At 70.5% G+C, this 43,356-nt stretch carries 37 protein-coding genes and 1 pseudogene (1 of these 38 running past the window's edge); 18 read left to right on the forward strand and 20 right to left on the reverse strand.

The genetic code is table 11. The features are described from left to right. A protein-coding gene (locus ADL29_RS21910; protein ID WP_053925311.1) for an ATP-binding SpoIIE family protein phosphatase crosses the window boundary here: on the reverse strand, positions 1-1,845 show its 5' portion. The gene continues 339 nt to the left of window position 1, outside the view; only the first 1,845 of its 2,184 coding nucleotides appear in the window; it begins with the start codon at positions 1,843-1,845; the stop codon falls past the left edge of the window. A 314-nt stretch (positions 1,846-2,159) separates the two neighbouring features. Between ADL29_RS21910 and aspS the strand changes: the two genes are divergently transcribed. Next, the gene (gene aspS, locus ADL29_RS21915) at positions 2,160-3,947 is read left to right on the forward strand and encodes an aspartate--tRNA ligase (RefSeq protein WP_053925312.1); all 1,788 of its coding nucleotides are present in this window, start codon (positions 2,160-2,162) and stop codon (positions 3,945-3,947) included. A gap of 180 nt (positions 3,948-4,127) precedes the next feature. On the opposite strand, the gene metG is transcribed toward aspS, so the two are convergent. The 3 genes from metG to ADL29_RS40215 form a co-directional block, all read right to left on the reverse strand. Beyond that, complete coding sequence (gene metG / locus ADL29_RS21920) at positions 4,128-5,843, reverse strand: methionine--tRNA ligase (RefSeq protein ID WP_053925313.1); 1,716 nt, start codon at positions 5,841-5,843, stop codon at positions 4,128-4,130. Between the two features lie 170 nt (positions 5,844-6,013). Beyond that, a complete protein-coding gene (locus ADL29_RS21925; RefSeq protein WP_078971184.1) occupies positions 6,014-7,558 on the reverse strand; it encodes an MFS transporter in 1,545 nt (514 codons plus the stop codon). A gap of 357 nt (positions 7,559-7,915) precedes the next feature. Further along, on the reverse strand, positions 7,916-9,538 hold the full coding sequence (locus tag ADL29_RS40215) for a vWA domain-containing protein (protein WP_063788506.1): 1,623 nt from the start codon (positions 9,536-9,538) through the stop codon (positions 7,916-7,918). A gap of 787 nt (positions 9,539-10,325) precedes the next feature. Between ADL29_RS40215 and ADL29_RS21935 the strand changes: the two genes are divergently transcribed. Further along, the gene (locus ADL29_RS21935; protein ID WP_053925314.1) at positions 10,326-11,630 is read left to right on the forward strand and encodes an alpha/beta hydrolase; all 1,305 of its coding nucleotides are present in this window, start codon (positions 10,326-10,328) and stop codon (positions 11,628-11,630) included. A 70-nt stretch (positions 11,631-11,700) separates the two neighbouring features. On the opposite strand, the gene ADL29_RS21940 is transcribed toward ADL29_RS21935, so the two are convergent. Next, positions 11,701-12,555 (reverse strand): polysaccharide deacetylase family protein, encoded by an 855-nt coding sequence (locus tag ADL29_RS21940; protein WP_053925315.1) that lies wholly within the window; start codon positions 12,553-12,555, stop codon positions 11,701-11,703. Between the two features lie 283 nt (positions 12,556-12,838). On the opposite strand from ADL29_RS21940, the gene ADL29_RS21945 reads away from it, so the two are divergent. The 4 genes from ADL29_RS21945 to ADL29_RS21960 all read left to right on the forward strand — a co-directional run bounded on the left by ADL29_RS21945 (position 12,839) and on the right by ADL29_RS21960 (position 15,807). After that, entirely contained in the window at positions 12,839-13,588 is a 750-nt protein-coding gene (locus ADL29_RS21945; protein WP_053925316.1) for an ABC transporter permease, read from the forward strand. Continuing rightward, positions 13,585-14,259, forward strand: coding sequence for an ABC transporter permease (locus ADL29_RS21950; RefSeq protein WP_046927155.1), 675 nt, complete (start codon positions 13,585-13,587; stop codon positions 14,257-14,259). Before ADL29_RS21945 ends, ADL29_RS21950 begins: the two co-directional genes overlap by 4 nt. A gap of 26 nt (positions 14,260-14,285) precedes the next feature. After that, entirely contained in the window at positions 14,286-15,251 is a 966-nt protein-coding gene (locus ADL29_RS21955) for an ABC transporter substrate-binding protein (protein ID WP_425424265.1), read from the forward strand. Between the two features lie 184 nt (positions 15,252-15,435). Then, positions 15,436-15,807, forward strand: a complete 372-nt coding sequence (locus tag ADL29_RS21960) for a hypothetical protein (RefSeq protein WP_053925317.1) — start codon at positions 15,436-15,438, stop codon at positions 15,805-15,807. 142 nt (positions 15,808-15,949) lie between these two features. On the opposite strand, the gene ADL29_RS21965 is transcribed toward ADL29_RS21960, so the two are convergent. Next, the gene (locus ADL29_RS21965; RefSeq protein WP_053925318.1) at positions 15,950-17,158 is read right to left on the reverse strand and encodes an ATP-binding protein; all 1,209 of its coding nucleotides are present in this window, start codon (positions 17,156-17,158) and stop codon (positions 15,950-15,952) included. Continuing rightward, positions 17,155-17,856, reverse strand: coding sequence for a response regulator transcription factor (locus ADL29_RS21970; RefSeq protein ID WP_053925319.1), 702 nt, complete (start codon positions 17,854-17,856; stop codon positions 17,155-17,157). Before ADL29_RS21970 ends, ADL29_RS21965 begins: the two co-directional genes overlap by 4 nt. A gap of 346 nt (positions 17,857-18,202) precedes the next feature. Between ADL29_RS21970 and ADL29_RS41320 the strand changes: the two are divergent. The 4 genes and pseudogenes from ADL29_RS41320 to ADL29_RS21995 form a co-directional block, all read left to right on the forward strand. Beyond that, positions 18,203-18,463 (forward strand): annotated as a pseudogene (locus ADL29_RS41320) (ABC transporter ATP-binding protein); the annotation flags it as partial. Next, the gene (locus ADL29_RS21985; protein ID WP_053925322.1) at positions 18,460-19,659 is read left to right on the forward strand and encodes an ABC transporter permease; all 1,200 of its coding nucleotides are present in this window, start codon (positions 18,460-18,462) and stop codon (positions 19,657-19,659) included. The pseudogene ADL29_RS41320 and the gene ADL29_RS21985, both read left to right, overlap by 4 nt. Positions 19,660-19,817: 158 nt before the next feature. Next, positions 19,818-20,759: an NADP-dependent oxidoreductase gene (locus ADL29_RS21990; protein ID WP_063788507.1), complete on the forward strand. Its 942-nt coding sequence runs from the start codon at positions 19,818-19,820 to the stop codon at positions 20,757-20,759. 190 nt (positions 20,760-20,949) lie between these two features. Beyond that, complete coding sequence (locus ADL29_RS21995) at positions 20,950-21,510, forward strand: DUF4291 domain-containing protein (protein ID WP_078971185.1); 561 nt, start codon at positions 20,950-20,952, stop codon at positions 21,508-21,510. A gap of 281 nt (positions 21,511-21,791) precedes the next feature. Here the strand turns inward: ADL29_RS21995 and ADL29_RS46075 are convergent, their stop codons facing one another. The 3 genes from ADL29_RS46075 to ADL29_RS22005 form a co-directional block, all read right to left on the reverse strand. Next, positions 21,792-21,914 carry a hypothetical protein gene (locus ADL29_RS46075; protein WP_281181915.1) on the reverse strand — a complete coding sequence of 41 codons (123 nt, stop codon included), beginning with the start codon at positions 21,912-21,914 and terminating at the stop codon, positions 21,792-21,794. After that, positions 21,915-22,895: a hypothetical protein gene (locus ADL29_RS22000; protein WP_053925325.1), complete on the reverse strand. Its 981-nt coding sequence runs from the start codon at positions 22,893-22,895 to the stop codon at positions 21,915-21,917. A 223-nt stretch (positions 22,896-23,118) separates the two neighbouring features. Next, positions 23,119-24,141, reverse strand: coding sequence for a cation diffusion facilitator family transporter (locus tag ADL29_RS22005; RefSeq protein ID WP_053925326.1), 1,023 nt, complete (start codon positions 24,139-24,141; stop codon positions 23,119-23,121). A 281-nt stretch (positions 24,142-24,422) separates the two neighbouring features. Here ADL29_RS22005 and ADL29_RS22010 point away from each other — a divergent pair, with 281 nt between their 5' ends. After that, positions 24,423-25,652: a cytochrome P450 gene (locus ADL29_RS22010; protein ID WP_245689574.1), complete on the forward strand. Its 1,230-nt coding sequence runs from the start codon at positions 24,423-24,425 to the stop codon at positions 25,650-25,652. Positions 25,653-25,756: 104 nt separating this feature from the next. Here ADL29_RS22010 and ADL29_RS22015 read toward each other — a convergent pair whose 3' ends face one another. From ADL29_RS22015 to tsaD, 6 genes are all read right to left on the reverse strand, one after another. Then, positions 25,757-27,052 (reverse strand): cytochrome P450, encoded by a 1,296-nt coding sequence (locus tag ADL29_RS22015; protein ID WP_053925327.1) that lies wholly within the window; start codon positions 27,050-27,052, stop codon positions 25,757-25,759. Then, a complete protein-coding gene (locus ADL29_RS22020) occupies positions 27,049-27,768 on the reverse strand; it encodes a GTP-binding protein (RefSeq protein ID WP_053925328.1) in 720 nt (239 codons plus the stop codon). The genes ADL29_RS22015 and ADL29_RS22020 overlap by 4 nt, the downstream gene beginning before the upstream one ends. Further along, entirely contained in the window at positions 27,749-28,105 is a 357-nt protein-coding gene (locus ADL29_RS22025) for a DUF742 domain-containing protein (RefSeq protein WP_046927164.1), read from the reverse strand. The genes ADL29_RS22020 and ADL29_RS22025 overlap by 20 nt, the downstream gene beginning before the upstream one ends. Further along, positions 28,102-28,515, reverse strand: a complete 414-nt coding sequence (locus tag ADL29_RS22030; RefSeq protein ID WP_046927165.1) for a roadblock/LC7 domain-containing protein — start codon at positions 28,513-28,515, stop codon at positions 28,102-28,104. The genes ADL29_RS22025 and ADL29_RS22030 overlap by 4 nt, the downstream gene beginning before the upstream one ends. Further along, a complete protein-coding gene (locus tag ADL29_RS22035; RefSeq protein WP_053925329.1) occupies positions 28,512-30,188 on the reverse strand; it encodes an ATP-binding protein in 1,677 nt (558 codons plus the stop codon). Before ADL29_RS22035 ends, ADL29_RS22030 begins: the two co-directional genes overlap by 4 nt. 341 nt (positions 30,189-30,529) lie before the next feature. Beyond that, positions 30,530-31,591, reverse strand: coding sequence for a tRNA (adenosine(37)-N6)-threonylcarbamoyltransferase complex transferase subunit TsaD (gene tsaD, locus ADL29_RS22040; protein ID WP_053925330.1), 1,062 nt, complete (start codon positions 31,589-31,591; stop codon positions 30,530-30,532). Between the two features lie 212 nt (positions 31,592-31,803). On the opposite strand from tsaD, the gene ADL29_RS22045 reads away from it, so the two are divergent. Further along, positions 31,804-33,051 (forward strand): bifunctional cobalt-precorrin-7 (C(5))-methyltransferase/cobalt-precorrin-6B (C(15))-methyltransferase, encoded by a 1,248-nt coding sequence (locus ADL29_RS22045; protein ID WP_053925331.1) that lies wholly within the window; start codon positions 31,804-31,806, stop codon positions 33,049-33,051. A 46-nt stretch (positions 33,052-33,097) separates the two neighbouring features. Next, positions 33,098-33,898: a precorrin-4 C(11)-methyltransferase gene (gene cobM, locus ADL29_RS22050; protein WP_053925332.1), complete on the forward strand. Its 801-nt coding sequence runs from the start codon at positions 33,098-33,100 to the stop codon at positions 33,896-33,898. Here cobM and ADL29_RS22055 read toward each other — a convergent pair. Beyond that, positions 33,884-34,342: a MarR family winged helix-turn-helix transcriptional regulator gene (locus ADL29_RS22055; protein WP_053925333.1), complete on the reverse strand. Its 459-nt coding sequence runs from the start codon at positions 34,340-34,342 to the stop codon at positions 33,884-33,886. The genes cobM and ADL29_RS22055 overlap by 15 nt on opposite strands. Positions 34,343-34,473: 131 nt before the next feature. Between ADL29_RS22055 and ADL29_RS22060 the strand changes: the two genes are divergently transcribed. After that, the gene (locus ADL29_RS22060; RefSeq protein WP_053925334.1) at positions 34,474-35,490 is read left to right on the forward strand and encodes an SMP-30/gluconolactonase/LRE family protein; all 1,017 of its coding nucleotides are present in this window, start codon (positions 34,474-34,476) and stop codon (positions 35,488-35,490) included. A 143-nt stretch (positions 35,491-35,633) separates the two neighbouring features. On the opposite strand, the gene ADL29_RS22065 is transcribed toward ADL29_RS22060, so the two are convergent. After that, on the reverse strand, positions 35,634-36,791 hold the full coding sequence (locus tag ADL29_RS22065) for a cobalt-precorrin-5B (C(1))-methyltransferase (RefSeq protein ID WP_053925347.1): 1,158 nt from the start codon (positions 36,789-36,791) through the stop codon (positions 35,634-35,636). 17 nt (positions 36,792-36,808) lie between these two features. Between ADL29_RS22065 and ADL29_RS22070 the strand changes: the two genes are divergently transcribed. The 4 genes from ADL29_RS22070 (at position 36,809) to ADL29_RS43580 (ending at position 40,915) form a co-directional block, all read left to right on the forward strand. Next, entirely contained in the window at positions 36,809-37,570 is a 762-nt protein-coding gene (locus tag ADL29_RS22070; RefSeq protein ID WP_053925335.1) for a cobalt-precorrin-6A reductase, read from the forward strand. Positions 37,571-38,323: 753 nt separating this feature from the next. Further along, positions 38,324-38,692 carry a type VII secretion target gene (locus ADL29_RS42785; RefSeq protein WP_107095042.1) on the forward strand — a complete coding sequence of 123 codons (369 nt, stop codon included), beginning with the start codon at positions 38,324-38,326 and terminating at the stop codon, positions 38,690-38,692. 6 nt (positions 38,693-38,698) lie between these two features. After that, positions 38,699-40,360: an alpha/beta hydrolase gene (locus tag ADL29_RS22075; RefSeq protein ID WP_053925336.1), complete on the forward strand. Its 1,662-nt coding sequence runs from the start codon at positions 38,699-38,701 to the stop codon at positions 40,358-40,360. Positions 40,361-40,453: 93 nt separating this feature from the next. Next, positions 40,454-40,915: a hypothetical protein gene (locus ADL29_RS43580; RefSeq protein WP_157878544.1), complete on the forward strand. Its 462-nt coding sequence runs from the start codon at positions 40,454-40,456 to the stop codon at positions 40,913-40,915. Between the two features lie 226 nt (positions 40,916-41,141). On the opposite strand, the gene ADL29_RS22085 is transcribed toward ADL29_RS43580, so the two are convergent. Beyond that, the gene (locus tag ADL29_RS22085) at positions 41,142-42,674 is read right to left on the reverse strand and encodes a precorrin-2 C(20)-methyltransferase (protein WP_425424266.1); all 1,533 of its coding nucleotides are present in this window, start codon (positions 42,672-42,674) and stop codon (positions 41,142-41,144) included. Further along, on the reverse strand, positions 42,671-43,303 hold the full coding sequence (locus ADL29_RS22090; RefSeq protein ID WP_046931040.1) for a precorrin-8X methylmutase: 633 nt from the start codon (positions 43,301-43,303) through the stop codon (positions 42,671-42,673). The genes ADL29_RS22085 and ADL29_RS22090 overlap by 4 nt, the downstream gene beginning before the upstream one ends. Between the last annotated feature and the right edge of the window lie 53 nt (positions 43,304-43,356).

Consider the following 43,356-nt stretch of genomic DNA (forward strand, 5'->3'; position numbering starts at 1 on the left):
CATCAGCACCGCGGAGTCCACCTGGTCCGCGTCGGCCCAGTCGTGCAGCACGTCCCGGATCTGGGCGCGGGCCTGCGCTATCCGCTCCGGCTCGGCCTGTGCGACGGACAGGACGGCGCGCCGTACGGGCTGCTGCGCGAGCCGGCTGCCGGTGCCCACCCCGCAGCTGCCGCCCTCGCGGTACAGCAGCAGCACCGCGATGTCGTCCTCGCGGCGGTCCACCAGCGGCCCCGTGGTGTGGTGCGAGGACGGCCCGTGCACCGCCTGGACCAGGGCATCGGCGAGCTTCTCCAGGCCCGCGGGATCCGCCCCGCCGTCGTACCTCTCGATGATGTCGCGCAGCCGCGCCCAGCCGGTCTCCAGATCGTGGCCGCCGGTCTCGATCAGCCCGTCGGTGCACACCAGCATCGTCTCGCCGGGCTCCAGCACGAACCTCGTCGTGGGGTAGTCGGTGTCCGGGTCGATGCCCAGCGGCAGGCCGCCCGCGGTCGGGCGGACCAGCAGCGTGCCGTCGCTCAGCCGCACCGCCGGATCGGGATGGCCGGCCCGCGCGATGTCCAGCAGCCCGGTCGCCGGGTCCACCTCGATGTACAGGCAGGTCGCAAAGCGCTGGTCCTGGACCTGGCCGCGGGTCTCGGTCTCGTTGATCCCGGCCAGAAAGCGCGAGGCGCGGGAGAGCACCGCGTCGGGATGGTGCCCCTCGGCGGCATACGCGCGCAGCGCGATCCGCAGCTGTCCCATCAGGCCCGCGGCCCGTACGTCGTGGCCCTGGACGTCCCCGATGACCAGAGCGGTCCGCCCGGACGGCAGCGGAATCATGTCGTACCAGTCGCCGCCCACCTCGAGGCCGCCGCCGGTCGGCACATACCGCGCGGCGACGGACATCCCGGGGATGTCCGGCTGCACGGTCGGCATCATGCTGCGCTGCAGCCCGACCGCCAGCTCCTGCTGCGACTCCTGCATCCCGGCCCTGGCCAGCGCCTGCGCCAGCATCCGGGCCACGGTGGTGAGGACCGAGCGCTCGTCCGGTGTGAAGGCGACCGGCTGAGCGAACCCCGCCATCCACGCCCCGATCGTGCGCCCGGCGTTCACCAGCGGCAGGAACGCCCACGAGGTCCGCGCGAACGGCGCGGCCAGCGGCCATGTGGCGGGGTACCGGCGGCGGTAGTCGTCCGGGGTGGGCAGATAGATCGCCCGGCCGGTACGGATGACCTCGGCGGCCGGGTATGCGGTGTCCAGCGGCATGTCCAGGAACGGCCGCTCATCGCCCGGCTGATGCCCGTGGTGGCCGATGACCGACAGCCGGTCGCCCTCGATGCCGAAGACCGCCAGACCGTCCGGCATGAACCCGGGCATGGACAGCCCGGCAGCGACCCGCAGCACCTCGGCGGTGGACCGTGCCTCGGCCAGCGCCCGCCCCGCGTCCAGCAGGAACGCCTCGCGGGAGCGCCGCCAGTCGCCGGTGACCGTGGTGTGCGCGGCGGAGGTGCCGGGCTGCGGCTCGGGGACCTCCTGCAGCGTGCCGACCAGCTCGAAATCGCCGTTCACCAGACGCGGACGGGAGCGGGAGCGCACGATCCGCAGCACCCGGCCCCGCTCGTCCACGATGCGCAGCCGCGCCTCGGCGATCGTCTCCTCGGAGACCGCGAGCTGCACCACCCCGTTGATCTCCGCGAAGTCGACGGGATGAAAACGGGACCGTACGGCGGCCTCGCTGAGCTCCGTGGGCTCCGCGGGCAGCCCGAGCAGCCGGGCCGCTTCGGCGTCGAGGGTCACCCGTCCCGATGCGTTGTCCCAGTGCCACAGGCCGGTCGCGATGGCGGCCAGGAGATCCTCGGTACGCATTGCCTCACTTTAGGTGGGTTTCACGGAGCTCGACCAGCGAGCCAGGGGCCGGGACCGACCGCTGGGCCGGACCCCGCCATCGTCCCAGCCGGGCGGGCCCGCCTCACCTCAGGGACCGCTGCGTCACCCCAAGGTGGCCGTGTTGCGGATATGTCAATGAAGGGGTGCGAGCGGGGACGGTAACCTGGAGCGGTTATGTCAATCCTGGGGTGGCCTTTCGGGTGATCCACGGGGTGAGCGACCGGGGCGCCTGCGCCCTGCCGTCGGTTCCCTCCCACAACTCCCCACCTCGATCGCGACGACTTGGATGAGCGATGCATCGGTACCGGTCCCATAACTGCGGCGAGCTCCGGGCCGCGGACGTCGACACGGACGTCCGCCTCAGCGGCTGGCTGCACAATCGACGTGACCTGGGCGGCATCCTCTTCATCGATCTGCGCGACCACTACGGTCTGGTGCAGCTCGTCGCCCGCCCCGGCACCCCCGCCAACGAAGCCCTCAGCTCGCTGACCAAGGAGACCGTCGTCCGTATCGACGGCAAGGTCAGCGCGCGCGGCGCCGACAACGTCAACCCCGACCTGCCGACCGGCGAGATCGAGATCGAGGTTTCCGAGGTCGAGGTGCTCGGCGCCGCCGAGCAGATCCCCTTCACGATCAACGCGGACGACGGCGTCAACGAGGAGCGGCGCCTGGAGTACCGCTTCCTCGACCTGCGCCGCGAGCGGATGCACCGCAACATCATGCTGCGCACCGCCGTGATCTCGGCCATCCGCCACAAGATGGTGGCCCTCGGCTTCAACGAGATGGCGACCCCGATCCTGTCGGCGACCTCCCCCGAGGGCGCCCGCGACTTCCTGGTCCCCTCCCGCGTCCACGCCGGCAAGTTCTACGCGCTGCCGCAGGCCCCCCAGCAGTTCAAGCAGCTGCTGATGATCGCCGGCTTCGACCGCTACTTCCAGATCGCGCCCTGCTTCCGCGACGAGGACGCCCGCGCCGACCGCTCGCCCGGCGAGTTCTACCAGCTCGACATCGAGATGAGCTTCGTCGAGCAGGAAGACGTCTTCCAGCCCGTCGAGAAGCTCATGACCGAGCTGTTCACCGAGTTCGGCAACGGCCGCACGGTCACCTCCCCCTTCGCGCGCATCCCGTTCCGCGAGGCGATGCTCAAGTACGGCTCCGACAAGCCGGACCTGCGCGCCGAACTGGAGCTGGTGGACGTCTCCGACGTCTTCGCGGGCTCCGGCTTCAAGGCCTTCGCGGGCAAGCACGTCCGCGCCCTGGCCGTGCCGGACACCGGCGACAAGCCGCGCAAGTTCTTCGACCAGATGGGCGACTTCGCCGTCCAGCAGGGCGCGAAGGGCCTGGCCTGGGTCCGCGTCGGCGAGAACAACGAGCTCACCGGCCCGATCGCCAAGTTCCTCACCGAGGACGACATCAAGTCGCTGGTCGACGCCCTGGACCTCAAGCCCGGCCACGCCGTCTTCTTCGGCGCCGGCGAGTTCGAAGAGGTCTCCAAGATCATGGGCGCGGTCCGCGTCGAGGCCGCCAAGCGCGCCGGCCACTTCGTCGAGGACGAGTTCCGCTTCTGCTGGATCGTCGACTTCCCGATGTTCGAGAAGGACCCGGACACCGGCAAGATCGAGTTCTCCCACAACCCGTTCTCGATGCCGCAGGGCGGCCTCGAGGCGCTGGAGACCCAGGACCCGCTGGACATCCTGGCCTGGCAGTACGACATCGTCTGCAACGGCACCGAGCTGTCCTCCGGCGCGATCCGTAACCACGAGCCCGAGGTCATGTACAAGGCCTTCGGGATCGCCGGCTACGACAAGGAGACGGTGGAGGCCGAGTTCGGCGGCATGCTCCGCGCCTTCAAGTTCGGCGCCCCGCCGCACGGCGGCATCGCCCCGGGCGTGGACCGCATCGTCATGCTCCTCGCGGACGAGCCCAACATCCGCGAAACCATCGCCTTCCCCCTCAACGGCAACGCCCAGGACCTGCTGATGGGCGCGCCGAGCGAGGTCGACGAGGCCCGCCTGAAGGAGCTGCACCTCAGCATCCGCAAGGGCCCGGCGAAGCCGACCCCGTACAAGCCCACGAAGTGACCCGACGCGGCGTGAAGTGACGCGATGAGGGCCCGGGACCGGCGACGGTTCCGGGCCTTCTCCGTATCCGGGCCTTCTCCGTATCCGAGCCTCCGTGGGCAGCACGGCGGCCACGCATGACGACGCCCCTGGACCGGACCCGGTCCAGGGGCGTCGTCGGCTGTGCGCTGTCCGCGGCCGTCAGCCCTCGTCCCCGCCGAACCGCTCGCGGTACGCCGCCAGGTCATCCTCGGTGATCTTCGCGAAGAGCACCGGCGGCACCGTGAACGGCGTCCCGGCCGGAACCGACGCCAGCGCCCTGGCGTCCTCGGGGGCCACCCACACCGCAGTGTCGTTCTCCAGCGCGAACGCGCCCCGCATCGCCTTCGCCGACGACGGGATGAACGGCTCCGAGACGATCGCGTAGAGATGGATCAGGTTCATGGCCGTCCGCAGCGTCAGTGCCGCCGCGTCCTTGTCGGTCTTGATCTCCAGCCACGGGGCCTTCTCCTCGAGGTAGGAGTTGCCCGCGCTCCACAGGGCGCGCAGCGAGGCGGCCGCCTTACGGAACTGCAGGGCCTCCATGTGCCCCTCGTACTCGGCCAGCAGGCCCGCGATCTCCTCGCCCAGCTTCCGCTCCGCGGCCCCGGCCTCGGCGCCCGCCGGGACCTCGTCGCCGAACCGCTTGCGAGAGAACGACAGCACCCGGTTGACGAAGTTCCCGAGGGTGTCCGCCAGGTCCTTGTTCACGGACGACGAGAACAGCTCCCAGGTGAAGGAGGTGTCGTCCGACTCCGGGGCGTTGGCGATCAGGAAGTAGCGCCAGTAGTCGGCGGGCAGCAGCTCCAGTGCCGCGTCCGTGAAGATCCCGCGCCGCTGCGACGTGGAGAACTTGCCGCCGTAGTAGTTCAGCCAGTTGAAGGCCTTGAGGAAGTCGACCCTCTTCCAGGGCTCGCGGGTGCCGAGCTGGGTGGCGGGGAACATCACCGAGTGGAACGGGACGTTGTCCTTCGCCATGAATTCCGTGTACCGGACGTCATCGGCCTCGTACCACCACGACTTCCAGTCGCGGTTCTCCGGGTCGACGTCCGCCCACTCCTTCGTCGAGCCGATGTACTCGATCGGCGCGTCGAACCAGACGTAGAAGACCTTGCCCTCGGCCGCCAGCTCCGGCCACACATCGGCCGGCACCGGAACGCCCCAGTCCAGGTCGCGGGTGATCGCCCGGTCCTGGAGTCCTTCGGTCAGCCACTTGTGCGCGATGGAGGAGGCGAGGGTCGGCCACTCCTTGCTGCCGTTCCCCTCCAGCCAGCCCTCGACCTCGTGCTGCAGCTTCGACTGGAGCAGGAAGAGGTGCTTGGTCTCGCGCACCTCCAGGTCGCCGCTGCCGCTGATCGCCGACCGTGCGTCGATCAGATCGGTCGGGTCGAGCACCCGGGTGCAGTTCTCGCACTGGTCGCCGCGCGCCTTGTCGTAGCCGCAGTGCGGACACGTACCGACGATGTAGCGGTCGGGCAGGAAGCGCTCGTCGGCGACCGAGTACACCTGCCGGATGGCCCGTTCCTCGATGAACCCGTTCTCGTGCAGCTTGCGCGCGAAGTGCTGGGTCAGCTCCCGGTTCTCCGGCGACGAGCTCCGCCCGAAGTGATCGAACTCCAGGCCGAAGCCCTTGTAGATCGCCTTCTGGATGTCGTGCTGCTCCGCGCAGAAGGCGTCGACGGACTGGCCCGCGTCCTTCGCCGCCAGCTCGGCCGGGGTGCCGTGCTCGTCCGTGGCGCAGATGTAGAGCACGTCGTGCCCGCGCTGCCGCAGATACCGGGAATAGACGTCGGCCGGGAGCATGGACCCCACCATGTTGCCCAGGTGCTTGATCCCGTTGATATACGGAAGGGCGCTGGTGATGAGGTGTCGAGCCATTGCCGGCTGCTCCCAAGTCGCTACGGTGAGTGAGGATTTGCTTTACGGAACGTCAATATCGTACTGGACGGGGGGTGGGGCGGTGTGCGGGCTTTTCCGGCTGGCTTTGCGGGGTTACGGAGGCGTCGGTGCCGGTCATGTCCATAACACCGGCGGCGCGCTCGGGCCCGTCAGGGGCGAGCGCCGGAGGTGCGCGGCGAGGGCGCCCTGACCGGCGGCTTCGGCGCCCCGACGGTGATCATCAGCCCTGCGGTGAGAGCGGCCAGCAGCATGATCGCCGAGCTCACGCCGAGCGCCGCCGTGAATCCGTCCACCACCCCGTCCCGCACGATTTCGCTCCTCAGGGCGGGGGAAACGCCGTGGCCGCCGGTCCGCCTTGCCGCATCCGTCAGATGGGCCGCGATATAGGTCGCGGTGGTCGAGGTGGCGATCGTGTTCAGCAGCGCGGTGCCGATCGAACCCCCCACCTGCTGTGCCGTATTGACGGTCGCCGATGTCACCCCGGAATCCTGCGGCGCGACCCCGGACGTGGCCGTCGCCATCACCGGCATGAAGATCAGCCCCATCCCGAGGCCGACGAGGATTTCGGCGGGCAGGACATGCGCGACATAGGAGGGCCGGGCGGTCAGATACGTCAGCGTGTGCAGCCCGGCGGCGGCCAGCAGTGCGCCGGGGACCATCAGCAGACGGGGCGCGAGGCGGTGCAGCAGCCGTGCCGAGAGCTGCGTCGCGCCGACGACGATCGCCGCCGTCATCGGCAGAAATGCCAGTCCCGCTCTGACCGGCGAATACCCGAGCACGGTCTGGAAGTAATACGTCATGAACAGGAACATCCCGAACAAGGCGATAACGGCCAGTGCCATGGTCAGGAAAGCGCCGCCGCGATTGCGGTCCCGCACGATATGCAGCGGAAGCAAGGGATAACGGGCACGCGTCTGCCACCAGCCGAAGAATGCGAGCAGCAGCACGCCGCCCACCAGCCATGCGACGACCTCACCGTCTCCCCAGCCCCGCGGCCGCGCCTCGCTGCATCCGTAGACAATCGCGACGAGCCCCCCGCCGCCCAGCAGCACACCGGGTATGTCCAGCCGCGCGCCGCCCCGCTCCCGGGTGTCGCGCAGAAAGAGGGAAGCCCCCGCCAGCGCGATAATGGCGACCGGGATGTTGACGTACAGACACCACCGCCAGGTCAAGTACTGCGTCAGCAGCCCCCCGGCAATCAATCCGATGGCCGCTCCGCCACCGGCAATGGCCCCGTAGATCCCGAACGCCTTGCTGCGCTCTTTCCCGATCGTGAAAGTCGTGGTCAGCAAGGAAAGGGCCGAGGGCGCCAGCAGCGCCCCGAATGCCCCCTGCAAGGCCCGCGCCCCGAACAGCAGCCCGGGCCCCATTGCCGCTCCACCCAGCCCCGACGCGGCCGCGAACCCCACCAGGCCCACCATGAAGGTCCGCTTCCGTCCCGCCAGATCCGCAATCCGCCCGCCGAGCAGCAGCAAACCGCCGAAAGCGAGCATGTACGCGGTGATCACCCACTGCCGGTTTGCATCCGACATTCCCAGATCCTGCTGGGCCGAGGGCAGCGCGATATTCACAATGGTGGCGTCCAGGACCACCATCAATTGCGCGATCGCAATGACGACGAGGCCCCACCAGCGGCGGGGGTCGGGCGGCAGGGCCCAGCTGGGGGTGGGGCGAGGGGTTTCCGCCTGGCTCATCGATATCCGCCTCCGCCGGTCGTCGGCCGGAGCACTTCACCCCCACAGCGTAGGCAGGCGGGGGCGGAATCGCCTGGTGGGGGAAAGCGGCGGAGCGCCCCGCCGGCACGGCCGCATCAGCCCGTCGTGTACGGCCCGCCCCCCTCGTGACGTCATCTACGCCCCTGCCGACTCCGGCGAGCACGAACGATGCCACCGTGCCGATTGCCGGCACTCCGGCGATCGCCCCACAATTCCCCCCGCTTTTGCGGTATTTCGCTTCGGCGGCGGTGGCGGCATTCCGGGGCTGCCTCAAATGACTGCGGCCGGGCCCGAAGTGAGGGGCCCGGCCGCAGCCGATGGTCGCAGGGGTGCGGGTCAGTTGTCCTTGAGGACGCCGGCGGTGCGGGCCTCGGTGAGCCATTCGGGGAATTCGACCATCAGCTGCCCGTAGAGCTCGTCGGCCGAGAGGCTGCGGGGGTCGCGGCCGGCGTGGAAGAAGCCGGCGTTGTCGACGATGCGCTTTTCCGGGACGGCCAGGTCATCGAGCTTGCGGAGGAAGTCGAAGCCCTTGGCGTCCGGGTCGCCGAATCCGACGAACTGCCAGAAGATGGGGAGTTCGGCGGCCTCGCAGAGGGCCTTTTCGGCGGCCGGCTTGGAGGTCGGGGCGCCGTCGGTCTGGAAGATGACGAAGGCGGGCGCGGTGCTGCCGGATTTCTTGTAGTGCTCGACCACGGCGTTGATGGCCCAGTGGTAGTTCGTACGGCCCATGTGGCCGAGTCCGGCGTGCAACTCCTCGATACGGCCTTCGTAGTTGGTCAGGTCGATATCGGCGGTGCCGTCGATATCGGTGGAAAAGAAGATGACGGGCACGGTGCCGTCGTCGTCCAGGTTGGCGGAAAGGCCCAGGGCCTGTTCGGCGAGGTTCTGGACCGTGCCGTCCTTGTAGTAGTTCCGCATCGAGCCGGAGCGGTCGAGGACCAGATAGACGGCGGCGCGCTGGGTGGCGAGGTTGTGCTTCGCCAGGGTGGCGGAGGCGGACTTGTAGAGGCTGACGAGGGCGGGCGCGGTGGTTTCCACCTTGGTGAGGGAGAGGGGGGCTGCGCTCTCGGGGGCCGCGTCCTCGAGAGCTGCTTCGTCGGCGGCCGGTTCCACGGGGGCCTGGGGCTCCTCTGCCGGAACCTGGGGCTCCGGCTTGGGGGCGGTTGCGGCCTCGGCCTCGGGCTCGGTCTCCGGCTCGGGGGCCGCCTCCGGGGCGGCCTCGGCTGCTGCCTCTGGGGCGGCCTCGGGCTCCGGCTTGGCTTCGGCCTCGGGCTCGGTCTCCGCTTCGGGCTCGGTCTCCGCTTCGGGCTCGGTCTCGGCTTCGGGCTTGGTCTCGGCCTTCGCCTCAGTGGCCTCGGTGGCCGGCTGCGGCTTCGGGTTGTCGAAGGCCTCGCTGACGAGGGCGGAGATGTCGTCGGAGGGTGCCGCGGTGTCCGCGGAGTCCACGGCCGGGGCCGGTTCGGCCGGTTCGGCCGCCTTGGGCTCCTCGGCGGGCTCGGCGGGGGCGGTGGGCTCGCTGGTGGCGGTGCCCTCCGCCGCGGGGGCCTCGTCGGCCACGGCAGGCCCGTCAGCCACGACAACCGCATCGGGCTCTACAGCCGCGTCGGTCTCGACCACCGCGCCGGCCTCGGCAACCGCACCGGCCTCGCCGGGCTTGTCGGCCGCCGCCGGCTCCTCGTCCAGCGTGACCTCCTCCCGTACCGAGGGAGCCGTCTTCGCCTTCTCGTCCACCGGGCTGCCCTGCGCGGGAAGAGCGGCCGTGGCCGGCGCCTCGCCGGGCGCCGTGCGCGCGGCCGGGACCTCGGGTTCGGGGGCGGCGGCCGGGACGGATTCCTCGCGGGCCTCCGGGATCGTTGCCGATTCCGGCGCCCGGTCGGCGCCGTCCCGTGCCGCGCCGGATTGTTCGCGGGCCGCCTTGGAGCGGCCGAAAGCGTTGCGCAGCAGACTCCGAATGCCCATCGGCGAACCTCTCTTGCGTGTGGTGGGGTGCGGCGAATGTCCGTGAAACACAGACATGTCCCTGACCAGGACGGATACGTAAGGGTAGCGGCCTGCACCGGCCTCATCGTGGGACCCCGCGCCTTGTGTGGCGGGCGATCCAGGGGTCTGGCGGGGTGGCCGGGCATTCCCCCTGCATACGGAAGGGTTTGCGCGTTTGAACGGCGTCCCGCGGAATCGCATCGCCCAGGCATTCACCCGAAGTTCATGATTGCGCTGACGTGTGGCGGGGCGGGTTCATGATGCCGCGGCGAATCGAAGTTGTTGTCAAATCGTTCGGCGTTCTTCGCTGTTCTTGCGCAGGCGGCGGAAGTTCTTGCCGTTGAGCGCGCGTATGAGCGCGGGTAGCCGTACGGAAATCTGTGCATTTCGGGGGATGGGAATGCGATCGGCGGTCGTAACGGAATGTCCGGCACGTGACGGTCAAGGCCGCGGCCCCCGTTACGGACACGGCCCCCCGTTACGGTCACGCCTGAGGCTGTGGCGCCCCGTGCGTGGCTGGTTCTCGCCCATCCCGTCCGCTCCGACCGCACCCCCGGCCGGACCGCCCCGCACCCCGGGCACGGCCGGGACATCACGCCCCGGAAACGTTTGAGCAAGAGATAGGTAAGAACTAAGTCGCTCAGGTATCCGACAAGCAGGTGTGCCCGTCTTCTCCGGTGACCATTGTCCTGAGCCGCCCGTTGTGCATCTAGGCGGCCGATACGTAGGCAAGAACCCTTTCGGGGGTGACAGGAGATGTGGGCGCATGGGGCTGACCAGTCAGTCGCTCGAAATCACGGTGGTCGTGCTGGCCTTGGCCTGTGTGGCTGCCACGGTGTGGCTCTGGCCCAAGCTGTCCCGGAGCGGAGTGCGGTCCGTGCTGGGCCGGCTCGGCGCCATCGTGGTCACCCAGCTGTCCATCGTGTGCGCGCTCGCTCTGGCGGTGAATTCGAGCTTTGAGTTCTACGGCAGCTGGGACGAGCTGCTGGGCAACAACGAGCAGGCACCGGTGTCCGTGAGCCAGAACGGCGGGCAGTACGCGTCGATCGGCAACATCAAGGGCGGCCTGGTCCAGCCGGCCGGCCCCCAGGGCCTCGACCGGGTGACCGGTCTGCCCAAGGGCCCCGCGGACAAGGTGGGCAAGGTCGAGTCCGTACGGATCATCGGCCGCCGGACCCGGGCCATCAATCCGGGCTTCGTCTATCTGCCGCCGCAGTACTTCCAGCAGCAGTTCCGCCGCCAGCGGTTCCCGGTCATGGTCGTGATCAGCGGCTACCCCGGCGGCATCATGAACCTCGCGCAGCACCTCCAGGTGCCGCAGAACGCGGGCCGCCTGATCGCGCAGGGCAGGATGCAGCCGACCGTGATCGTGATGGTCCGGCCGACGATCGCGCCGCCGCGGGACACCGAGTGCGTGGACGTACCGGGCGGGCCGCAGGCCGAGACGTTCTTCACCAAGGACCTGCCGGACGCGATGAAGTCGGCGTACCGGGTCGGTCGCGACCCCAGCGCCTGGGGCGCGTTCGGGTACTCGTCCGGGGGCACGTGCTCGCTCCAGCTGGCGATGCGCAACCCGAAGGTCTACACCTCGGCGGTCTCGCTCTCCGGTGACTACCGCATCAAGGACGACCTCACCACCGGCAGCCTCTTCGGCCCCGGCCTTGCGGGCGCGAAGCGGGAGCGGGAGCACGACCTGCTGTGGCGGCTCAAGCACCTGCCCGCGCCGCAGGTCTCCGCGCTGGTGGCCAGCAGCCGCCAGGGCGAGCAGGATTACGGCGACACGATGAAGTTCATCCACGCCGCCAAGCCGCCGATGACGGTGGACTCGATCATCCTGCCGCGGGGCAGCCACCAGTTCACCACCTGGCGGCGCGAGGTGGTGCCGGCGCTGGAGTGGCAGAGCCAGCAGCTGACGTTCCCTCAGGACACGGAGGCCGTGAAGCCGCCGCGCAAGCCGGGGACCGTGCCGCCGAAGACCCCGGTTCCGGGGCAGGGCACGGCGCCGTCGAACGCGCCGGCCGCCTCGCCGGGTGAGCGCAAGCGCGTGGAGGCGGAGCAGTCGCGAGGCTGAGGTGACATGCCGCGAAGGGGGCGCCGGTCGATACCGGCGCACCCTTTCGTCTGCGGTTTTCCGCGGCGGCCTACGGCCGGTAGACCATCCCCGGCTCCGGCTTCGCCGGTGAGAGGAGCTGCGAGACCGTGACGATCGTGTAGCCGCGCTTCTTCAGCTGCGTGATGATGCCGGGGACGGCCGGGACGGTTCCCTTGTAGATGTCGTGCAGCAGGATGATGCCGTCGCGCTCGGTCTGGTCCAGCACCCGCTTCGTGATCAGGTCCGAGTCGGTGGTCTGGTAGTCCTTGGCGGTCACGCTCCACAGCACCTGTGCCAGGCCCAGCTCCTTGCTGACCTGGGAGACGCTCTCGTCGGTCCGCCCCTGCGGCGGGCGCATCAGCGTCGGCGTCCTGCCGGTGATCTTTCGTACGGCGTCCTGGACGCGGGAGAGTTCCCGCTTGGCCTCGGCCGGTTCGATGTCGGTGAGGATCTGGTGCGACCAGGTGTGGTTGGCCAGCTCATGGCCCTCGGCGTCGATCCGCTTGACCTCGGCGGGGCGTTCGGCGATGTGGTTCTTGCCGAGCATGAAGAAGGTGGCGTGCACCTTCTCCTTCTTGAGGATGTCGAGCAGCCGGTTGGTGTTCTCGCTGGGGCCGGCGTCGAAGGTGAGAGCCACGCACTTGGCCTTGCGGCAGTCGACGCCGGGGGCGCCGGTCCGCTCGGCGCTCTTCCCGTTCCGGGCGTCTGTGTCCTTTGCGTCCCCGTTCTTTCCGTCCTCGTCGGGGGATTCCGCGGCTGCGATGGCATCGGCGCGGGCGTCGGCCGGGGCGGTGACGTCGTACGAGGCGCAGCCGCTGAGGGCCAGGGCCAGGGTGGTGGCCGTCAGCAGCCCGGATATGCCGGCTGCGGACATGCTGCGGACTGCGGACTTCTGCTTCGGCATGTGGGTCCCTTTCGAACGCGGGCGGTACGGCGGGGCGTCCGAGAGGCGGTCTGACCTGCGATTTCGGGCAGCACGCAGCGCGGCGCGGCGGGGCGTCGCCCCCCCGCGTCGGCATGGACCGAACGGACTTCACGGACTATACACAGGGTGTATTCATGGCATGTATACGTGGGGTGTGTACGCCCCGGTACTCCGGGGGCTGCCTGTGTGAGATGCGGTGGGCGGGACTCGATCGGACGCGGTGGGCGCGACACCCCGGCCGCCGCCGGGATGGACTCGTAGCGTGACCGCACCGCCGCCGGACGACTGCCTGGCCCGTAACGACTGGATCTGCGGCGACTACCTGAGCACCCGTCGGCAGATCCTGCTCGACGCCGTCGCGCAGCACCTCCAGCTGACGGTGATTTCGGTGGCGCTCGGCCTGCTGATCGCGGTCCCGCTGGCGGTGCTGGCCCGGCGCCGTCGCTGGACGCTCGGGCCGGTGCTCGGCATCACCACGGTGATCTACACGATCCCGTCGCTGGCGATGTTCTCGCTGCTGCTGCCGGTCTACGGGCTGTCCGCCACCCTCGTCGTGGTCGGCCTCGCCCTCTACTCGCTCACCCTGCTCGTCCGGAACATCCTGGCGGGGCTGGACGGCGTCCCGGCGGAGGCCAAGGAGGCCGCGCGCGGGATGGGCTACGGGCCGATGCGGCAACTGCTGGCCGTGGAGCTGCCGCTGGCGCTGCCCGCCGCGCTGGCCGGGCTGCGGATCGCCACCGTCTCGGCGGTCTCGCTCACCACGGTCGGGGCGATCGTCGGGTACGGCGGGCTGGGCAATCTCATCTACGCCGGGATGAACTCCTACTTCAAGGCGCAGGTGCTCACCGCCTCCGTGCTGTGCGTGATCATCGCCGTCGTCCTCGATGTGCTGCTGCTCGGGGCGGAACGGCTGCTCACGCCCTGGCGGCGGGCGGGCCGGACGACGCGGGTGCGGGCCCGGGCCGCAGCAGGCGCGCGGCGGCCGGTCGCGGCGACCGGGCGGTGGCCGTGAACACCCTCTCCGCGGTCTGGTCCTGGTTGACCACCGCCGCCAACTGGTCCGGCGAGAACGGCGTCTGGCACCGGCTCGAACAACACCTCGTCCTGACCTTCGTCTGTCTGGCCATCAGCATCGTGATCGCACTGCCGATCGCGCTGACGCTCGGCCATCTCGGGCGCGGCGGCGCGCTGGCCGTCAATCTCGCCAACATCGGCCGCGCGGTGCCGACCTTCGCCGTGCTGGTGCTGCTCCTGCTGACCCCGATCGGACGGTACGGGCAGTGGCCCACCGTCATCGCCCTCGTGCTGTTCGCCATTCCGCCGCTGCTGACCAATGCGTATGTGGGGATGCGCGAGGTGGACCGGAACGTGGTGGAGGCCGCCCGCGGGATGGGGATGACCGGGACGCAGCTGGTGTGGCGGGTCGAGGTGCCGCTGGCGTTTCCGCTGGTCCTGACCGGTATCCGGATCGCCGCCGTACAGCTGGTGGCCACCGCCACGCTCGCCGCGCTGGTGGGCGGAGGCGGTCTGGGCCGGATCATCACCGCGGGCTTCAACCTCGCCAGCACGCCGCAGGTGGTGGCCGGGGCGGTGATCGTCGCGGTGTTCGCGCTGGTGATGGAGGCGGCGTTCGAGCTGGGGCAGAAGTGTGCCCCAGCGTGGGTGCGGGGCCGGATCCGGTGAGGGCCCATCCGGTGAGGACCCATCCGTTGAGGCGCACCCGTATCGCCGCCGCAGCGGCCGTCGTGGCCGCCGCCGTCCTGTCCGGCTGCGGCGGCGGCCCCTCCCTCGAGGACCGCGGTGCGATCACCGCCTCGCCCGGGGACAGCCGCCATCTGTCCATCGGCTCGGCCGGTTTCACCGAGAGCGAGCTGCTGGCCCAGATGTACGCGGCGCTGCTCGGCCACGCCGGCTACCGAACCGACCTTCTCACCGTCGGCAACCGTGAGCTGTATGAACCGGCACTGGAGAACGGCCAGATCGATGTCGTCCCCGAGTACGCCGCCACCCTCGCGGACTGGCTCAACGCCAAGACCCACGGGCCCAAGGCCGCCCCGGTCGCCTCACCCGACCTCGGCGCCACGATGACCGCGCTGCGCAAGCTGGCCGCGGCCCGGGGTCTTGCCGTGCTGCCGGCGGGCCGGGCCGTCGACCAGAACGCCTTCGCGGTGAGCCGCTCGTACGCCACCAGGCACCACCTCAGAACCCTCAGCGACCTGGGCCGCTCCGGGCTGCCGGTGCGGCTGGCGGCGGGTGACGAGTGCGTTCAGCGGCCGTTCTGCGCGCCTGGGCTGCGAACGAAGTACGGGATCCGCATCACCGCCGTCGACCCGAAGGGCGTGGGCACCACCCCCGCCAAGCAGGCCGTCCAGAACGGCCAGGACCAGATGGTGCTCACCACCAGCACCGATGCCACCCTCGACCAGTTCGGGCTGGTGCTGCTCACCGACGACAAGAAGCTGCAGAACGCGGACAACGTCGTCCCACTGGTCAATCGCTCCCGCGCCGGCGGCCCACGGGCGGCGGCTGCGCTCGATCGCCTCAACAAGGTGCTGACCACCGCGGAGCTGGCGCGGCTCAATGAGCAGGTGGACAGCTGGCGGCGGCTGCCGGCGGATGTGGCGCGTAACTACCTGGTGTCGAAAGGGCTGTTGCCGAAGAAAACGGGGGAATAGCCGCGGGAATTGCTGCGGGAAGGGGCGAGCGGAGAAAGAGCGCGGCGGCGCGGACGGCCGCGTGGCAGGATGCCGGGCATGCACGCATACCGAAAGGCCTGTGCCGCGTAACCGGCCCGGCGCCGTGCGCGCCGCAGCAGCGCGACCACCCCTTCTCGACCCGTGTCACGGCCGGATCGACCGGTTGTCGGAGCGGACGAGTGCAGAGCTCTGGCGGGCGGAGCGTCAGCATGACGATCTGTGGCCCGGCGTCACGCAAGCAGCGCTGCGCGCCTGCCGGATGTTTCTGCGGCGTCCCGGCCGCTATCTCATGCTCGTTCCGGCGGAGTGCGGCTGCCCCGGCTGTGAAATCGCGGACGATGTCGCGATCGCCAGGGACGCGCTGGAGACGGTTCTGCATCGGCTTTCCCCGCGCGCCCGCGTCGAATTGGGGCGTGTGGTGAACCGCCTCGATGCCGAGCTCCGGCGCCGTACGCTGCCGGACCCGAACGCCTGGCGGAACCCGTGGCGGGCGCATGGGCGGTGGTGGCATCAGCGTCTGTACGAGAGGCAGTGACGGCAGTGAGGGCGCGGTCCCCCGTTTCACGTGAAACACCCGCCGTCGTACACGTCGTGCGCGGTCTCACACGTCGTGCGTGTCTGACAGGTCGTGCACGTCGCCATGTTTCACGTGAAACGGCGCAGCGCGCTTCCCCCGGTCATTCGGGAAGTCGGGCGGGGAATGTGACCCGGACCGTCAGGCCGCCGCCGGGGTTCGGATGGGCGACGGCCTCCGCGGCATGGGCGCGGGCGAGGGACGCAACGATGGACAGGCCCAGGCCCGCACCCTCGCCGGGGGCATGGCGGCGGGCATCGAGGCGGCGGAACGGCTCGAAGAGGTACGGGACGGACTCGGCGGGGACGGGCGGGCCGGTGTTGGTGATCTCCAGGGTGCGGTCATGGATGCTCAGGGTGATCCGGCCGTCGGGGCGGTTGTGGCGTACGGCGTTGGCGACGAGGTTGCGGACCAGATGCGCGAGCAGGACGGGGTCGCCGTCGACGGTCAGGGGGCGGGTGTCGGTGGCGATGGTCAGCCCGCGCTGCCAGGCGTCATCGGCGTACTCGGCGGCGACGGTCTCGGCGAGGCCGCCCAGCGCGACCGGCTCGCGGCGTTGCAGTCCCTGGTCGGAGACGGAGAGCAGCAGCAGACCCTCGATGAGCTGCTCGCTGTCCTCGGCGACCTCGATCAGTTTGCCGCGGATGCGCCGTACGTTGTCCGGGTCCGGGTTGGCGAGGCCGATCTCCGCGGCGGCTCGCTGCACGGCGAGCGGGGTGCGCAGTTCATGGGCGGCGTTGGCGGCGAACCGCTGTTGTGCGGAGACCAGATGCTCGATCCGGTCGAGCATGCCGTCGAAGGTGTCGGCGAGCTGCTTGAGTTCGCCGGGCGGTGCGTCCAGGGCGATGCGTTCGTGCAGGTTGGCGGCGGAGAGCCGGCGGGCGGTGCGGGTGATGACGGAGACCGGGTGCAGCACCCGTCCCGCCATCCACCAGGCCAGGGCCACCGAGATGACCGCGAAGAGCACCAGGGCGATCAGTGAGACGGTCAGCAGACGGCTGAGCGCGGCCTGTTCGGTGGCATCGGTGATGTTCTTGGTGATGCGGTAGAGGCTGCCCTCGCTCGGAGTCCGGTCGTGGCCGGGTATACGTGCGGCGGGCGCCATGGTCGGACCGAGGGTGGCGCTGGGGGCGAGCGGGGCCGGACTTCGCGGGGTCGCGGTGGTGACCGCGGTGCTCAGGCTGGAGTACAGGCCCTGCCGTACGAGGACATAGACCAGGCCGATGAGCATCGCGCCCGCCAGCACCAGCAGCCCGCCGTAGAGGGCGGTGAGCCGGACACGTTCGCTGCGGGCGGGCCAGGGAGTCCTCACCTGCCGTGGCCCATGCCGTACCCGCCGCCCGGCCGGATCCCGTCGCCCATCCGGTATCCGGCCCCCGGCACGGTCTCGATCACCGGCGGATCGCCCAGCTTGGCGCGCAGCTTGCTGAGGGTGACCCGCACGGCGTTGGTGCGGTAGCTGGTGTGCTCCTCCCAGACCTCCTCGATCAGGTCATCGCCGCTGACCACCGCGCCGTCGGCGCGCAGCAGCACCTCCAGCACCGCGAATTCCTTACGGGAAAGGGGCAGCGGGCGGCCGTCGCGGACGGCGAGACGGCGGGCGGTGTCCACGCTGACCCCGGCCCGCTCGATCACCGGCGGCAGCGCGGGACGCACCCGCCTGCCGAGTGCCAGGACCCGGGCCACCAGCTCCTCGTACGCGAACGGTTTGGTGAGGTAGTCGTCGGCGCCCAGCCCCAGCCCGTCCACCCGGTCACGTACCGTGCCGGACGCGGTGAGCATCAGCACCCGTGTCAGCAGCCCCTGCGCCACCACCCGGCGGCAGACCTCGTCACCGTGCAGGCCGGGCAGATCGCGGTCCAGTACGAGCACGTCGTACGCCCCGAACCGCAGCTTGCCCAGGGCCTCCTTGCCGTCATGGGCGATATCGGCCGCGATCGCGTCGCGGCGCAGGCCCTCGGCAATCATTTCCGCGAGGAATTCCTCGTCCTCCACCACCAGCACGCGCATGGGGTCATGTGTACCCGAGGGGCACCTTTCGCCGATGTAAACACCGGGCCGCCGAGTTCCAAGAATCGGTTAGGGAAAGGAAATGCGGCTCCGTGTCAGCCTCTGCGGCGTTCGGTCACATCCCTATGCGGCATTCGGCACGGAGGAAAGCCATGAACATGAGGCAGCGCAGGCGCACCACACCCCTCGTGGCGGTGGCACTGACCGCCGGTCTGGCGATATTCGGCACCGCCTGCTCCGACGGCGACGGTGGTGGCGAGTCCAAGGGGACGGACGCCGGCGGCAAGGGCAAGGAAGCGGACGCCGCGTACAAGCACCGCCAGTGCCTGCGGGACCACGGCATCCAGGTCCAGGTGATCTCCTCCTGGCCGACGAACCGACCGGCGCGCTGGACTCCGCCTCCGGTGCGGCGGTCATGGCGCTGCTGCACGATCTCAACGAGGAGGGCGCCACCATCGCCGTCATCACCCATGACAGCGAGATCGCCGCACAACTGCCCCGCCAGGTACGGATCCGGGACGGCCAGGTGGTCACGGACGAGGCACGAGCCGCCGGGCCCGTGCAGAGCAGCACCACCGCCGACGGCTCCGGGAGCGCGGCCACATGAGACGACGCACCCGGCTCTCGCCCGCCGCCCTCCGCCCCCGCGACGTCCTCCACGTCGGCTCCGCCGGGCTGCGCACCCGCCCCCTGCGGGTCGTCCTGTCCGCCCTCGGTATCGCCATCGGCATCGTAACCATGGTCGCGGTGGTCGGCATCTCCGCCTCCAGCAAGGCCCAACTCCTGCGGAAACTGGACGCATTGGGGACCAATATGCTGGTCGCCACGCCCGGCCAGGACATGTTCGGGGAAAAGGTGCAGCTGCCCGAACGGTCACCGGGGATGGTGGGCCGCATCGACGGAGTCCAGCAGGTCGGCGCCACCGGCGACCTCGGCCAGTCCGTCCGCCGCAGCGAGAAGATCCCGCAGGAGGAGACCGGCGGCATCACCCTCAAAGCCACCAGCGAGGGACTCCTGCGCACCCTGCGCGGCACCATGGCCTCCGGTGCCTGGCTCAACGCCGCCACCGGCCGCTACCCCTCCGTCGTCCTCGGCCAGGTCTCCGCCCAGCGGCTCGGCATCGTCAGCCCTGGTCAGCAGGTGTACATCGGCGGCCGCTACTTCACCGTCATCGGCATCCTCGCCCCGCTCCCGCTCGCACCCGAGATCGAGCGCTCCGCCCTGGTCGGCTGGCCGGCCGCAGCCCGACTGCTCGGCTTCGACGGCCACCCCACCGCGATCTACGAAAGCTCCACCGACGCCTCCGTCCAGGCCGTACGTGAGCTGATCCCACAGACCGTCGACCCGGAGAACCCGCGCAACGTCCTGGTCACCGACCCGTCCTCGGCCCTCCAGGCCAAGGCCGCGACCGAGGGCGCATTCACGAATCTGCTGCTCGGGCTGGGCGGGGTGGCGCTGCTCGTCGGCGGCGTGGGCGTCGCCAACACCATGATCATCTCGGTTCTGGAGCGCCGCCATGAGATCGGCCTGCGCCGCTCCATGGGCGCCACCCGCGGCCAGATCCGCCTTCAGTTCGTCACCGAGTCCCTTCTCCTGTCCGGCCTGGGCGGCCTGGCCGGTATCGCCCTCGGCGCTGCCGCCACCTACGCCTTCGCCGACTCGGGCGGTATGCCCTGGGTGGTGCCGCTGTGGGCGGTCGGCGGCGGCTTCGGCGCAACGCTGGTGATCGGCACGGTCGCGGGCCTGTATCCGGCGGTACGGGCCGCGCGCCTCTCCCCGACGCTGGCGCTGCAGGCCGTATAGGCGGGCGAACGGGGTCCGGATTCCGGCCATACGAGTTGCTTCCGGAACACCGCTCTCCTCCTGCCGCATCCGGCCCCTCCTGCGTGCTTACGATCCACTTCGGCCGCCGGTTGGGGAAGGGTGACCTCCGGTTGGGGAAGGGTGGAAGGGAACGCCACATGAGAGCCGTAGCAGTCAGCGCATTCGGTGAACCGCCGCAGCTCATGGATCTGCCGCAGCCCGAACCAGGGCCGGGCGAGGTCCTGGTACGGCTGGCCGCCGCCGGACTCAACCCCGTCGACTGGAAGCTCGCCGACGGCGAGTTCGGCAGCGCCGTTCAGGCACTCTTCCCGCTGGTCCTGGGGTCGGACGGAGCCGGTGAGGTGCTGGCGGTGGGGACCGGGGTACGGCGGTTCACCGTCGGGGACTCGGTGTTCGGCCAGTTCCAGCGACCGGAGCGGGGCGGCGGCTCGTACTGCGAGGTGGCGGTCGCCGATGAGCAGAAGATCGCGCATGCCGCCCGCAGCGTCACCTATGCGAGCTCCGCCGCCGTGCCGACGGCCGGGATGACGGCGTACAACCTGGTCGAGGAGACCCGCATCAGCGAGGGCCGGCGGGTGCTGATCGTCGGCGCCACCGGCGGGGTCGGGACCTTCGCCACCCAGCTGGCCGCTGGCCGCGGCGCCGAGGTGCTCGCCACCGCCCGTCCGGCGATGGCCGAGCTGATGCGGAATCTGGGCGCCGCCGAAACCTTCGACCACACCGTGGGCCCGGTCGCGGACCAGGTCCTGGCGGCGTACCCCGACGGCGTCGACGTACTGATCGACATGATCAGCAACCCCGACGATTTCATCGAACTGACCAGGACCGTACGGGACGGCGGCACGGCCGTCTCCCTCATCGGGTCGGCCGACGCGGACGTCCTGACCGAGCACAACCTCCGCGGCTTCAACTTCGTCAACCGGCCCTCCCCGCAACTCCTCGAAATCCTCGCCGGGCAGGTCGACGCGGGCCGCCTCACCGTCCTCGTAGGCCGTGAGGTCTCCCTCGAAGAGGCCCCCGACGCGCTCGCGGCAAGCCGGACGGGGCGGGCACAGGGCAAGACGGTCCTCGCGATCTGAGCTGGCCACCGGCTACCGGCTACCGGCCACCGGCCACTGGCCGACCCGGCCGCACGGACACCGACCGGCCGCCTGTCTCCCCTTGGCGGCCGGCCGTTTCACGTGAAACATCGCGCCTCGGCCTGGGCTTTACCCGCCCGTCCCGAAAACGGGTGGCCGCGCCGGCCCCCCACGCGGCACCCTGCCGCCAATGCTCCGCCACATACGCGCCGACCACGACGCCCGCACCCTCACCGTCTACCAGGCCTACGCCCCCGCCGTGGCCGAAGCGGCACTGCAAGCGGGCCGCTTCGTGCCGCCCTTCTCCTTCCGCCGCATGACCTGGATCAAGCCGTCGTTCCGCTGGCTGATGCACCGCAGCAACTGGGCCCAGAAGCCCGGCCAGCAGCGCATTCTTGCGGTACGTATCACCCGGTACGGCTGGGAAGAAGCCCTCTCGCGTGCGGTGTTGACGACCTCGGAGCCCTCCGCCGTCGCCGTCGCCGCCGTCCACGTCCAATGGGACCCCGAACGCTCCCTGCGCGGTGCGCCCCTCAACCACTACAGCATCCAGGTAGGCATCGGCCGCGACCTGATCCGCACCTACGCCGACGAGTGGGTGGTCGGCCTCACCGACCTCACCGACCGGGTACGCAAGATCGCCACCCTGCTGCAGAGCGGCCGGGCCGCGCAGGCCCAGCGGTTGCTGCCCCCGGAACGGCCGTACGAGGTACCGCGGGCGATCGCCGAGCGGCTGGGCATCGACGGCTGAGCGTCCGGCAGACTCGGCCAGCCTCAAGGTGTGGATGCGCCGTTCGCTCAGGCCTGTTGGCCTTCGCCGCGCCAGTGTTCCAAGGTCGGGTCCCGCCGTGAGTCGTACGCCCCGGTCCCCCGGCAGTGCCTGCACTCGCCGGCCCGGTGCACGGTCTCGGCAGGACCCTGGAACGGGCACACGCCGGGCGAGTAGGCCAGCGCCCGGGTCGCGTATCCGGTGCCTTGGCACCACTGGCAGTTCATGCTGACAGCCTAGACGTCAGCCGTTACGGCCCCGCGTCATCCGTCGCGGAGCCGCCCGCCCCGGCTCTCCGCGATCCGCAGTACGTCGGTGAGCGGGCTGGTGAGGCAGCTGGGCAGATGCATCAACTCATCGGCGATGGACCGGTATTGGGTGAGCACTCAGCGAGGTGACAGCCGCCGCGCCGCCCGCACCGCAGGCGGACCGATCGCGGCGACCGCGGCCGTCGCCAGGGCCGCGCCGATGGCCAGCCACACCCCGTCCCGCAACGAACCGGTGAGCGTGTCCGCGTACGCCGAGGCGGCCGGGCGGGGGATCACTGCGGGGAGGCCGTCCAGGGCGCGGGCCCGCAACAGGTCAAGGGCCGCCGCGAGCAGGGCGGCCGTGGCGGCACAGCCCACCCCGGCGCAGATCAGGGCCCGACGGCGGCGCCGGGCCAGGAGGAATCCGGCCAGCAGGCACACCGCGGCGGCCGACGGGAGCAGGGGGGCGGCGGTACGGACGGCCCGGTAGGCGAGGCGGGCGCGGGGGACGTCGGGGGAGCGCAGGAGGACGACCTCGGCGCCCATGCGGGGGATGCGGTGGGCGATGTCGATGCCCAGGCCGTTGCCGGCGAGCTGGTGGCGGACGCGGTCGAGGACCGGGGTGAGGTCGAGGGTCACCGGGGCGTCGCCGGAGGCGGTGAGGCTGTCGTCCAGCGCCCGGTGGGCGGCGCGGTGGACGCCGGTCCAGACCTCGGGGAAGGAACGCCCGGTCACAACCTGGCGGACCTGCTTGTCGACGAATTCGCGCAGACCGCGGGTGAAGCGCTTCAGCAGCGCGGCCCGTTCGGCGCGGGGGATGGCCTTCAGGAGGCCGTCGAGGCGGATGTGGGTCATCACCCCGTTGGTGACGTCGTGGACGATGGCGTCCTGGACGGTGTGGTTCGCGGCGAGGGGCGCGACGGTGGCCACGTACCGGTCGGTGTCGGTCAGTTCGCTGCGCGCCCATACGGTGGCCAGGCTGAGGGGCAGGAGCAGGCTGCCGATGAGCAGCAGCGCGCAGGCGCCCAGCGCGCGAACGGGCTGTCGCCGGGGCGGTTCGGGCAGGCGTTCCGCCTCCCTCATCCGGCCGCGGAGGCGTACGGGTGCGCTCGCTGACATCGCGTCCGGTCCTTCCTGGTGGGAGGGACATGGCCAGATGTCCAGGCAATGCCGGGCGGGCGGCGGGCGCGAGCCGGGGCGGTGCCAATGGGGGACGCGATAGGCCAGGCGGGGCGGCGTCGGACGCCCGGGGACGGCCGGACTGAGGGCAGGCGGCGAGCGCGTGCGGCGGCGCGCAGGATCGCCGACCCGCACTGCCCGACCGCCCTGAGGGCCGAACAACCTAGTGGTCGTGTGGCCCCGGCCGGTGGACCGGGCCGTGGGCGTCCGCGCAGTGGTCGGCGGCAGAGGGTTCGGGGGCGGGGCCGGGGCTGAGGGTCAGGACTTCGGGGGCGGCGGCTTCCTCGCCCACGTGGTCGACCTGCAAGGTGGCGTGGGTGATGCCGTACTGCGTGCTGAGGAGTGCCTGGAGGCGGCGGCGGACCTTGTGGCAGTCACCGCCGGGGGCCACCAGGATGTGCGCGGAGAGGGCCGGCTGGCCGGAGGTGATCTGCCAGATATGCAGGTCGTGGATCTCGACGACCTGGTCCTCTGCCACCAGGTGGTCGCCCAGTGCGTCCGGGTCGACGCCGGCCGGAGCGGCCTCCATGAAGATCCGGCCGGACTCGCGGACCAGGCCCGTACCGGCCTTCAGCATCAGTGCGACGACGATGAGAGTGGCGATCGCATCGGCCCGCTGGAAGCCGGTGGTCAGCACGATCAGGCCGGAGACGGCGGTCGCGACGAAGCCGAAGAGGTCGGTGAGGATGTGCTGGTAGGCGCCCTCGATGTTGAGGCTGGAGCGGTTCGCCCGGGAGAGGAACCAGGTGCAGACGAGGTTGATCACGATGCCGGAGAGGGCCGTGACGAGGACGAGCCCGCCGGTCACCTCGGGCGGTGAGATCAGCCGCTGCACGGCCTCGTAGCCGAGCCAGGCCGACAGGAGCAGCAGGGTGATGCCGTTGGCCTGGGCGGAGAGGATCTCGGCGCGCTTGAGGCCGTAGGTGTAGCCGCCGCGCGCGGGCCGGGCGGCCAGCCGCATCGCGATCAGGGCCAGGATGATGGAGACCGCGTCGGTGAGCATGTGCGCGGCGTCCGAGATCAGGGCCAGGGACCGGGCCAGCACGCCGATGACGACCTCGACCGCCATGTACGCGGTCAGGAGCAGAAGCGCGGCGCGCAGCCAGCGGCGGTCGGCGTCCGGGGCGACACCGTGCGAGTGGCCATGGGAGTGGCCGCCCGGGTGGTTGTGGGCGTGCTCGGTCATGGCGCGCTCCTTCCTGGGTCGTCGATGCGAAGCAAACCGCACTTCGGCGGGAGATCCAAAGGCTGCACCGGTGACCGTTGTCATTACCGTCGAACGGCGTATCGTGCCTGGTCAGAGCGGTGTGGGGGAGAGGTGGCGCAGGGGGCGGAAACGGAGCGTGGACAGTGGCTTCCGTGCTGCCGAGGTCTTGATGCGGGTGCACCGGAGAGACGATCTTGGTCGTGCGGACGGCCGCGATGCCCTGGCTCCGTCCCGTACACCTACTGAGGAGAGTCGTGCCCGTGAACCTCCACGCGCCGCAGGCGCCGGACATCCTGTCGCCGGAATTCGCCGCAGACCCGTATTCCGCCTATCGCGTGCTGCGCGACGACTTTCCGCTGCTGCACCACGAGCCCACCCAGAGCTACATCATCTCGCGGTACGAAGACGTCGAACGGGCTTTCAAGGACCCGGTGTTCACGACGGACAACTACGACTGGCAGCTGGAGCCGGTGCACGGCCGGACCATTCTGCAGATGAGCGGGCGCGAGCACGCGGTGCGCCGGGCGCTGGTCGCGCCGGCCTTCCGCGGCAACACCCTGGAGCAGTCGTTCCTTCTGGTGATCGAGCGCAACGCCCGTCACCTCATCGATGCGTTCCGGGAGGCGGGGAGCGTCGACCTGGTGGCGGAGTTCGCGACGCGCTTCCCGGTCGGTGTCATCGTCGACATGCTGGGGCTCGACCGGGCCGATCACGAGCGTTTTCACCGCTGGTACACGGCGATCGTCGGTTTCCTCGGCAATCTCGCCCAGGATCCGGACGTGGCCGAGGCCGGACTCCGGACGCGGGACGAATTCGCCGCGTATCTGCTGCCCGTCATCCGCGAGCGCCGCGACAATCTCGGTGACGATCTGCTGTCCACCCTCTGTGCCGCGGAGATCGACGGAACGCGGATGAGCGACGAGGACATCAAGGCGTTCTGCAGCCTGCTGCTGACGGCCGGCGGGGAGACCACCGACAAGGCGATATCCAGTCTGATGCACAACCTGCTGCGGCACCCCGAGCAGCTGGCCGCGGTGCGAGCCGACCACTCGCTGATCGCGCCGGCGTTCGCGGAGACGCTGCGCTACACCCCGCCGGTGCACATGATCATGCGGCAGGTCGCGGAGGACGTCGCCATCGGCGGCGGCGAGATTCCCCAGGGTTCCACCGTCACCTGCCTGATCGGCTCGGCCGGGCGCGATGAGCGGCGCTACGCCGACCCGGACACCTTCGACATCCACCGCGCGGACCTGTCCGCCACCACCGCCTTCTCGGCCGCCGCGGACCATCTCTCGTTCGCCCTCGGCCGGCATTTCTGTGTCGGCGCGCTGCTGGCGAAGGCGGAGGTCGAGGTGGGAGTGGCCCAGCTGCTGGAGGCGCTTCCGGACGTGGCACTGGCGCCGGGGGCGGAGCCGCGGGAGCAGGGGGTGTTCACACGGGGGCTGGATGAGCTGCCGGTGCGGTTCACGCCGGCGGGTGCGGGAGGGTAACTGGCGTTCCAGGAACGGTGTTTCACGTGAAACACGGGCAGGGGCGATGTTTCACGTGAAACGGGATCAGGGCCGGTGTTTCATGTGAAACACCGGCCCGCATGTCATCCGTACACCGCGCCCGGTGCCCCCATCGCCGGAATCGGCGTGTACGCGGGAGTGAACTCGACCGGCAGGCCGACCAGTCCGCGCATCCACACCGACGCATGCCAGACCAGATCCTCGGCCGGAACCGCCAGCACCACATCCGGCAGCCGGTCGAGCAGCACCTCCACCGCCGCTTTGGCGATCACCTCGGCGATCTCGGGAGCGGGGTAGGGGCAGGCGTGTTCGCCGTGGCTGAAGGACATATGGGCCTGGTTGCCGTCGGAGCCCGCCTCGCCGGTGTCGGGGCGTACCTGGGGGTCGGTGTTGGCGGCGGCCAGCCCCAGGATCAGCAGATCTCCGGTACGGATCCGGCGGCCGCCGAGTTGGGTGTCGCGCACCGCCCAGCGGCCGATGAAGTTCTGCGTCGGGGTGTCGTGCCAGAGCACCTCGTTGAGGGCCTGGCCGACGCTGCGGCGTCCGCCGGAGAGGCTGACCGCGAAGCGGTCGTCGGTCAGCATCAGCCGCAGGGTGTTGCCGATCCAGTTGGCGGTCGGCTGCTGGGCGGCGGCCATCACCACCAGCAGGTCGGTGATGACCTCCTCCCCGGTCAGGCCCGCCCGATGGGCCAGCAGCCGGGACGGCACATCGGCGCCCGGCCGTGCCTGCTTGGCCTTGACCAGCCGCTGTATGCGCGCGGCGACCCGCTGATGCGCGGCGATCGCACCCTCGTCCTCGTTCAGCGAGGCGGCGATGTCGGCGGCCAGCTCGGGGACCTCGGTGTGCGGGAAGCCGAACAGCTCGGCGATGACCAGCAGCGGCAGCCGGGCCGCGTAGTGGACCATCAGATCCGTCTCGCCGGAACCGGCGAACGCGTCGATCAGCCCGTCCGCCAGCCGTTCGCAGATCTGCTGCAGTTCGAACTGGTCGATCGCGGTGAGCGCATCGCTGATCGCCCCGGCCCGGCGGCGGTGCTCCGGGCCCTCGGCGAACATCACCGACGGCTGGTACCCGACGAAGGGCAGCAGCGGCCAGCCCTTGGGGATGGTGTCCCAGGCGTGCCAGCGCCGCGAGTCGCGGGCGAACAGCTCCGGGTTGCTGGTGACCTGGTGCAGTTCGCGGTAGCCCAGGACGAACCAGCCGGGGATGTCGCCGTCGAGGAGGACCGGCGCGACCGTCCCGTGCTGTGTGCGCATCTCGCGGTAGAGCCGGGCCGGGTCGCTGAGGCCGGCGCCGTAGAGCCGTACGGCGTCCGTGGCGGCCGTACCGGCCCGCACCGGGCAGCCGCCGGCCGGAGGGTGCTGCTGCTCGGTCACGGTGCGCTCTCCGCGGTCTCCTGGGCGGATACGGGCTCCTGGAAGGACACGGGCTCCTGCGTGGATCCGGCCGCTTGCGTGGACAGGGCGTAGAGGTGATCGACCAGGGCGATCAGCACGGCCTTGCTGGACTCGCGCTCGCGCGCGTCGCACGAGATCAGCGGTACCTCGGGGGAGAGGTCGAGCGCATCGCGGATCTGCTCCAGGGTGTGGGGCTCCCCGCCGAAGTCGTTGTGCGCGACGATGAACGGCATCCCGTGCGCCTCGAGCCGGTCGATGGCGTACCAGGAGTCGTCCAGCCGGCGGGTGTCGACCAGGACGACCGCGCCCAGCGTGCCGGAGAACAGACGGTCCCACAGGAACCAGAAGCGTTCCTGGCCGGGTGCGCCGAACAGATACAGCACGGCGCTGTCGTTGATGCTGATCCGGCCGAAGTCGAAGGCGACGGTGGTGGTCGACTTGCCCTCGACGCCCGTCGGGTCGTCGACGCCGACGCCCGCCCGCGTCATCGTCTCCTCGGTGTTCAGCGGCCGGATCTCGCTCACCGAGCGGACCATGGTGGTCTTGCCGACGCCGAAGCCGCCGACGATGACGATCTTCAGGCCGTTGTCGGCGGTGGCGCTCAGCGGAATGCGGTCGGCGTCGGTGCCGGCCGCGGTCCCAGAGGCCGGGGCAGTGGCGTTCCCGGCGGCGTTCTCAGAGGCGGTGGAGTGCATCGAGCACCTCCTTCAGCAGGTCGGCGGCGGGGAGTTGGGCGGTTGCGGGGGTGCGCGGATGGCGGGCGGTGACCTGGCCGCGGTCGAGCAGATCGGACAGCAGGATCCGGACCACGCTGACCGGCATCCGCAGCTCCGCCGCCACCTCCACGACGGCCAGCGGGCGACGGCACATGGTCAGGATCCGGGCATGCTCGGACTGCATGCCCGGGGTCGGGTCGCATTCGCTGACGATGAGGGTCACCAGGTCGAGCGTCCGGTCGTCGGCGGACCGGCTGCGGCCGCCGGTCACGGTGTAGAGCCGGTCCGGATCATCGTCAGGACCGAGCCGTTTCATGCGGGTTGACCGCCCTCGCCGCGCGGGGCGGCCTGCAGATACTCGCCGATCTGCTCCACCAGCTCGTTCATGTTGAAGCCGATCAGGCCGACGTCGGCGTCCTCGACGGCGATCAGCGCCAGATGGGCCCCGTTCCCGGCTTCCACGATGAACAGCAGACCGCCGTGGAACTCCGTCATCGCCTGCCGCACGCCGCCCGTACCGTCCCCGAACTCCACGGACGCGCCGTGCGACAGGCTCTGGATCCCGGAGGCGATGGCGGCCAGCTGATCGGCCTGATCGACGGTCAGTTCCTTGGAGTGGCAGAGCTTGAGCCCGTCCCGGGAGAGGACCAGCGCATGCCGGGCACCCGGGGTCTTCTGGAGCAGGTTCTCCAGCATCCAGTCGAGGCTGCGGTCGGTGGTGTTCATCGGGTCTCGTCCTCCGGACGTGCTGGAGAGGGTGCGGGGGGTGACGCGGGTGGGCCGTCGGTACGGGTGTCCGGGGCGGCGTCGGTACGGGTGCCGTCGGCGGCGTCCGTGGCGGGTGTGCCCTGGACGGCCTTGCGGAAGGCGCGGAACCGTGCCGCCGACTCCTCACGGGAGCGGGTGGGCCGCGCGGTCTCGCCGCCAACGGCTGCCCGGCCGTGTGCCGGACCCGTACCCATGGGGGCGGCGGCCAGGGTCTGGCCACGGCGGCGCTTGGGGAGGCCGCTTTCGCCGAACTCGGTGGGCGGGGCGGGCCGGTCCTGGGAGGCGGGTTCGGGCTGAGCGGCCGGCTCGGGCTCGGGCTCCCGCGCGGCCGGTGCCTTGGACGCGCCGGACGGCGAGGTGCGCCTGGGCAGGGGAGCCGGGGCGTCGGACCGGGGCGTGGCCTCGGGCTCGGCCGCGGGCCGGGCCTCCGCCCGGGGCTGCGGCTCGGCGTCCGGGGCCTGCCGGGGAGCCGGGACCGAGGGCCGCGGAGCCGTCACGACGGTGTCGGCGATCGGCGGCTGCTCCGCCCGCTGGGCCGGCGGCCGAGGCTGCGTCACCAACTGCTGCGGAATCAGCACCACCACACCCGTGCCGCCCCGCGCCGACGGCCTGAAGGACACATTCAGCCCGTGCTTACGCGCCAGACAGCCCACCACCGCGAGCCCCAGCCGCGTGCCGGACAGCGACATCAGATCCAGTGTGGCCGCGGACACCGACTGCTGGGCGCGCTGCAGCGCGGCCTCGCTCATCACCAGTCCGCTGTCCTCGACGCTGACCACGACCCCGGCCTGCGCCTCCTCCACGTACACATGCACGGGCGACAGCGGCGGCGAGAACGACGTGGCGTTGTCCATGATCTCGGCCAGTGCATGCATGATGCCCTCGGCCGCATGCCCGGCGATCGCGGCCTCGCTGCTGTTGTGCAGCTGGATACGGCGGTAGGCGCTGATCCGCCCCATCGCACCGCGCAGAATGCTCTCCATCGCGATCGGCTTGTTCCAGCGACGCCCGGAACGGGCCCCGGTCAGTACGGCGATGCTGTCCGCCAGCCGTCCCGCCTGTGCCGTCGTATGGTCCAGCTTCATCAGATCGCCGAGCACTTCCTCGCCGTGCCGGTCCTCCATCTCCCGCAGGTCCGCGAGCATTCCGGTGGCGAGCGCCTGTACGCGGCCGGCCGCGTTGGCGCACGCGGACATCGCCGCGGCCCGCATCCGCTCACCGCGCCCGACCTCCTCGGCCAGCGTCCGCATGATCCGCTGATGCGCTCCGGCCGTGGGGGTGGCCGTACGGCTGAGCGCGGTGTCGACCGAGGCTCCGTCCCGCAGCTGCACGACCAGCGCGGGGAGCGTCTCATCGGCCAGCCGCTCGGCCTCGGCCTTGATGTCCCCGATCCGCGACCGGTAGTGGCGTGCGAGCCGTGCCTGGAACACCGCGGTGGCCACGGCGGCGCCGAGCAGCACCGCACCGGCTCCGCCGGCGCAGGCGAGCTCCATCCGTACGGACCGCGGCGCGAGCACCACCGCCCACGCGCACAGTCCACCGGTCACCACGAGAGTGGCCGCCAGGGCGCGCAGCGCCGCTCCCAGCGGCGGGCGCTCTGCCTGACGGCGGGAGGGTATCCGTGCTGACATCAAACAGGTCCTCGTGAGCGACGGCGGCGGGCGGTGCGGGGTCGTGCATTGTGTCGGGACGACCGGCGGGAGCGAAACCCCTGAGGGGGTCGGCGCAGGTATCCGCAGGTGTCGGTGGGGCTCCGGGACGGCTGTGGGTACGTCTGTGGGTACGGCGAAGGAATGATCGAAGATCGTCCAGGCACTTTAGCCGGTCGCCGGAATCCGGCAACTTCCGTATCAGCCTCCGGCGTTGGCTCCCCATTCGCGCAGGTCATCCCGGCTTCGCCGATATCCGCCGCCTTCTGGATGCCGAGTGTGAGCCAGGTGTGAAACGGGTGTGATCCGGGTGTGAAACGGCGTCAGGGGGTGGCGGCCACCGGGTGCAGCGCCGCATACGCAAGCGGCGCCGACGGGTCGACCGACACGTCCAGCGGTGCGGGAGCGGCCCCGGCCCGTACCAGCAGATCGCCGACCGCCGCGATCATCGCCCCGTTGTCCGTGCACAGCCGCAGCGGAGGCACCCGCAGGCTGATCCCGGCCGTCGCGCAGCGCTCCTCGGCGAGCGACCGCACCCGCGAATTGGCGGCTACCCCGCCGACCACGACGAGGGTGCCGACGCCGTGCTCGGTACAGGCGGCCACCGCCTTGCGCGTGAGGACATCCGCCACCGCCTCCTGGAACGAGGCCGCACCGTCGGCGAGCGGGAGGGGGTGGCCCGCGGCACGGTGACGCTCCGTCCACCGGGCCGCCGCCGTCTTCAGGCCCGAGAAGGAGAAGGTGAAACGGTTGCCGGGCGGTCCCGTGGTCAGCGGGCGGGGAAAGGGGACAGCGCGCGGATCCCCCTCGCGCGCTGTCCGGTCAATGGCCGGGCCGCCGGGGTACGGCAGCCCGAAGACCCGGGCGGCCTTGTCGAAGCACTCGCCGGCGGCATCGTCGAGGGTGTCGCCGAGGTGCACGATCGGGTCGCGCGCCAGGTCACGTACGAGGAGGAGGGAGGTGTGGCCGCCGGAGACGATGAGGACGACGGACGGGTCGGGGAGCGGGCCGTGCTCGAGAGTGTCGGCCGCGACATGCCCCGCCAGGTGGTGCACCCCGTACAGCGGCACCCCCAGCGCATACGCCAGCCCCTTGGCCCCTGCCAGCCCCACCTGGAGCGCCCCGGACAGCCCCGGCCCCGTCGTCACCGCCACCGCCCCGATGTCCCCGGCCCGCAACCCCGCATCGGCCAGTGCCTCGCGGACGACCGGGGTGAGGGCGTGCACATGGGCCCGTGCCGCGATCTCCGGGACCACACCGCCGAACCGGGCGTGCTCGTCCATGCTCGACGCCAGCGCGTGGCCGAGCAGCCGGCCGTCGCGCACCAGCCCCGCCCCCGTCTCGTCGCAGGACGTTTCGATCCCCAGCACCACTGGCGAGCCCAACGAGCCCTCCCCTTCCTTCCTTTGGGTCCTTCCCTCCCGGCTTATTCCATCTATGCCGTAATTGCAAAGTATATGCAACAAGGTGAACGGCACAGGATGCGGCAAGGGGATGGGGGCGCCCGGGCGCCCGGGGCTCGCCCCCGGGGCCGGCTCGTACCCACCGGTCAGTAGAGTTCGGCTCCCACCCCCGTCCCGAACCCGAGGTACCGGCAGTGACCCCCGCACCACCCCTCTCCGTAGTCGGCATCGGGGCCGACGGCTGGGACGGTCTGCCGGCCGCCTCCCAGCGGGTCCTGCGCGCGGCCGAGGTGCTGATCGGCGGGGCGCGGCAGCTGGCGTTGCTGCCCGCCGAGTGTGCGGGGGAGCGGGTGCCGTGGCCGTCGCCGCTGCGGCCGGCCGTTCCCGGGCTGCTCGCCGCGCACGCCGGACGCCGTATCGCCGTACTGGCCAGCGGCGACCCGATGTTCTACGGGATCGGGCGGACGCTGGGCGAGGTGACGGGGGCTCCCCTCGAGGTCCTGCCGCATCCGTCCTCCGTCTCGTACGCCTGCGCGCGGCTCGGCTGGCCGGTGGAGGAGGCCGAGGTCGTCACGCTGGTCGGGCGGCCCGCCGAGAATCTGGCCGGTGCGCTGTACGACGGGCGGCGGCTGCTGGTGCTGTCCGCGGGCGCCGGCACCCCGTCCCAGGTCGCCGGCCTGCTGCGCGACCACGGCTTCGGCCCGACCCGTATGCGGATCCTCGAACAGCTCGGCGGCGACCGCGAACGGGTCGCCGAGGGCACGGCCGCCACCTGGGACCGGATGCCCGAGGCCGACCCCCTCCACGTCATTGCGCTCGACTGCGTCCGCGAACCCGGCGCCCGCCGGCTCGCCCTCGTCCCCGGCCTCCCCGACGACGCCTACGAGCACGACGGCCAGCTGACCAAACGCCATGTCCGCGCCGCCACCCTCGCCGCGCTCGGCCCCGCGCCCGGCGAACTCCTCTGGGATGTCGGCGGCGGCTCCGGCTCCATCGCCATCGAGTGGCTGCGCGCACACCGCAGCTGTCGCGCCGTCAGCGTCGAGCGCGATGCCGTACGGGCCGAGCGGATCGGCCGTAACGCGCACTCGCTGGGCGTACCGGGGCTGCGCGTCGTCACCGGGCCCGCGCCGGACGCACTGGAGGGGCTGCCGACGCCGGACGCGGTGTTCATCGGCGGCGGACTGACAGCCCCCGGGCTGCTGGACGCCTGCTGGGCGGCGCTGCCGCCGGGCGGCCGGATCGTCGCCAACACCGTGACGCTCGAGTCCGAGGCCCTGCTCGCCGACCGGTACCGTCGCCACGGCGGCGAACTCGTCCGCCTCGCCGTCGCCCACGCCGTCCCGGTCGGCGGCTTCACGGGCTGGCGGCAGGCGATGCCGGTGACCCAGTGGGCGGCCGTCAAACCGGCCGGTAGCGAGGCGGGGCGTTGTTTCACGTGAAACGACGCCGCACACCATCCGCAGAGCATCTGGAGAACGAGGAACGATGACCGTCCACTTCATCGGCGCAGGCCCCGGCGCCGCCGACCTGATCACCGTGCGTGGCGCCCGTACCCTCGCCTCCTGCGGGGTCTGCCTGTACGCGGGCAGCCTGGTGCCGCGCGAGCTGCTGGCCGAATGCCCGCCCGGCGCCCGGCTCGTCGACACCGCGCAGATGGACCTCGACGCCATCACCGCCGAACTCGTCCGCGCCCATGAGGAGGGTCATGACGTCGCCCGGCTGCACTCCGGCGACCCGTCCGTCTTCAGCGCCGTCGCCGAGCAGATGCGCCGTCTGGACGCGGCCGGAGTGCCGTACGAGGTCGTGCCCGGCGTGCCGGCGTTCGCCGCCGCGGCCGCCGCCCTCAAGCGCGAACTGACCGTTCCCACCGTCGGCCAGACCGTCATCCTCACCCGCGTCGCCCAGCGCGCCACCCCCATGCCCGAAGGCGAGGACCTCGCCACCCTGGGGCGCAGCGGCGCGCTGCTGGTCCTCCACCTGGCCGCCATGTACGTCGACCGGGTCGTCGCCGAACTCCTCCCGCACTACGGCCCCGACTGCCCTGCCGCCGTCGTCGCGATGGCCTCCCGCCCCGACGAACTCGTGCTGCGCGGCACCCTTGCCGACATCGCCGGCCAGGTGAAGGCGGCGGGGGTGGTCCGTACGGCCGTCATCATGGTCGGCCGCACGCTGGGGGCCGAGCAGTTCCGGGACAGCCATCTGTATTCGGCGGAACGGGAGCGGCCGCACGCGGCCTGCGAGGCGCCGGGATCGGCAGCTGCGCCTGGTGTCTCAGATACTCCGTGACGTTTCGGTCTGAGCGGGCCTGACCGACTCGAGAAGGTCCACGCAGCGGCCGAGGAGAGCGATGATCGACGCGCGCTCCTCCTCGGTGAACTCTTCCGCCAGGGCGCGTTCGACCCGGATCGCCCGGGCGTCCGCGTCGGCCATGACCGCCTTGCCCTCTTCCGTCAGGCGGATCTCCAGCACGTTCTTGTGCCATTCGTGCGGCGTGCGCTCGATCAGCCCGCGCTCCTGAAGCTTCTTCAGCACGGTGTTCATGGTCGGGGGCGTGACCCTGCACGCCCTCGCCAGCCCGGCTGCCGAGATTCCGGGCCGCTCCGAGAGGAACAGCAGCGCCGCGTATTGCGGGACGGTCAGGCCGACCGGCTTGAGCACGGCGTGCTTGGTCGCGTTGAGGGCCTGCTCGGCGCGCTTGAGGTGCGAGCCGAGGCGCTCGGCGGCGGGCATGGACGTCATCCACGCATCGTAACGAGCGGGTAGACATAAGAACGTTGACGAGCATTAGAGTTCTAACTACTATTCGAGTTCGATTAATCGTGTGGGAGCAAACGAAGCAGTTGGACCAGTAGAGAGGCACCATGTCCCGATCTCTTCGCCGCCCCGTGGCCGCAGCCCTGGCCCTGGCCGCCGTTCTGCCGCTGGCCGCCACGGCTAAGGCGGTCGCCCCTGCGGCCCCATTGACCGCGAGCGCCGCGCAGGCCCGGATACACGCCGCCTATGACCTACCGGACGACCGGGCGTACCCGGAAGGCATCGCCGAGGACCCCCGGACCGGTGACCTCTACGTGGGTTCGTACAGCACCGGGGCGGTCTACCGGATCACCCCCGGCCACCGCGCCGCGCGGGTCTTTCTGCCCGCCGGTACGGACGGGCGGGCCACCGCCAACGGTCTGAAGGTGGACCGCGCCGGGCGGCTGTGGGTCACCGACTCCACGGCGGGCGTCGCCGTGTACGACATCCGCGACCGCCGGCTGCTCGCCCGCTTCGACATCACCGGCGGGGAGAAGTCCTTCGTCAACGACCTCGCCATCGCCCCGGACGGCAGCGCCTACCTCACCGACAGCGCACGTGCCGTGATCTACCGCGTCACCCCGCAGCAGCTGGCGCGCGCCACGGCGGCCGGCGGGCGCGGCACGCTCACCCCCCGCTTCGATCTGGCCGGCGCGCTGGCGCCGCACGCGCCCGACACCTACACCCTCAACGGCATCGTCGCCGACCCCTCGGGCCGTTTTCTTCTCACCGTCGACATGACCGCCGGTGACCTCTACCGCGTCGACCTCGCCTCCGGGGAGATCCGCCGGGTCGCCCTGAGCGGCGGCGACATGGCCGCGGCCGACGGTCTCGAGATCCGGCACGGCACGCTCTGGGCGGCCCACAACACCCGCAATGCGGTGAGCCGTTGGCGGCTGTCCGCCGACGGCACCAGGGCACGCAGGGAGCGCCAGGTCGCCGATACCTCGCTCCAGATCCCCACGACCCTGGTCCGCCAGCGCGGGCGGCTGCTCGTGGTCCGCTCGCAGTTCGACAAGGGCGGTCCGATGGGGCCCGGCACGCCGCAGACGCCGTTCTCCGTCGCGGCGGTGGACGGGATCTGAGGGGACGGGGCGCGGGCACTCCCGTCGGGCGGTGGTCGTCGGGCCGGGGAGGCCGTGGGGTCCGGAGGTCGTCGGGTCGGGCGGTCGTCGGGTCGGGCGGTCCTCGGGTCGGGCGGTCGTCGGGGGTGCCTACGCCCCCGCCCTTACGGTGTGCCCGGCCCCCGCGGCGCCGTCCGCCCCACCACCATCCCCGCCCGGTCGATGCAGATGACATCGACGGCCACCGGGGCGCCGCGCAGCACCGCCAGCGCCTCGTCCCGGGCCGTGGCCGCCACCAGGTCGCCGAGCGGCACTCCCGCCGCCTCGCACAACCGCAGCGCCGCCAGCCCGGTGTTGGCCTCGGCGACCGCGCCCGCCAGCTCCTCCCCCGCGCCCCCCGCCCGGGCCAGCTCCGCCAGGAACCCCTTGTCCACCTGCGACCGCGCGGAATGCAGATCCAGATGCCCGGCGGCCAGCTTGGACAGCTTGGCGAAACCGCCGCAGATCGTGAGCCGGTCGACCGGATGCCGCCGGATGTACTTCAGCACCGCCCCCGCGAAATCCCCCATGTCCAGCAGCGCGTCCTCGGGCAGGTGATGCAGCGCGACCGCGACCTTCTCCGACGTCGAGCCCGTACATCCCGCCACATGCCGCCGTCCCGCCGCACGCGCCACATCCACCCCGCGCCGGATGGAGTCGATCCAGGCGGAGCAGGAGTACGGGACGACGATCCCGGTGGTCCCGAGGATGGACAGCCCGCCCAGGATCCCCAGCCGGGGGTTCCACGTGCTGCGCGCGATCTCCTCCCCGTGATCGACCGAGATCTCCACCTCGACGTCGGCCGCCACCGCCCCGTGCCGGGTCGCCACCGCCGTCAGATGCTCCCGCATCATCTGCCGCGGTACGGGATTGATCGCGGGCTCGCCGACCTCCAGCGGAAGCCCGGGGCGAGTGACGGTCCCGACCCCCGGCCCCGCCTTGAAGACGACCCCCGACCCGGCCGGCAATGCCCGTACCGTGGCCCGCACCAGCGCCCCGTGCGTCACATCCGGATCATCCCCCGCATCCTTCACCACCCCGGCCATGGCGCCGGCCCGGTCGGCCGACCACTCCTCGACCGCGAGCGCAAAGGACGGCGTCTGCCCCTTGGGCAGCGTGATCGTCACCGGATCCGGGAACTCGCCGCTCAGCAGCGCCGTGTACGCGGCCGTACTCGCCGCCGTCGCACAGGCACCGGTCGTCCAGCCGTGCCGCAGCCCCGTATGCGCGAGCTGTGCCGCCCGGCCACCGCGCCCCGTACCCTTCGACTGCGCTTCAGCCACGGAGGAAACCGCCACTCATGTCCCACGCATCCCGCCACGTCCTGATCCTCGGCGGCACGACGGAGGCCCGCCGCCTTGCCGCCGACCTGGCGGCGGAGCCGGGCCTGCGCGTGACGACCTCGCTGGCGGGCCGGGTGGCCGCGCCCCGCCTGCCCGACTCCGAGGTCCGCATCGGCGGGTTCGGCGGCCCCGAGGGCCTTGCCCGCTGGCTGCGCGAGCACGCGGTGGACGCGCTCATCGACGCCACCCATCCTTTCGCCGGCACGATCAGTCACAACGCGGCCGAGGCCGCTGCCACCGCCCATGTTCCCCTGCTGGCCCTCCGCCGTCCCGGCTGGGTACCGGCACCGGGGGACGACTGGCACCCGGTCGCCTCCCTCGACGCGGCCGCCGCCCTCCTCCCCACCCTCCCCGGCACCCGCATCTTCCTCACCACCGGCCGCATGGGCCTGGCCCACTTCGCCCACCTCACCGACCTCTGGTTCCTCGTCCGCTCCGTGGACGCCCCCGAGCCCCCGCACCCGCCCCGGATGACCACCGTCCTGGACCGCGGCCCCTTCACCCTGGAGGGCGAACGGGACCTGCTGCGCAAGCACCGCATCGACATCCTGGTGACGAAGGACAGCGGGGCCGCGGCCACCGCCCCCAAACTGACGGCCGCCCGGGAAGCGGGCATCCCGGTGGTGGTGGTGAGCCGCCCGCCGACGCCGGAGGGGGTACCGGAGGTGGCGGATCCTGAGGACGCGGTGAATTGGCTGCGGGGTCATGCGATGAGGTGACGTGACCCCGGAGCCTGCGGCCTACGGCTCACTCCACCACCCAGCGTCTGACGCACGACGACCCGACCGAAGGAAACAGGGCCAGGTCGTGCGTTACACCCAGTTCGGCAGAGGCCAACCTGCGGGTGAGCGAGCTGAGCCTCGGCGAGCTGCTCGAAGGCCCCAGGGACGGCTTCCAACCTGCTGGAGCGCACCTCCGAGCGCGAACTGCTCCCGCAGGCCCGCGCCTCAGCTGACGCAATTGGCCGAGGGCACGAGCAATGACCGCCCCATCTGGCCAGAATCGCCGGGTCCTGAGAACTATTCCCCCCCCAGCCCGCGGCCCGTCCGACCGGTGCCGCGAGCCTGAGCTGCTGACGCCACCGCCAGTGTCGACGGATCGGGACGCGGAGCTTGCCGCGTTCCATCAGATCGGTGATGGACGTTGAGCCGGCACGGAGAAGAGCGGTTCTGGCGCCCGATCGCCGCCGATCGGGTTCAGGACCCTTAAGGCCTCGACCACACCCGCGAGTTCCAGCCCCGTGTGTTCCCCGCAAGCCCGAATCAGCTTGCGACGCGGGCTACTTCGTCTCCTTTGTGGGGATAGGGCTGGCTGGATCTTTACGCCCTTGCCTGTAGCCATCAGCGTATGCTGAACGGTCGTCAAACTCTGCGGGGAGCTCCGATAGCGCACACGGCCATCGGATTTCTGCTGAAAGGGTTTGACGCCTCGGTATGCGTGCCGAGTGAAAACGGGGAAAACGGGGGAGAGTTTTGTTTGACTTTGACGTTAAAGCTGACCCTAAGTTGCTTCGCGATGCCGCTGTTCATGGTGAGCAGATACAGGCCGGGGTCGCAAATGCCGTAGGCAATCTGAATGCGCAGCATCAGGGTGTGCCGGGGCAGATGGAAGGGTTTGAATTCGACCGGGTGTTGTTGAGGGTCCTTCGCTCTTGGCAGGACAGGCTCAGTGACGTGCGGAAAGAATGTGCAGAGGTATCTCAGTCCCTCAGGCTGACCGCGGACGAATACGAGAAGACTGACGAGGCAAACGCCCAGTCATTCAAGCAGCAAGGCGCAAGCGCACCTGTGGTCCGTCCTGCGTCGCTGAATTCCGCCCGCCACGACAGCCCCTTTGGATGATGCCTGATGGACATGACTGTGCAGCAGCTGGCAGATCTCAATGTGTCCGCTCTGGAAAGCGCCAAGGAGGAATGGGCGCGGATCTCATCGAGCCTCGAGGGCTACGGCGACCGAGTGGACATCCATATGCGCCGGACCGTGGGCAACTGGACGGGAGACGCGGCCGTCAAGGCGCACTCGCGTATGGAGAGACTGCGCAACAACTTCCAGTTCGGGGCTCAAGAATGTGCGCTTGTTCGAGCCGCCATCGACGCCTTTATTGAGGAAATCCAGGGATCGCAGCGGAAGATGCAGGATGTTCTGGACGTGGCCAAGCGGACAGGGTTCCTGGTGACCCCTATGGGGGAGCTTGTCGATCCCGCTGGCGCGGAACCTCCGGGCGGTGAAGACCCCGAGGCGGCGCGGAAGAGGGATGAGAGGAGGGAAGAACTCCAACGGTTCATTTTCGCCGTCCTGGGTCAAGCTGTGGAGACAGACGCAAAATATGGACAAATTCTGTCGCAACTTATGGCCGAGCGAGGGCTGAAAGTTGACGGTCTGGAGTCGCAACGGGACGCGAATATTATTTCCAAGGTCGCGGCTCCTGGTCTCAGGCTGGACTCGGTTCCCGAGAAGGGCACGGACCCGGCAAATGTCCGTGACTGGTGGAAGGGGATGAGTGAGGAAGAGCGGCAGGAGCAGCTGGCCCTGCATCCGGACCTCATCGGAAATCTCGACGGGATACCTGCAAGGACTCGCGACAAGGCAAATCGCGTTAACCTCGATCGGCTGATCGATATGTACCCGGAGCCGGTCCCGGACGATGTGGAAGAGCGGCACGAGGGGTTCAAGAAGATCAGGAATCGCCTGATCATGGATGCCGAGGAGGAGCCGGAACCGCTGCTGCTCGGCATTGGGCCAGAGGGGCAAGGGCGGGCCATCCTGTCGTACGGGGACCCCGACACGGCGGACAATGTCGCTGCCTATGTGCCTGGCCTTAACACCCAACTCGGGGATGTGGGTGGAGACGATGGGGATCGTGCCAGGGATGTCTGGAAGTCCGCGCAAAAGGCCGATGGGGGTGGCCATAAAACGGCCTCGATTGTCTGGCTTGGCTACGATGCTCCGCAGGCGTTTTCGGATAGCGACGCCGGCACTGACGCGTCTGTTGCGGAAGAGGAACGTGGAAGGCGGGGCGGACGGGACTTCGGGAGGTTTCTCGATGGAATACAGGCGACTCACCAGGGGGAGCGGCCGCATGTCACGGCGATCGGCCACAGTTACGGGTCTTTCACCCTGGGGCAGGCGGCTCAGCGTGAAGGGGGAATTCCTGCGGACGACATCATCCTTGTGGGCAGTCCTGGGACCGGAGCGCAGAGGGCAGAGGACCTCGGGGTCAGCCCAGATCATGTATGGGCTGGGGCGGCCGACAGCGACGCGGTGACTCATGCGCCGTCCGACGCGGAAAAGATCTTCGGCATCTGGGGTCATATGACTGATCCACATGAGCTGCATTTCGGCCAGGATCCGGCCAGTGAGGATTTTGGCGGACGTAGGTTCGCTGTGAATCCCGGATGGAATCCATCGTCTCACTCCGATTACTTCGACCGCAATAGTGAATCGCTGAGAAACATGGGCAAGATTGTTAGTGGTCGGCCGGGCGAGGTAACTACCGAAGAGAGGCGATGAGTGAGTATGAAGAGTCGACGGATGCTCCTTATATGCGCTACTGGCGCTATCTTTGCATCTTCTGGCTTTCTTGCCGGTTGCTCCACACCGTCCATGGGGGTAGGCGAGGCGGTCAAGAAGATAGACACGGCTCTGGACGACACCTTCGCCGCGGTGAGCCCTCCCCTCAAATGGCGCAAAGGGCCGGCCGGCATGTCACAGCACAGGAATTTGCTGAACGAGGAGAATGGGGAAGTTACAGTCTCCAGGGATTGCTATGTGCGGACCAAGGTGTCGAAGTCGAAGATCGCGGCGCTCGCCGAGGACGTTGAAAAGCATTGGAAGGCGAAGGGGTACGAGCTCGAGTCTCGGAACCGCAAGATGCCTTCGTTCAGATACAGTACGCCCGAAGGTGTTTCGGTCGTGTTCGATGTGGGCGGCGATCTCGTGACTATTTCGGCTTCAATTTCGGATACCAAATCTCCGGGCCGCAGCGGTGACATCGACAAGGGTGATTTCCCCCACGGCCTCAAGGACATCGCACCCGACGTACGCGACCCCTACTGGTCCAAGTAGCGAACGCCGTGAGCGCCGGGCGGGGCCCGGGGGAATTCCGAATTCTCCTGGGCCGCGTGCGCGTGGGGGTCGGATCAGGCGCAGAGCTTGTCGGCCACTGTTTGTCGTGCCAGGAGCGCTCCCCGGATACGGCCGGCGTTCCTGCACTTCAACTACGTCAACTACTTCAACGGGATCACGGCCGACCCGGCGGCGGCCCCACCCGATAGACGGGGCCGCTCGTCCCTCACCCCTCCGGATACCTCCGCGGCGTCCACACGACCTCCGTGCCGTCGTCGCGGCGTACCGCCTGGGTCTGTGACGACCCGACCAGCAGGATCGTGCGCATGTCGACCTGGGCCGGGTCCAGGTCGGTGAGGCGGACCGTGCGGACGGATTCCTCGGGGCCGCCCACGTCGCGGGCCAGGACGACCGGGGTGTCGGGGGCGCGGTGCTCGAGGAGTAGTTCGCGGGCCTTGGCGACCTGCCAGGTGCGGGAGCGGGAGCCGGGGTTGTAGAGGGCCAGGACCAGGTCGGCGGCCACCGCGGAGCGGAGGCGGTCGGCGATGACTTCCCAGGGCTTGAGGCGGTCGGAGAGGGAGATGACCGCGTAGTCGTGGCCGAGGGGGGCGCCGGCGCGGGCTGCTGCGGCGTTGGCGGCGGTGACGCCGGGGAGGACGCGGACGGGGACGGAGCGGTACGGGTCCGACGAGGCGACCTCCAGTACGGCCGTCGCCATGGCGAAGATGCCGGGGTCGCCGCCGGAGACGACGGCTACCCGGCGGCCGCGGCGGGCCAGGTCCAGGGCGAGTTCGGCGCGTTCGGACTCGACCTTGTTGTCGGAGGCGTGGCGGCGCTGGCCGGGGCGGGAAGGGACCCGGGCGAGGTAGGTGGTGTAGCCGACCAGGTCGTCGGCGGCGGCCAGGGCGCCGCGGGACTCGGGGGTCAGCCAGAGGGGGCCGGCCGGGCCGGTGCCCACCACCACGACCTCCCCGAGGGCGGGCGCGTCTTCCGCAGGCGCCGGAGGGTTCGCGATGCGGCTGGGGACGACGGCGACGGAGAAGTAGGGGACGGTGTCGGAGTCGATGGAGGAGAGGGTGTCGGTGCGTTCGCCGGGCATGGTGGCGCGTTCGACGTAGCACGCCTCCGGGAGACGGCCGGAGCGTTCCATGGCGCGGCGTACGGCCGGGAAGGTACGGCCCAGCTTCATGACGACGGCGGCGTCGGTGGCGGCCAGACGGGCCGTCAGTTCCTCTTCGGGCAGCGTGCCAGGAAGGATCGTCAGGACCTCGTCGGCCTCGGCGAGGGGCTTGCCCAGGCGGGCCGCGGCGGCGCTGATCGAGGTGACGCCGGGGATGACCTCGGTGGGGTAGCGGTGAGCCAGCCGTTTGTGCATGTGCTGGTAGGAGCCGTAGAAGAGCGGGTCGCCCTCGGAGATGACGGCGACGGTGCGGCCGGCGTCCAGGTGGGCGGCGAGGCGCGCTGCCGCGGATTCGTAGAACTCGTCCAGCGCGCCGCGGTAGCCGCCGGGGTGGTCCGTCGACTCGGTGGTGACCGGGTAGACGAGCGCCTCTTCGATGTGGTCGGGGCGGAGGTGCTCGGCGGCGATGGAACGCGCGATGGACCGTCCGTGCCGGGCGCTGTGGTACGCCACCACATCGGCCTCGGCGATGACCTGTACGGCGCGTACGGTCATCAGCGACGGGTCGCCGGGGCCCAGTCCCACCCCGTACAGACGGCCGGTGGCACGGGCGTTGGCCTGCTGCTCGCTCACGCTTATTCTTCCTCGCTCGCTATGGCGTTGATGGCGGCCGCGGTCATGGCGCTGCCGCCGCGCCGCCCGCGCACCACGATGTGGTCCAGCTTCGACGGGTGGGCGATCAGCGCGTCCTTGGACTCGGCCGCGCCGATGAAGCCGACGGGTATCCCGATGACGGCGGCCGGGCGGGGCGCGCCCTCCTCGATCATCTCCAGGAGGCGGAAGAGGGAGGTGGGGGCGTTGCCGATCGCGATCACCGCGCCCGCCATGCGGTCGCGCCACAGTTCCATGGCGGCGGCGCTGCGGGTGGTGCCCATCCGGGCGGCCAGGTCCGGGACGGACGGGTCGGTGAGGGTGCACAGGACGTCGTTGTCCGCGGGCAGCCGCTTACGGGTCACGCCGCTGGCCACCATGTTGGCGTCGCAGAGGATCGGGGCGCCGGCGCGCAGGGCGGCGCGGGCGCTCTTCACGACCTCCGGGGTGTAGGCGAGATCGCGTACGAGGTCGACCATGCCGCAGGCGTGAATCATCCGGACCGCGACCTGGCTGACATCGGCGGGCAGCCCCGCGAGGTCCGCCTCGGCGCGGATGGTGGCGAAGGACTGGCGGTAGATCTCCGCGCCGTCCTTCTCGTAGTCGAATACGGTCACGGTCACGGTGCCTTCGGGGTGGTGGGGACGCTGTCTCTTATACACATCTGAGG

The organism is Streptomyces chattanoogensis, from assembly GCF_001294335.1.
In the GTDB taxonomy this organism is placed as follows: Bacteria; Actinomycetota; Actinomycetes; order Streptomycetales; family Streptomycetaceae; genus Streptomyces; species Streptomyces chattanoogensis.

Coding starts and splice junctions, on each gene's coding strand:
- aspS (WP_053925312.1), top strand. CDS start 2,160: ATGCATCGGTACCGGTCCCATAACTGCGGCGAGCTCCGGGCCGCGGAC.
- metG (WP_053925313.1), bottom strand. CDS start 5,843: ATGGCTCGACACCTCATCACCAGCGCCCTTCCGTATATCAACGGGATC.
- ADL29_RS21925 (WP_078971184.1), bottom strand. CDS start 7,558: ATGAGCCAGGCGGAAACCCCTCGCCCCACCCCCAGCTGGGCCCTGCCG.
- ADL29_RS40215 (WP_063788506.1), bottom strand. CDS start 9,538: ATGGGCATTCGGAGTCTGCTGCGCAACGCTTTCGGCCGCTCCAAGGCG.
- ADL29_RS21935 (WP_053925314.1), top strand. CDS start 10,326: ATGGGGCTGACCAGTCAGTCGCTCGAAATCACGGTGGTCGTGCTGGCC.
- ADL29_RS21940 (WP_053925315.1), bottom strand. CDS start 12,555: ATGCCGAAGCAGAAGTCCGCAGTCCGCAGCATGTCCGCAGCCGGCATA.
- ADL29_RS21970 (WP_053925319.1), bottom strand. CDS start 17,856: ATGCGCGTGCTGGTGGTGGAGGACGAGGAATTCCTCGCGGAAATGATT.
- ADL29_RS21985 (WP_053925322.1), top strand. CDS start 18,460: ATGAGACGACGCACCCGGCTCTCGCCCGCCGCCCTCCGCCCCCGCGAC.
- ADL29_RS21990 (WP_063788507.1), top strand. CDS start 19,818: ATGAGAGCCGTAGCAGTCAGCGCATTCGGTGAACCGCCGCAGCTCATG.
- ADL29_RS21995 (WP_078971185.1), top strand. CDS start 20,950: ATGCTCCGCCACATACGCGCCGACCACGACGCCCGCACCCTCACCGTC.
- ADL29_RS22000 (WP_053925325.1), bottom strand. CDS start 22,895: ATGTCAGCGAGCGCACCCGTACGCCTCCGCGGCCGGATGAGGGAGGCG.
- ADL29_RS22005 (WP_053925326.1), bottom strand. CDS start 24,141: ATGACCGAGCACGCCCACAACCACCCGGGCGGCCACTCCCATGGCCAC.
- ADL29_RS22020 (WP_053925328.1), bottom strand. CDS start 27,768: ATGCACTCCACCGCCTCTGAGAACGCCGCCGGGAACGCCACTGCCCCG.
- ADL29_RS22025 (WP_046927164.1), bottom strand. CDS start 28,105: ATGAAACGGCTCGGTCCTGACGATGATCCGGACCGGCTCTACACCGTG.
- ADL29_RS22030 (WP_046927165.1), bottom strand. CDS start 28,515: ATGAACACCACCGACCGCAGCCTCGACTGGATGCTGGAGAACCTGCTC.
- ADL29_RS22035 (WP_053925329.1), bottom strand. CDS start 30,188: ATGTCAGCACGGATACCCTCCCGCCGTCAGGCAGAGCGCCCGCCGCTG.
- cobM (WP_053925332.1), top strand. CDS start 33,098: ATGACCGTCCACTTCATCGGCGCAGGCCCCGGCGCCGCCGACCTGATC.
- ADL29_RS22055 (WP_053925333.1), bottom strand. CDS start 34,342: ATGCCCGCCGCCGAGCGCCTCGGCTCGCACCTCAAGCGCGCCGAGCAG.
- ADL29_RS22060 (WP_053925334.1), top strand. CDS start 34,474: ATGTCCCGATCTCTTCGCCGCCCCGTGGCCGCAGCCCTGGCCCTGGCC.
- ADL29_RS22070 (WP_053925335.1), top strand. CDS start 36,809: ATGTCCCACGCATCCCGCCACGTCCTGATCCTCGGCGGCACGACGGAG.
- ADL29_RS22075 (WP_053925336.1), top strand. CDS start 38,699: ATGGACATGACTGTGCAGCAGCTGGCAGATCTCAATGTGTCCGCTCTG.
- ADL29_RS43580 (WP_157878544.1), top strand. CDS start 40,454: ATGGGGGTAGGCGAGGCGGTCAAGAAGATAGACACGGCTCTGGACGAC.